Raw genomic sequence first — 57,671 nt, 5'->3', positions numbered from 1 at the left:
TAAAAATAAAAGTAAAATTGCGGCAATACCAGCTGCGCGCCACCAAATAGGGATGACACGTTTAGGTTTCTGTTGTGTTTTTAATTTTGCCTCAATACCGTTCCAAACTTCTGGGTGTGGGGTAACATCAAGATCTTTTAAGCGTTCTTGAAATAGACGGTCTATGTTTTTTTTATCACTCATTAAATAGAATGTGATTCAAGATTCAAATTAGCTTTATCAATTTTTTCTTGTAAAATTAATCTAGCTCGAGCTAGATTAGACTTGGAAGTCCCTACAGAAATTTTTAGCATTTCGGCAATCTCTTTATGCGAGTAGCCATCTAAAACATAGAGGTTAAAGACCATTCGGTATCTATTAGGTAGGGTTTGAATAAGTCCTAAAAGAAAATCTAACGAGATATCGTCATAATCATTAACCTCTACTGCTTCTTCTGTAATGTCTTCATTAATAATATTAAAAACGCCTTTTTCACGATAGCGCTGCAATGCGGTATTAATCGTAATACGCTTCATCCAACCTTCAAAAGAACCTTTGTTTTTATATTGCGATATTTTGCTAAATATAGTCAAAAAGGCATCGTGCAGATTGTCTTGAGCTTCTGCAGTATTACGAGAATATTTGAGACACACTGCGTATAATTTGCTAGAGTATAGCGTATATAATTCAGTTTGTGCTTTAAGATTATTCCGTTTACATTTAGATATAAGTTGGTCTAAACTCAAAGGGGTTTTTAGTTATTATAAATAATTAGTCAATATGCGATATAACTTCAGTTTCGTATTCTAAATATATGTTTTCGCCTTCTTCATCTTCTCCAACCCAGAATCTAAACACGTATGGACCTTCGGCTCTTGGTTCAAAATCAAAAAAGACTTGTTTAGTAGCGTCTGAAACTTCGCAAGCGTCATCTTCGAATACTCTATTTACAATGCCTATCGTTCTAATATTTGTTTCAATAGGGTTACCATCTAGATCATCTATATCTTCAATGCTTTTGTTGTAGTCTAGATTTACATATTGGTAACACGTTGTTGGTGCAATATAATCTACATGTATTCGGTAAATTTTACCAATTTCCATTTCAGCAGGAACGTCTGCTTCTTCTGTTGGGACGTATTCATAGTAAAAATTTGAATAATCGTCGTTAGTGTCGCAAGATGCTAAAGTTAATGCGGCTACGAATAATAAAAGTAATTTTTTCATGTCTTTGTAAAATTGATTTTAAATTAATAAATGTTTTATAAGATTTGAGCAGGATATTCTAAGAATATATCTTCTTCATTTTCGTCTACACCTGCCCAAAATCTAAAAATATAAGATCCCGATTCTAGTGTTTCGAAATTTACAGGAGTTTGTGCTATTTCGGCAAGTTCTTCACATTCGCCATCTGTTTTAATATCAACTCTGTTAATGACTGCCATTGTTATAATTCTTGTTTCTGTTGGTTCAGCGTCAGGATTATCAGGGTCTTCTGTTTCTATAATACGACCTTCAATATTAGTTGTTGCAAACGTGTAACAGTTTGTAGGTTTCTTATAGTCTATAGTAATGGTGTAGGCTTTGTCGGTTTCCATGGTTGGAGGAACGTCTGCAGAAACTGTGGGAACAGCATCATAATAATAATTTATGTTATCATCATTGGTGTCGCAAGATGCTAACGTTAATGTTGCTACAAATAATAAAAGAAGTTTTTTCATGTCTATAAATTTAGAGTGTTTATTTATAGATGTAGATGTTTTAAAAAGGTTGCGTCGAAAAATAAAAAATCCCGAAATACATCGGGATTTTAACATTTAAGCACTACAATGCTGAAGAATACTATTTAAATTATTCTTTCATAGCTTTAATGGCATCTTTTATTTTTAATTCAAGTTCTTCAAATAATTCTGGATTATCTTTTATCATAATCTTAACAGCATCACGTCCTTGTCCTAATTTCGTGTCTTGGTAGCTAAACCATGAACCACTCTTTTTAACAATTTCTAACTCTACTGCTAAATCTAAAATTTCACCTACTTTAGAAACACCTTCACCATACATAATGTCGAATTCAGCTGTTTTAAATGGCGGAGCTACTTTGTTTTTAACCACTTTTACTTTGGTTTTGTTACCCATAACATCACCATTAGTATCTTTAATCTGAGTAGATCTACGAATGTCTAAACGTACAGAAGCATAGAACTTTAAGGCATTACCACCTGTAGTTGTTTCTGGGTTTCCAAACATAACACCAATCTTTTCACGTAATTGGTTAATGAAAAACATAGTACAGTTGGTCTTGCTAATAGACCCTGTAAGCTTACGAAGGGCTTGAGACATTAAACGGGCATGTAATCCCATTTTAGAATCTCCCATTTCACCTTCAATTTCACTCTTAGGTGTTAATGCTGCAACCGAGTCAATAACTACAATATCTATAGCTCCAGAACGTACTAAGTTTTCAGCAATCTCTAATGCTTGTTCCCCATGGTCTGGTTGCGATATAATTAAGTTGTCTATGTCTACGCCTAATTTAGCGGCATAAAATCTATCGAAAGCGTGTTCTGCATCAATAAACGCAGCGATTCCACCAGCTTTTTGAGCTTCTGCAATAGCGTGTAATGTTAGTGTTGTTTTACCAGAAGATTCTGGTCCATATATTTCTATAACACGTCCTCTTGGGTATCCTCCTACGCCTAAAGCTAAATCTAAACCTAAAGATCCACTTGGTATTGCTTCAACCTCTACTACGGCTTTATCGCTCATTCTCATTACGGTACCTTTACCGTAAGTCTTGTCTAATTTATCTAAAGTAAGCTGTAACGCTTTTAATTTTGCTTCTTTTTCCTTGCTCATCTAATTGTGTTTTTATACTGAAATAAGAGCTGCTAAAATACGACTTCTTGGATCATCTAACAATTTTAAATAGCAACCTTTTTTAGTTTGTTCGTAGCTTAATAAAGTATGAAAAATTATTGATAATAAATAAATTTGCGGCATGAAACTCATTGTAGAGGCTTGATGTAGAATTCATTACTAAGGTTTTTTTAATTAAAATTTAGTGTTTTGTCTAAAATCAGTACCTTTGCAAAAATATTTTTTAACCTTAAAACATTAGTATAGCATGCAACTGTACAATAAATTAAGTGCTAAAGAACGTGCAGAGTTAATCGAAAAAGCAGGAAAAGATCGATTAACCTTATCTTTCTATCAGTACGCTAAAATTGAAAATCCTCACACCTTTAGAGATCAGTTATTTATTACTTGGAACGCATTAGATGTTCTAGGGCGAATTTATGTCGCTCACGAAGGTATAAATGCGCAATTGTCTTTGCCAGCAGATCGCTTCAACGAATTTAAAACGCATTTAGACTCTATTTCATTTTTAAAAGATATTCGACTTAATATTGCTGTAGAGCAGGATAATATGTCATTTTTAAAACTGAAAGTTAAAGTGCGTGACAAAATTGTTGCCGATGGTTTAAACGACGAGACTTTCGACGTTACTAATAAAGGTAGACACGTAGATGCTATTCAGTTCAACGAATTAATAGAAGACGAAAATACCATTCTTGTAGATATGCGTAATCATTACGAGAGTGAAATCGGGCATTTTAAAAATGCACGTCGTCCAGATGTCGATACCTTTAGAGAATCGTTACCAATTATTGAAAATGATTTAAAGGAATTTAAAGAGGATAAAAAACTGGTTATGTATTGTACAGGTGGTATTCGTTGCGAAAAAGCAAGTGCCTACTTTAAACATAAAGGTTTTAAAAATGTATTTCAGCTAGAAGGTGGAATTATTGAATATACCAGACAAGTTAACGATCGTAAGCTTGAAAATAAATTCTTAGGAAAAAACTTCGTGTTCGACGAACGTCGTTCAGAACGTATTACCGACGATGTTATAGCTTGTTGCCACCAATGTGGAGAACCTGCAGATACACACGAAAATTGCGCGAATGATGCGTGCCATTTACTGTTTATTCAATGTGAAAAATGTAAGGCAGAAATGGATGGTTGTTGCTCAACAACTTGTAAAGAGATTCATAGTTTACCTTACGAAGAACAAAAAGCATTGCGTAAAGGTCAAGGAAATAGTAACGACATCTTTAAAAAAGGACGTGCAGACCATTTGCCGTACAAAAAAGACCTTCGTAATATTTTTGATAGCTTGAATACAGATGCTTTAAAAGAGTAAGAATATGCAACATATAGAATTAATGGCTCCAGCAGGGAATTTCGAATCTTTGCAGGCTGCTCTAGATAATGGCGCAAATTCAGTCTATTTTGGTGTAGAACAACTTAATATGCGAGCGCGAGCTACAGTAAACTTTACTTTAGACGATCTTCCTGAAATAGCAAAACGTTGCGAAGCTAAAAACGTAAGAACGTATTTAACTTTAAACACTATAATTTACGATCACGATTTATCAATCGTAAAAACACTTATAAAACAAGCAAAAGTAGCTAATATTACAGCTGTGATTGCTATGGATCAGGCCGTGATTGCCATGGCTAGAGAGCATGGTATGGAAGTTCATATTTCTACGCAAATAAATGTTACCAATATAGAAACGGTTAAGTTTTACGCATTATTTGCAGATACTATGGTGTTAAGCCGAGAGTTAAGTTTGCGTCAGGTTAAGAAGATTACCGAGGCCATAAAAAAGGAACAAATTAAGGGACCTTCTGGGAATTTAGTCGAAATAGAAATTTTTGGACACGGTGCATTATGTATGGCAGTTTCAGGAAAGTGTTATATGAGTTTGCACTCGGCTAATTCTTCTGCTAATCGTGGGGCATGTAAACAAAACTGTAGAAAAAAATATACGGTTATCGATCAGGAAACAGGTTTCGAAATGGAATTAGATAATGAGTATATCATGTCGCCAAAAGATTTATGTACCATAGATTTCTTAGATGAAATTATAGATGCAGGAATTACTGTTTTAAAAATTGAAGGAAGAGGACGAGCACCTGAATATGTTGCAAAAGTAATTAAATGTTACCGAGATGCTATAGATAGTATTGATAATGGAACGTATAGCAAAGAGAAAGTGATTGGCTGGATGCAAGAGCTTGAAAAAGTTTACAATCGCGGATTTTGGAGTGGTTATTATTTAGGTCAGAAATTAGGAGAGTGGAGTAATGGCTCAGGGTCGCATGCCACACAAAAGAAAGTATATATTGGCAAAGGCACACATTTTTATCCCAAAGCTAAAATTGGAGAGTTTAAAATTGAGGCATTCGAAGTTACTGTAGGCGATACTATTCTTGTTACTGGGCCAACAACAGGAGCTCAAGAAATGAAAGTAGAAGAACTTATGGCTAATAATAAAAAATCTGCAAAAGGCTCTAAAGGCGATATGGTAACTATACCACTTGAGTTTAGAATACGTCCATCAGATAAATTATATAAAATTGTAGAAAATAAAGTTGAAGCCTAATGGTTATAATTACGCTACAGCGAAATAAATGTATCGGCTGTAATTATTGTGTAGAAATGGCGCCGCAACAATTCCAAATGTCTAAAAAAGACGGCAAAACAGTTTTGTTGCAGGGGCAAGAAAAAAAAGGGTTTTTCACATTAAAGAGTAATGATTATTCTATATTAGAGGCTTGCGAAAATGCATCAAAAGCATGTCCTGTAAATATTATTAGTGTGAAAAATAATTGATTTAATGAACGTTTATAAACTGTTACAACTCAATCGAAAAATAAAAAGTCACAGAATTAAATTCCTTGGTCTTTTTGTGTTGCATACGTTTAATAAGCGGTATTTGGCGGTAAACTTAGATCCTGTAATGGCATGTAATTTACGTTGTAAAATGTGTTATTTTACAGATGTAGATTATGTAAAAACCTTAAAAGGACAGTTTAAAGCAGACGAGATTAATCAAGTTGCAAGCACTATTTTTAGTCGAGCTTTAAAACTTCAGATAGGTTGCGGTACAGAGCCAACTTTATATAAAGATTTGGTAAGAATTGTACAATTAGGGAAAACATATCGCGTACCCTATATTTCAATTACAACTAACGCTAATTTACTAACCGAAGAGAAAATTATTTCTCTTTTAGAAGCCGGACTTAACGAGTTTACAATTTCACTTCATGGCGTAACAAAAACGAGTTACGAAAATTTCATGAATAAGGCGAGTTACAAAAAGTTTCAAAATGTCTTTCAAGTATTTGCAAGGCTAAAGTCTACTTATAAGTTTAAAGTGCGTATTAATTACACCTTCAACAAAGATAATTTTTACGAGCTCAAAGATTTTTTCAAGTATTTTAATGGAGATAGTTTCGATATGCTTCAAATTAGACCCATTCAAAAAATTGGAAATACAGAGTATAGCGATTTCGATTTAGATGCTATTCGAGACGATTATCCAAATCTAATCGAAAATATACGTAAGTCGTGTAAAGCTCATGATATAACATTGTTAGCGCCAAAATATATTCCTAAACACGACGAAAAAAATGCTTCAAGTTTAATATTCGATTATACATTTTGTTACGTTTCTCCAGATAGTTTCTGGAAAAAAGGCTTTAATTGGAAAACGAATTCTTTTAACGACTACGCTAATCAAATTGGTTGGAGTAGAACATTGCTTTCTAATGTATTTAAGTCTGAAAAAGAATTAAAATCCTTATCAAATCGATTAAACTATGAAGTTGAGTTGAATTAAAATTTCTTTTTTTCAAGTCTTTAGAATAATCATATCTTTACAGACTAAAGTGAGTGTTAGGCTTGTCCTGCTCACAACTATATGAAGTTTTAAAAATTGAAACTTCATTTTACTAATTCTCTTCTGTTAATCGTTGATTATCAGAATCTATATATACATAATTTATGGCTTGTGAAAGTTGTTCGACAGGAAAAGATGGCCAACCTAAAGGTTGCAAAAGTAATGGAACATGCGGAACGGATAGTTGCAACAAACTAACGGTTTTCGATTGGCTTGCAAATATGTCGCTTCCAAATGGTGAAGCTCCTTTTGATTGGATTGAAGTCCGTTTTAAAAACGGACGAAAAGAATACTATAAAAATACCGAGAATTTAACATTAAGTATTGGAGATATTGTTGCTACTCAAGCAGCAAATGGTCACGATATTGGAATGGTTACCCTTACCGGAGAATTGGTAAGAGTACAAATGAAACGTAAAAAAATCTCTCAAGATGGAGAGATTTTAAAAATATACAGGAAAGCATCGCAACGCGATATTGATATTTGGTCTGAGGCTCGGGACAAGGAAGAGCCAATGAAAGTTAAAGCCAGACAATTTGCTATCGATTTAAAACTTCATATGAAGATTTCCGATATCGAATATCAAGGAGATGCAAGTAAAGCTACGTTCTATTATACTGCAGAAGAACGTGTAGATTTTAGAGAATTAATTAAAGTTTTTGCACGCGAGTTTAGAACCCGTATCGAAATGAAACAAGTAGGATTTCGTCAGGAAGCTGCACGTTTAGGAGGTATTGGATCTTGTGGTCGGGAGTTATGCTGTTCTACTTGGTTAACAGATTTTAGATCGGTAAGTACTTCGGCAGCTAGATATCAGCAATTATCTTTAAATCCTCAGAAATTAGCTGGACAATGCGGAAAATTAAAATGCTGTTTAAATTACGAGTTAGATACGTATTTAGATGCATTAAAGCAATTCCCTAAAACAGAAGTAAAACTAAAGACCGAAAAAGGAACTGCTGTTTGTCAGAAAACAGATATTTTTAAAGGTCATATGTGGTATGCTTATGAAGGTGAGTGGATGAATTGGCATAAAATTACTATTGAACAAGCCAAAGAAATTATCGCATTAAATAAGAAAAATGAAACGGTTGCAAGTTTAGAAGAATACGCTGTAGATTTATTAGAAGATACTAAAGTTGAGTTTGAGAACGTTGTAGGTCAAGATAGTTTAACACGATTTGATCAACCAAAAAAGTCTAAGCGACGTAGAACGAATAAAAACTCAAGGCCAACAAGTAAGGATGCAACTGATGGTGCTGTAGCAACAAAACCTGCAACGAAAAGACCGGTACGAAGAAAAAAACCTTCAAACCCTAATCAGAATCCAAACGCTAAGGTAAAGGGTAATTCAAATACAAAACCCAACCCTAATGCTAAAGCCAATACGGCAACAGAAGAGGGAGGCGCAGCAAAGCCAAGACCGAACAGAAATAATAGAAATAAAAATAAAAGGAAACCTCAAAATAAACAGAATCCTAACCAAAACCCAAACGCGAAGCCTAATCCCAATGCTAGGCCAAAGCCGAAGCCTAGACCCAACCCTAATGCTAAAGCAAATCCTAATCAAAAATCAAATCCGAATACCAATGCAGAGAAGTAGTGCGATTTTATTTTTTTTAATCTTGTTTAGTATAGTGACGTCGTGCGATTCGAATCAGGTTTTCGACGATTATAAGTCGGTACCAGGTACTTGGAATAAAGATGAGGTTGTTCAGTTTAATTTTACAGCTCCAGATACAACTAATACCTATAATTTTTTCGTAAATATTAGAAACAACAACGATTATAAATACAGTAATTTGTTTTTAATTGTAGACTTAGGATTTCCACACGGAAAAACCATAACCGATACTTTAGAGTATAAAATGGCAAAACCTAGTGGCGAATTTTTAGGTGAAGGATTTAATAGTATAAAAGAAAATAAATTATGGTATAAGGAGGACTTTATTTTAAGTGAGTCTGGAACTTATACTGTAAAAATACAACAAGCCATGAGGGAAAATGGCAAGGTAAATGGTGTAACAAATCTTGACGGCATTACAGATGTAGGCTTCAGAATAGAAAATACAACAATTCATTAATTTTATGGCAAAAAAGAAACAACCAGTAAAAAACCAAGGTTATGGTAAATACATACGTTGGTTTTGGATTCTTTTCCTTACCGGGATTATCGCTTTTATTTTACTGTTTTTATCGGCTTCAGTATTTGGTGATTTACCGGATCACACGGTGTTAGAAAACCCGAAAACAAATTTAGCAACAGAAATAATTTCTTCAGACGGGAAGACCTTAGGGAAATTTTATTTTAACGATAACCGTACACCAGTAGATTACGAAGTGTTGCCGCAACATTTAGTAGATGCTTTAATTGCGACAGAAGACGCACGTTTTCATCAGCATTCTGGTATCGATGGTCGCGGTACATTAAGAGCCATTGTAAAAATGGGTAAAGGTGGTGGAGCTAGTACCATTTCTCAGCAATTGGCAAAACAATTATTTCACGGAGAAGGTTCTAAGAATATTGTAGAGCGTTTAATGCAAAAAGTAAACGAATGGATTATTGCTATTCGTTTAGAGCGCCAATACACCAAAGAAGAAATTATTACGCAGTATTTTAATATTTATGACTTCGGAAATAATGCCGATGGAATAAAAAGTGCTGCCAGTATTTATTTTGGAAAACAACCACAAGAACTAGATATTCAAGAATCGGCAATGTTAGTTGGGATGTTTAAAAACTCATCGTTATACAACCCAAGACGTAATCCTGAAGGTGTAAAAAATCGTAGAGATGTGGTTTTAAGTCAGATGCAAAAATATGGATATATCACAGAGCGTGTAAAAGATTCTATTCAGAAAACAGATCTTATTATAAATTATACACCAGAATCTCATAGAGAAGGTATTGCCACATACTTTAGAGAGTATTTAAAGAAATTTATGAAAGATTGGATTAAGAATAATCCAAAAGCAGATGGTACAAAATACAATTTATACAGCGACGGATTAAAAGTGTATACCACTATCGACTCGCGTATGCAACAATATGCAGAAGATGCTGTGCAACGACACATGATAAATTTGCAAGCAGAATTTGATCATCAGAATACAAAAGATAGAAATCCAACAACTCCATTTTTAGGTTTAGATGAAGAAGAAATAGATGGTTTAATGAACCGTTCTATGCGTCAGTCAGAACGTTGGAGAAAAATGAAATACGATCTTAAAAAATCGAATGAAGAAATTATAGAGTCGTTTAATATTCCTGTACCAATGACTTTATTTTCATGGAAAGGTGAAATAGATACGATTATGAAGCCTATAGATTCTATGCGTTATTACAAAAAGTTCTTACATCCAGGCATGATGTCTATGGATCCGGAAACTGGACATGTAAAAGCATGGGTAGGCGGTATGAATTATCGTCATTTTCAGTATGATCACGTAAAACAAGGAAAACGTCAAGTAGGCTCTACTTTTAAACCTTTTGTATATGCTACTGCTATTGATCAGTTACACTTGTCACCTTGCGATGAATTTCCAGATGTACCGTATTGTATAGAAGAAGGCCGTTGGGGGAATTTAAAAGATTGGTGTCCAGAAAATTCAGGGTTAACTTATGGAGGTTCTAGATCACTTAAAAATGCTTTAGCGAATTCTGTAAATACCATCACGGCACGTTTAATGGATAAGGTAGGACCTGCGCATGTTATAGATATGGCGAAAAAATTAGGGGTAACTACAGAAATTCCAGAAGTGCCATCAATAGCGTTAGGAACTGTAGATTTAAGTGTTTTCGAAATGGTTGCAGCATATTCAACGTTTGCTAATAAAGGGGTCTATACAGAGCCTGTTATGGTAACCAGTATTGAAGATAAGAATAATACCATTTTATATCAGTTTACGCCTAAAACTAAAGATGTTTTAAGTGAAGAGGTGGCTTATGTTACGGTAAAACTTTTAGAAGGTGTAACAGACGGTGGTTCAGGAACGCGTTTACGTACTCAGGGGTACGAAAAATGGCGTCCAGAATATCGAGAAATTATTACTGGATATCCGTATCAATTAACAAATCCTATAGCAGGTAAAACTGGAACAACACAAAATCAGAGTGATGGTTGGTTTATGGGAATGGTGCCTAACTTGGTTACAGGAGTTTGGGTAGGTGCAGAAGATCGTGCCGTGCATTTTAAAACCATTACTTACGGTCAAGGTGCTTCTATGGCTTTACCTATTTGGGGGAGTTATATGAAGAGTTGTTATGCCGATGAAGATTTAAATATTTCGAAAGCAGCTTTTAAAGCACCAGAAGAATTAACAATTCGAGTAGATTGTTCAGAAGAGGCGAATGCAGCTATGGCAGATGACGAAACACCAAATCAAGATGTCCCAGACGATTTAGATTTCTAAGTCTTTATTAATTTATATTTAATCTCAAGCCATTTAAAAGTATTACAACGCTTTTAAATGGCTTTTTTTATAAGGTTTTCTCAACTTTATAAATTTTCAAAAATCAGATAATTTCTACATAGTTACATCAAGTCATTGCTACATTAACCAAATTACGCGTCACCCTGAATTAATACGTGCCGTGAGGTATGGGATTTCAGAGTGACATTGGACTGAACAGGTTCGAGTTACTTGTGGGATACTGAAACGAGTTCAGCATGACGTGCTAGGTTGTATTACTTACCAATGTCCCATTTTCAAATCTTCAAATCGACCAATTGCTACATTGTTATATTAATGCTTTTGAAATATCACAACATTGCCTTAGTGTTAAATAAGTAAGGTTTTCCCGTAACAGAAATGTATAATTTTTATAAATATTCGATAAACTGTTTGATTTTGATTTGTTTTAACGCTTTTTTTTTTTTTTTCTTTGGAATGTTGTAAGCGAATTCTTAAGTTTTGAAGTCTTAAAAATATGCTTAAAACACGATCGATCGAAGCTGGCCAGCTTATTTAAAAAACTTCAACCACAAAACTTCAAGGTTTTAAAAAAAAGCCAAATAATTATATTAATCAACCTGTTTAAGAGTATTACGGGTTTAAAATTATGAAAAGTATTATATTCTCTTTTGTATTTATGTTAGCGGCAACAGTTTCTCTTGCTCATGCGGAAAATAATAAAAATGATTTTGTTAATAAAAAAAGCAATTTTGAAATTAATCAAATAGAGTTAATTCCTGGTCGTTGTGAACTATCCATTAATGTATATAATAACCGTGGAGAAGTTATAGATGTCATTGAACGTTCATGGGAATCTCAGGATGCAATAAGTTGTAGTTTAGAGGCTCAAGCTATGGTTGATGCTATGAATGCTGGTCAATGATTAATAAAGAAAGCGACTTTTTATATTGAATAAGGAGTCGCTTTAATTTTAAAAAATATGAAAACATATTACCAATTAACCTTAGTCGTACTACTAAGTGTTTTTAGCTTAAAAATAGAGGCTCAAAAAAAAGTAACCTACACCCTTAAAGTGAATTACGATATTCACTATAACACAGCAAGACCTAACACCCAAAAAGGTGTTTTATATTTAGATAATTCTAATACCAAGTCTATATATAAAGAAGGAAAAAATACAGATGGTACGGTTGCCCAAGATGAAGATGATAATATGGCTTTTAGTTTATCGGTTAGAGGGATTGAGAGTTTTTACTTTTTAGACTTAGTTTCAGATAGTTTATATTCAAAGCAAATGGTATACCTAGACGAAGCTGTTATTCTTGAAGGTAAACCAAATATGGCATGGCAATTAACAAATGAAGAAAAACAATTAGATAATTTAAAGGTTAAAAAAGCGACCTTAAGTTTTAGAGGCAGAAATTATACGGCATGGTATTGCGAGGAATATCCGGTGCAATTCGGTCCTTGGAAATTTCATGGTTTACCCGGTCTTATTTTAGAAATATCTGATGAAACTAAGATGTATCATTGGGTAGCTACGAGAATAAAGAAAATTGAAACCCCTGAAGTTATACAGGTTGATAGCTTAATGCGTGATACTAAACAAATGGATCTAAAAACATTTGCCGCTATTCGTTATAATATTAATAATGCTAGACCAAGAGCGAGGTCGCCTAGAGGAGTCACTACTACCTACGGAGTAATTCCCAGAAATGGCATAGAAATACTGTTTGAATGGGAGGAAGAGCCTGAATCTGAATAGAAATAGGTGTATTGTTGTGCTTTTAGCTTTTTAAAATGAAGACAAATTTTTAAAATTTCAACTAATTAAGGCTACCATGAGGTCATAAAATATATATATATTGTGAAGCCTTGTCTCGGTTTCCCTGAATTATAAAAAATAATTATGAATTATAAATTAGCATTAGTTTTATTGGTATTACAACTTCACAGTATAGGAGTATGCAGTCAAGATACGGAGCGCAGTTTTGTGTCAGAATTGAAAGTTAAATACGACATGGTTTTAAATTATACAGAGCAATTAGCTTTTCAATCGGTTCTGAACGCTAATAATACGATGTCTTTTTTTAAATTCTATACCAAGAATACAGATAAAACAAATTTAAGTGAAGAGTCTGATGGTTTAAAGTTGTCTGTTGTGCCTTTAGACACTACGAACTATACCGTTCAGTTTAATAAAAGCACGAATGTATTATATACCTTAGAGAAGGATTTTGATGGAAAGGAGAAATATTATACAAAGGAATATCTTCCTGAAATTAACTGGAAACTAGAGCCACAAACAAAAATTATAGCAGATATAGCTTGCTTATCGGCCAGTACCGAATTTAGAGGAAGAACATACCAAGTTTGGTATGCACCTTCAATACCAAGTAATTTTGGACCTTGGAAATTACATGGATTACCTGGTCTGATATTAGAAGCCAAGGATTTGTATAATGAGGTAATTTTTAAAGTCAGGCAAATTGAATTTGTAAAAGAAGATGTTAATGTTGCTTTAAATCAATCTTATGACATCTTAAGTTTAGAAGATCATATAGAAAGACAAGATAAAGGAATTTCGGAATTATCTAAAAAAATGCAATCTAGAATGGGGAAAGGTGTCACCCTTAATGTGACTGATATAGATAGGATAGAACTAAGTTTTGATGACACAGAATAATTTTTAAGAAAATGAGTACCTAAATTGCGATAAATGAATAACCTTAGCTTACTTATTTTACTATTATATTTGCCACTAATAGCACAACCAGATGCTATTTATACGAGTGTAAATTACCACACAAAGTTCAATTTAGATTATCCTGCGGAACAATACTATACATTAGTGTTTCACGAAAATAAATCGAGTTATATCGAGAAAGTATCTATTGCAGTTCCAGTTCCTAATAGTAAAACTATTGATTACCAAAATCATGAAGAATTTCAAATTTACTATGTAAATAGTTTAGACAAAACTTTACATCTTCAGGAGTATATAGATTCTAAAAAATATTTGGTTACAACAAACTTTCCAAAAATTAAATGGGATATTTCATCGTCGGTTAAAGATACTATTTTAGGGCATTTGTGTAATAAGGCTGTGGGCGACTTTAGAGGCAGAACCTATACGGCTTGGTACACCCAAGACATTCCAGTGCCTTTTGGTCCTTGGAAACTTCATGGCTTACCAGGATTAATTTTAAAATCTACAGACAGTTTAAATCAGGTAGATATTACGGCAACACGTTTAGAGTTTAAAACGTTGAATGCACTGGATAACAGTTTGGATTTACCTACAGATTATGAGAAAATCATTGATGAACGAGTTTTTTTAGATATGCAGTACCAAGATGAAATGGAACAAATAAAACGAATACGAGCAACCTTAAGTAGAGAAGCTAAGTTGGGGCCCCTTAAAATAAATACAGATCGTTCGAGTCGCTGGGAGAAATTTTACGAATGGGAAACCAAACCATCTACATCGGAGTAAATCATGGTCAAATTATTTATAAAGACTTAAATTGATAGCGTTTTAAAAAATCGCGCCCCAATACCAATTAGTTAATGCCAAAAACCTTTTGCAAAAAAAATGCCCAAACCAGTATTATGGTTGTTATGTTACTGTATTCGTTTATTGGATACACACAAACCAAAATTTCTGGTAAGGTAACAGATAGTCTAAATGCGTTAGCTTCAGTTAATATTTTACTAAAAGACAGTAGTGATGCTTTAGTGGCTTATACCTTTTCTAATGCTGAAGGGATTTATGCTTTGGAGGATGTAAAAACAGGGGTGTATGTTTTAGAATTTTCGGCCTTAGGTTATCACCTTAAAAAGCTACCTATAGATGTATATGCTGAAGATGAAACCCTACAGTATAATGTAGTTTTACACGAAAAGGCTATGGCCTTAGATGAAGTCTATATTGCAACCGAAAAGCCTATTTCTGTACAAAAAGATACCATTACGTTTAAAACAAAATATTTTACTAACGGTACAGAACAAACGGTAGAAGAGCTGCTAGAAAAAATACCAGGTTTAAATATAGATAGCGATGGTAAAATAAAAGTGGGTAACCAAGAGATTGAGAAATTAATGGTTGATGGCGACGATTTTTTTGAAAAGGGTTATAAAATACTGTCTAAAAATATGCCGGCCTATCCTATAGAGGAGGTTGAAGTACTAAAAAATTATTCTAATAATAGGTTGCTAAAAAACATAGAAGACAGCGATAAGGTTGCTTTAAACTTAAAACTAGACGATGCCTCTAAACGGATATGGTTTGGGAATTTAAAACTAGGTTTAGGAAATGACGATTTTTACGAGCTAAAAGGAAATTTAATGAATTTTGGGAAGAAAAATAAATACTATTTTTTAACCAATTTAAACTCCATTGGAGAGGATGCGACGGGCGATATTCAAAATTTAATTAATCCCTTTCGTTTAAACGAACCTGGTAGTATAGGTGATAACCAAAGTGCCAATAACATAATAAACCTGTCTGCAGCCACTCTAAATTTTAATAAAGATAGAACCAATTTTAATAATGTCGAGCTCCTCTCTTTAAATGCTATTTTTAATCCTTCGGATAAACTAAAAATAAAAACACTTGGTTTTTTTAATTGGGATGAAATTGATTTTTACAGAACGACCACAGATGTAGTTTACGCTCCTGGAACCGATTTTATAAATACTGAAGATTATAAGCTGCGAAGTAAAAATAAAACAGCTTTCGGAAAAGTAGATCTTACCTATAATATTTCTAAAACTAAAATGTTAGAAGCGACAACAAAATATAATATAAGTACTTTTAATAAGAGCTCGCATTTGGTGTTTAATGGTTTGGATACACGCGAAAATTTAAACGATAAAAATATACGTTTCGATCAGAAAATAAATTATACCAATAAGTTTAAAGATAAAAGTGTGTTTTTAATTACAGGGCGGTTTATAGATGAAAATACACCTCAGCAGTATAGTGTGAATCAGTTTTTGTTTCACGATTTATTTCCAGAAGATAGCACAGCAAATAACGTAAAGCAGCAAAGTGCAAACCACATGCAGTTTGCTGGAATTAATGCACATATATTAGATCGGAGAAAGAACGAGAATCTATTAGAGCTACAATTGGGTAATACGTATCGGAAAGACAGGTTAAATACGGCCTTCTCTTTATATAACGACACTGATTTGGTAGCTAATCCCGATGGTTATCAGAATAAAAGCACCTATACTGTAAACGATTTATACTTAAAATCGAAATACAGTTTTAATCTAAAGGCCTTTAAAATTAATGGCACTTTAAATATACATCAGTTGTTTAATCGCTTAGAGTCTAGCGAAAATATATCAACTCAAAGTCCATTTTATGTCAATCCTAGTTTAGGGCTGGAATGGAAAATTAATAACAAAAATAAAATAACATCTAGATATGTGTATAACACCACAAATGCAGGTATTTTAGATGTGTATAGTGACTATGTGCTAAGTAGTTTTCGTACGTTTCAAAAAGGTGCATCCGGATTTAATCTGTTAGACGCTTCTAATGTTTTTGTTGGTTATACCTTTGGGAATTGGAGCGATCGCTTTTTTGCAAATACCTTTTTTACATATACTAAAAATCACGATTTTTTAACCACCCAAAGTATCGTAGAGCAAAACTATTCTGAATTAGAAAAAATCCGAGTAGAAGATCGGGAGTTTATAAGTGTAAACACCAAGTTCGATTATTACTTTAAAACCATTTCTTCTAACTTAAAGCTCGATTTAGGATACACAAAAAGTGAGTTTAAAAACAGTGTTAATAATTCTGGATTACGCCAGGTAACCTCGCATAATTACAATTATGGTTTCGAGTTACGCTCGGGTTTTAGTGGGGTGTTTAATTATCATTTAGGTACAAAATGGTCAAGTTCTAAGGTTGAAACAACCATTACCAATTCGTATACAGATGTGATGAGTTTCTTAGATTTAACTTTTGTGCTTTCAGAATTGTTTAATACACAATTGCAACTAGAGCGGTATTATTTTGGAAGTTTAAATACAGAAAACACCTATTACTTTTTAGATTTCGATGCTAATTATAGATTGATAAAAGATAAGTTGGAGCTAGGTCTTACGGCTAAAAATTTATTTAATACAGAACGTTTTAAAACCTATAGTGTAAGTGATATCGGGACCTCTTCAACCGAGTATAGATTGCAGCCAAGGTATGTGCTCCTAAAATTGGAATATAAATTTTAAGGATTAAAACTGGGGTTTTTGGGGTCACCATTGGGTAAAGATTTTAACTGTACTCAATCTGACAGCCCGTTAGTGAATAATGAGATGGGTGAGACGTTATTAATGTGGAGCTACTTGTGGGATGCTGAAACGCGTTCAGCATGACGTCCTTGGATTGTATTACTTACCAATGTCCCATTTTCAAATCTTCAAATCGACGAATTGCTACATTGATATATTAAACAATTATCACATTATCCAGCATTCTTTTTTTATTTCGTATTTTTAAATACAACTAAAATCAAACAAACATGATAACAAAAACGGTGCAATCGGTAACTGAGGCTTTGCAGGATGTCAAGGATGGTTCAACACTTATGCTTGGTGGCTTTGGGTTATGTGGGATACCAGAAAACGCCATCAGTCAGTTGGTGAAATTAGGTGTTAAGGGTTTAACCTGTATTTCTAATAATGCCGGTGTAGACGATTTTGGTTTGGGCTTATTACTTCAGAAAAAACAGATAAAAAAAATGATTTCCTCCTATGTTGGCGAGAATGACGAGTTTGAACGTCAAATGTTGAGTGGCGAACTAGATGTAGAGCTTATTCCGCAAGGAACTCTGGCAGAACGTTGTCGTGCTGCTCAAGCGGGATTTCCTGCCATTTATACCCCTGCTGGCTATGGTACTGAAGTTGCCGAAGGTAAAGAAACTCGTGAGTTTGATGGAAAAATGTATGTGTTAGAGCATGCTTTTAAAGCCGATTTCGCTTTTGTTAAGGCCTGGAAAGGCGATGCTGCAGGAAATCTGATATTTAAAGGTACTGCCAGAAATTTTAATCCTGTAATGTGCGGTGCTGCTAAAATAACAGTCGCTGAGGTTGAAGAATTAGTCGCAGTAGGAACTTTAGATCCGAATCAAATTCATGTGCCTGGTATTTTTGTGCAACGTATTTTTCAAGGAGTGGGGTATGAGAAACGGATTGAGCAACGTACGGTGAGGTAGTATAACTATTTTTTAATGTAACGATGTAGCAATTTTTCAATTTAGCAATTTACTAATGTCATAATTAAACAATGTATTAATTTAATAGAATAGAAATGGAGCGGAAGAATGTTGTTTTAGAGAAATCTATTGCCTTTGCACTTGAAGTTATTCGTTTTACAGAAATGTTACAGGATCAGAAGAAATTTGTCATCGCAAATCAAATGCTAAAATCAGGGACAAGTATTGGTGCAATGATTCATGAGGCGCAAAATGCCGAAAGTAAGGCTGATTTTATTCATAAATTAAAGATTGCAGCAAAGGAGCTGGAAGAAACAAGATATTGGATTTTGCTATGTGAACGCTCAGAATATTATGAAAACCCAAAACAGTTGAAGGAACAAGTAAATGAATTAGGATTAATACTCTATAAAATTTTAAGTACAAGTTATAAAACCAAACCATAGTATTACACTCTAAACGGGTTTTCAAGAGTAAGCCCATGGGTACATTATTACATTAACTAATTATTACATTACACAACATGTTAGACAAAATAGGAATTGCAAAACGAATCGCACAAGAAGTAAAAGATGGCTATTATGTAAACCTAGGTATTGGGATACCTACCTTGGTCGCTAATTATGTGAGTGACAATCTACAAGTTGAATTTCAGAGTGAAAATGGCGTGTTAGGTATGGGGGCTTTTCCTTTTGAAGGAGAAGAAGATGCCGATATTATTAATGCAGGAAAACAAACCATTACGACTTTACCTGGTGCTAGTTTTTTTGATTCTGCTACAAGTTTTGCAATGATTAGAGGGCAACATGTCGATTTAACAATTCTAGGCGCTATGGAAGTCTCTGAAAACGGTGATATTGCCAATTGGAAAATCCCAGGTAAAATGGTAAAAGGTATGGGTGGTGCCATGGATTTAGTTGCTAGTGCCGAAAATATTATTGTAGCCATGATGCACACCAATAGAGCTGGAGAATCGAAATTATTAAAACGATGCAGTTTACCTCTTACTGGAGTTGGTTGTGTTAAAAAAATTGTAACCAATCTAGCTGTCCTTGAAGTAACTACAAACGGATTTAAATTATTAGAACGTGCCCCGGGTGTTTCTATAGATACAATTAAGAATGCCACTGAAGGCCGTTTAGAAATTGTAGGTAAAATACCTGAAATGAGTATTTAAATTCTTACAAATATTGATGCCGATTGTGTTAAATGTTAAAATTAAGTGTATTTCATCGATTTAATAGTGTGTTTTAACGATTTATTGGAAATATTTAACATCTTTGTAACACCCAAAAATACTATTGCATATAGATCCCAAATCTACCAAAAACTAACGATTATGAATGTAGCCCCAAATCTACCTGACGAACCTAATTACGCTGAGAGTAAAATATACGAAGCGTACGATAACACAAGGTTATTCGTTAGAAATTTCATGTATTTAGTTAAAAAAGTGTTTATGCTATAATCCTTTAGGAATAGCTTGAATTAGTTTTTTTGTGTACTCTTGGTGCGGATTATTATAAATAATATCCGCATCGTTTGTTTCTATAATCTCCCCTTTGTTCATCACAATTAATTGGTCCGACATATACTTTACTACGGCTAAATCGTGAGAGATAAAAATATAAGTAAATCCAAACTTATCTTTCAATTCATTTAAAAGGTTTAAAACCTGAGCTTGAACCGAAATATCTAAAGCCGATACAGATTCATCGCATACAATTAATTTAGGTTGTAAAGCTATGGTTCTTGCAATTCCAATACGCTGCCGTTGTCCACCAGAAAATTCATGCGGATATCTATTATAAAACTTTCCGGAGAGTCCAACACGAATTAAAATATCTATAACATGAGACTTACGCTCGGCTTTGTTTTTATACAACTTATGGACTGTCATCGGCTCTAAAATCGCTTCACCAATAGTTAATCTCGGGTTTAAAGATGCATAAGGGTCTTGGAATATAATTTGAATGTCTTTTCTAAGTACTCTCATAGCTCTTGTCGAGAGGTTGGTAATATCTACTCCTTTATATAGTAAAGTCCCTGCTGTGGCTTTGTCAAGTTGAAGAATGGCATTTCCTAAAGTAGATTTTCCACAACCAGATTCACCTACTAAACCTAATGTTTCCCCTTCATAAATTTTAAAACTTACGCGGTCTACGGCTTTAAAGGTTTCAGTTTTTCCGAAAAATCCCGATTTGGAAATGTATTCCTTTTCAAGATTTATAACTTCTAATAAAGGCTCTTGATTGTATAACTTTTTGTGCTTTTTTTCTCTGTCTTCACTCGTAATAATTGTTTTAGAAAGCGTGTCGTTTAAATAATCCTGAATGGTGGGTAAAGTTTTTAAACGGACACTTAAAGAGGGTCTCGAGTTAATGAGCGCTTTGGTATATATATGTTGCGGAAAGTTGAAAATGGTTTCAGAATTTCCCTGCTCTACAATATCTCCTTTATACATCACCAATACACGATGTGCAAGTTGAGATATTAATGCCAAATCGTGAGTTATAAAAATTATACTCATACCTGTTTTAGCCTGAAGTTCTTTAAGTAGCAGAATAATCTCTTCTTGAACCGTAACATCTAACGCTGTAGTAGGCTCGTCTGCAATTAAAATATTGGGTTCGCACGCAACCGCCATAGCAATCATTACCCGTTGCTTTTGTCCGCCAGAAATTTCATGTGGATACGATTTATATACACGTTCAGGTTCTGGTAATTTAACTTGATCAAATAACTCTAGCACACGGTTTTTCACCTCAAAAGTAGATAAACTTGTGTGTCGAATTAGAATTTCTTCTACTTGTTCTCCGCAGCGCATCGACGGATTTAAAGAACTCATTGGTTCTTGAAAAATCATGGCGATTTTGTTACCTCGAATATGTTGAAATCCCTTTTGATTGAGTTGCGTTAAATCTGTATCTTCAAAAATAATCGAACCCGAAATCTTTGTAATGTTTTGTGGTAACAACCCTAAGATGGCCAAAGATGACACCGATTTTCCAGAGCCAGATTCACCAACAATACCTAGAATTTCATTTTTATTTAAATTATAGGAAATATTGTGAATCACTTCGTTTCCGTTAAAGGAAATGGCAAGGTTTTCAATTTTTAATAGAGGCATTTCGTTTATTTAAATATGAATAATTTCATCGTCGGTTAAAATGGATGCTCCACGCAATCTAAGAAAAATTTGAGCAACGGCAATGGTGTCCTTTTCGCAGTATGTAATTATGCGGTCTACCTCTTGTGTTTCGTAATACACGCGATAGACTTCACTGCCATCAATATCGTCTTTTGGGGAAGGAATACCTAAAACATTGGTGAGCAATTTTAATGAGGTATAGCTTTTATAATCACCAAATTTCCATAATTCTAAAGTATCTAAATGTGGTACTTCCCATGGTTTTTTACCAAATAAATTAAGTTTTTCTGGTAACGGAATATTGTGTATAATCATACGACGAGCAATATATGGAAAGTCGAATTCCTTACCATTGTGAGCGCATAATAGTTTTTTGGGATGATTATAATGGGTTTCTAAAAGCGTCTTAAAGTCTTTTAGAATTTCGATTTCTTCACCTTGAAAAGACGTGGTTCTAAATTGCCTATTTTCGCCGTCTATTTTAAAATACCCAACCGAAATACAGACAATTATACCAAACTCGGCCCAAATCCCAGCACGGTCGTAAAACTCTTCTGCCGAGAGTTCGTTTCTTTGGTATTTAGACTTTAAACTCCACAGCTCTTTTTTAGCATCACTTAATTCTGAAAAATGCTGCGTTTCTGGAACGGTTTCAATGTCCAGAAACAATATATCTTCAAGATTGAGTTTGTTAATCATGTGTTTTAAATCTGACTTACAGTAAATTACATTTTAATTTTATAAATTCAAAATTAAAAACAGTAAGTGTTACTCGTTCAACATAGTATAGGCTTCTTCTATATATGTGAAAATATCTTTTGTGAACGTTGCCACTACTTTTTCAGGGCCTTTAGTGTGGCCTAAACGCACAATAATAAGATTATCCTCTGGTTCTACAATTACGTATTGCCCTAGGTGTCCACGCATCATAAAAAAGTGTTTGTCTTTTATAGTTTTTAACCACCAACCGTAGCCATATTCTGGGCTTTCAGGAAAACGTGGAGTAATCGATTTTTGAACAAATGCAGAGTCTAAAAGTTGTTCGCCGTTCCATTTTCCATAGTCTTTATACAATTTTCCAAAGCGTGCAAAATCACGTGCATTACTGGCAATACAACAATATGCTTTTTCTAATCCATGTTGTTCGCTATCGAGTTGCCAAAGCGCATCACTTTCAAAACCCATAGGTTTCCAAAACTCTTCGCTTAAATATCCTGACATATTTTGTCCGGTTGCTTTTTCAAGAACCATTCCTAACAATTGGGTATTTCCGCTTAAATATTTATACGATTTTCCAGGAGCCTCGATGCCTTTCATGTTTAAAATAACAGGTGCTAAATCTTCATCGAAATAAGCACGGGTAGTTACCGAAAATGGCGAATAATAAGATTCGTCCCAATCTAAACCAGAGGCCATAGACGATAAATCGCCCACCGTTAAATTTGCTGATAATCCGTTTTTAAATTCTGGATAAAAATCACTCACCTTTTGGTTTAAACTTCTCACTTTGCCTTCCATAATGGCTTTACCAAGCATTGCAGAAATGATGCTTTTGGCCATGGAAAAAGAATTGGTTTTTGATGTTTTTTGGAAACCATCGTAGTACTTCTCAAACCAAATACTATCGTTTTTAATAATTAGATACGCGATAGTGCCGTTGGCTATATTGGTGCGTTCTAAACTGTCTGTTATGGTCGCTTTATTATAATCTTTATGTATGTTCCAAGGCTGAGGTGAGCTACTTTTAATAACACGATTGTCAAACTCTTTATAATCTTCTAAAAAGGCTGTTTTATGTCCGGTGCCATAAGTTATTCTGGTAGCTTTTAAGATGTAATCGTAGTCGAAAATGTAAAGTAATAAGATTAGTAAACCGCAGGTGATTACGATAAACTTTAGAAGTTTAGAAAGAAATTTCATAAAAATAGATGTTAGTTTTACTAAATATACAGCATTTAAAATAAGGTTTGTTGCGTAACCGGACTTTCGTGATTTAACAGCCACTGCTTACGATGCAAACCACCAGCATATCCTGTTAAACTTCCGTCGGTACCAATAACACGGTGGCAAGGCACAACAATCCAAAGCGGATTTTTTCCATTGGCATTGGCGACAGCACGAATGGCTTTTACATCGCCAAGTTGTTTAGAAAGTTCTAGGTAGGAGAGTGTTTTTCCGTATGGAATTTTTGTTAACGCTTGCCACACTTTTTTCTGAAAATCTGTGCCTTTTGGATTTTGCTTAAAGCTGAAGGTCGTGCGATTTCCCTCAAAATAGTCTTGTAGTTGGTGTACACAATCTAAAAGAACATCTGGAATGTGTTCGGAAGGTGTTTCTTCAGAATTTAAAACGTTTATCGAAACAATGCCGTCGGCATCTCCTTTAATTCGTGTGAACCCCAAAGGCGAGTTTACTACACAAGAATCCATTAGTTTTCTTCTGGTGTATCATTAATTAAGCCCAAACGTTTGGCACGTACTTCCCAGCTTTTTCTAGCTAAGGCTTGCAGATTGGCTACGTGGTCACTTTCATCCATAATTTCAAGTCCTAGAAGCGTTTCTATAACATCTTCCATAGTAACAATTCCGCTTACCGAACCATATTCATCGACCACTAAAGCCATATGGTTTTTGCTTTCTACAAGTTGTTCAAAAAGCGTAGGAATTGGAATGTTTCTTTCAATTATGATAATGTTTCGTTTTAAATCTTTTAATGTTTTGCTACCATTACCGAGCGCCATTTCTTTAAAAATTTCATCTTTCAAAACTAGGCCTGTAATGTTGTCTGGCGTATCTGTGTAAACTGGAATTCTAGAGAAACGAATGTTCGAATTTTCTTTAAAAAAATCCTGAACCGTAGTCGTGTCGTTTGCTGTTTTAATTACCGTTCGAGGCGTCATGACATCTTTTGCAAGAATGTCTTTAAACGTTAGTAAGTTCTTTAAAATCTTGCTTTCAGATTCTTGAAACACACCATCTTCTTCAGCCATATTTGCCATAGCATGAAAATCTTCACGACTTAGAACACTACCATGACCTTTACCACCAACTAGTTTTGTAGCACGTTCTAGTAGCCATAAAATACCAGTCCATTTTAAAGGAAAAATTAAGATAGTAAGTGTTTTAGCTGTGAAATTAGCCAATTCTTGCCAGTATTTTGCACCAATAGTTTTAGGAATAATTTCTGAAACCACTAAAATTAAGAAGGTCATGATTGCAGAAACTACACCTACAGTATTAACTCCTAAAATTTCAAATTTATAAGGTAAGCTTTCTGCTTGAATACCAACCATCATAGCACCTAAGGTATGCGCAATGGTGTTTAATGTTAAGATGGCAATTAACGGTTTATCTACTTCTTTCTTTAGATTTTCCAGTGTTGTTGCATATGCTTTGCCTTCATTTTTCTTAACGTTTATAAACGTGGGCGTTACACTCAAAAACACAGCTTCGAGAATAGAACATAAAAATGAAAAAAAGATTGAAACTGTTGCCCAAAGTATTAATGCTACCATATAAATGTATTTGATTTTTAGCTAAGTTACGAAATCAATTTCACAACATCCTTAGCAAAGTAACTTGCAATAATGTCTGCACCTGCTCTTTTAATAGCGGTTACTTGTTCCATCATAACGGCATCGTGGTCTAACCATCCGAGTTCCGAAGCGGCCTTTAACATGGCATATTCTCCAGATACTTGGTATACAGCTACAGGTACATTGACTTCATTCTTAATTTCGCGTACAATATCTAAGTAACATAATCCTGGTTTTACCATAACGATGTCGGCACCTTCTTCAATATCTATTAAAGTTTCTCGAACAGCTTCTAATCTGTTACCAAAATCCATTTGATATGTTTTTTTGTCTTTTGGCACATCAACTAAATCCACTGGAGCCGAATCGAGAGCATCACGAAACGGACCATAAAATGCAGAAGCATATTTTGCGGTATAGGCCATAATTCCGGTATTTGTAAAACCTTCTTGTTCTAGTAACTGACGAATTTTTAAAGTTCTTCCATCGTTCATATCACTAGGCGCAATAAAATCTGAACCCGCTACGGCATGACTTAACGCCATTTCTGCTAAAATTTCTGAAGATTGGTCGTTAAGTATAACACCATTTGCTACAATACCATCGTGTCCGTAAGAAGAGTATGGGTCTAAAGCTACATCGGTCATAACCAACATGCCCGGACATGCGTTTTTAACTGTTTTAATAGCACGTTGCATCAATCCGTTTGGGTTTATAGCTTCGGTACCTTTATTGTCTTTTAAATTATCGTCTACTTTAACAAAAAGTAAAACCGATTTTAAACCTAAATCCCATAATTCTTTAACTTCTTTTTCTAGTAAATCTAGGCTTAATCTGAAATAGTTTGGCATAGACGGAATCTCGTCCTTTACACCTTTACCTTCTACCACAAAAAGTGGTACTAGAAAATCGTTTGGTGAAATAATAGTCTCGCGAACTAATGAACGAATAGCTTCGTTTGTTCTTAAACGTCTGTTTCTTTTAAGTGGATACATAATTATGTTTTTATGTTTAATTTGTCGTTTATATCTTCTGCCGTTTCTATAACCTTCTGAGGTGCTTTAAAGCGATAGCCTACAAAAAATTGGAAAAAAGGAATACTATCAGCAATATAATACGAGCGTTTTGTACTGTGATTTAAAATTAAGTAATTGTAATGAGCACCGATAAAAAAATCTTTTAAATCGTAGGTTATTGTGCCTTTAAAATTGAATTCGGTTAGTAAAGTGGTTATGTTTTCGGTATCGGAGGCTGTGTAATTTAAGCCCAATCCAAATGAAGCTCCTGCCGAAATAAATAAATTTTCGTTCGGTACGAAGTTGTAATTGTAGGATGGCGAGAACGATAAGTCGAAGGAGTCGAATTGTTTGTCGATAGTAATATATTGAAATTCACCTTCGGTATTTAAATTGAATGTAGTATAGTATAATGAAACACTAGGAATAAAACTTCCTGCACTTTTTAATTGTTTTTCGTTTTGAGAAGCTAATGCTCTATACGAAAAGTTTTTGTTGAAAATATAAGATGTTGCACCTCCAAACTTTAAAGAGGTTGTTTGTGGTAAATACAATTTGTTTCCCGGAATTTTTACATAGAAACCTTTTTCGCTATATAATTTAAAGGTCTGCATCCAATGTGCTTTATGGTAACCTCTTAAATTAAGATTATACAATCTTGAGCCACTATTATTTTTATTAGCACTTAAAAAATCGGGAGCAAAAGAATACGAAATAGTAAGTTTTCTAAAGGAAACACTTCCTCCAATTCGGGATTGTTTATTAGCATTTAAATCTAAATTTAAATGGGAATCTCTATCGTTTATACTAATAGAATTAGATGTATTTATATAGTATATTTTAGCGTGAACCTGATTCTTGTAATAGCGAATATAGGCGTTATAATTGTCGAATAAGGTGTCGTTTTCCGTTTGCTGGTCTTGTGCAAAAAGCGTGTATGATGCTATAAAAAATAACAGCGTAATATGTATGTTTTTTAGAATCATTTAAAAGAATTGAACACCTTAATTTTAAGGTTGAAAGTACGATTTAGTCTTTCGATTTTGGAATTATTTTGTCGTTAATATCATTTGCAGTATGCACTATTTTTCTAGGTGCTTTAAAGCGGTAACCTATATAAGCTTGGAAAAAAGGAATGTTGTCTTTAACGTAAGATGAGCGATCTGAATTATGATTTAATATAAGATAATTGTAATTGGCACCCAAGTATAAATTATCGATGTCGTAGGTTATAGCGCCTCTAAAATCAATTTCGGTAAGTAAAGATGTCAACCTTTCGTGTTCTACGTCATCTTTAGATTCTGAATAATTTAAACCTATTCCAGCAGAGACTCCTAACGATAAAAATAAATTTTTAGTCGGTACAAAATTATAATAGTAAGCGGGAGCTAAAGCAATATCAAATGTAGTTAAATCGCTATGCAGATTAAATTCTGGGTCTGGGTCTTCTGCAACTAAGTCCATTTTCGAGTAATAATACACTATGCCAGGAATAAAACTACCAGCACTTTTTAGTTGTTTTTCGTCTTGAGTTGCAATGGCTCGAAACGAGAAATTTTCATTAAAAATATAAGAGGTAGAACCACCAACTTTAAACGATTTTGTTTTTGGAAGATAGATACTAGCATCTTTGTTTTCTATATAAAATCCTTTTTGATTGTAGAAATCTAAGGTTTGCATCCAATGTTTACCAAAGTATGTTCTGAAGTTTAAATTGAATAATTTAGAATCTTCGTTGTCTTTATTTTTGGCTAGGAAATTGGGAGCAAAAGCATACGAAATGGCAATAGACCGAAATGCCACCGAGGCGCCTATACGATTTTGTTTGTTAGGCACTAAGTTGACATAAAAATTCGAATTTCGGTCTTGAACCATTAACGAATTCGAGGTATCTACATAGTATAATTTAGCGGTAATTCTGTTTTTATAAATTTGAATATAATCTGAAGTTTCTTCGTAAATAATGGCTTGAAGCGAATCGTTTTCTATGGTAGTATTACGGTCTTGTGCCAATACAGACAGACCACATATAACGGCGATTACACTAGTTAGTATTATTTTTTTTAAAGCCATGATTTTGGATGTTTTAAAACATTTACGAGTTTATCTTCGGCACTGCCAGGTTCTGGTTCGTGATTGTAAACCCATTGCACATGTGGCGGTAAACTCATTAGAATACTTTCTATACGGCCATTTGTTTTAAGTCCGAATAATGTGCCCTTATCGTGTACTAAATTGAATTCTACATAACGCCCACGACGGATTTCTTGCCAGTTGCGTTGTGCTTCAGTAAATGGTAAATCTTTTCGCTTTTCGGCAATAGGCACGTAGCTTTCAAGGAAACTGTTGGCCACTTCGGTGGTAAAATCGTACCAGTTTTCCATAGACATAGCGTCGGTGGCTTTACAATAATCGTAAAATAAACCGCCTATACCTCGGGCTTCATGTCTGTGAGCATTCCAAAAATATTTGTCACACTTTTCTTTATAAGTGTTGTAAAAATCGGCATCGTGTTTATCGCAAGCCGTTTTACAAACGGTATGGAAGTGAGTGGCATCCTCTTCAAAAAGATAGTATGGCGTTAAATCTTGTCCGCCACCAAACCATTGGTCTACAATATTACCTTCTTTATCATACATTTCAAAATAACGCCAATTGGCATGTACGGTTGGCACCATTGGGTTTTTAGGATGTAGTACGAGACTTAATCCGCAGGCAAAGAAATTGGCATCTTTAACACCAAAATAGTTTTGCATACTTTCAGGAAGTTCACCGTGAACTCCAGAAATATTTACACCACCTTTTTCGAAAACCGCTCCGTTTTCAATCACGCGTGTACGACCACCTCCACCTTCTGGGCGTTTCCAAATATCTTCTTGAAATGTAGCGGTACCATCTACAGTTTCTAAAGCCGATGTAATGGTATCTTGTAATTCTAATATGTATTGATAAAATTTATCTTTCACACTGTAATTCATATAATTCCATGTCTTGAGTTGGTGCGTTTGGCGGCGCGTATTCGTTTTTTAAAGTTTTTATCCAAACAAACCCTACGTTTGTAGCTACTTTTATACTTGCAACATTTGTTTTATGCGAGATAATTTGAAGGGTTTTTAACTGTAATTCCGTAAATGCATAATGAGAAAATTTAGCAATTGCCGAAGACATAATACCTTTATTTTCCTTGTGTTCGTCTATACAATATGCAAATTCACCTATACCATTTTTCCAATCGATTTCTTTTAGAATGATAAGCGCAAAGATGGCATTTGTTGTAACGTCTTTAAGAGTAAACGTGTATTCGTGTTTATGCTCTCTTTTTTGTTGTTGCACGATAATGTAATCTTTAGACGCTTCAACCTTTAAATTTTTTGCAAGAGTATAAGGTAAATAGGGTACAAATCGCTTTACATTAGCCATCATAAATTTATGAAGATGTGGCGCATCAGATACTTCTAGATTAGCAATGTAAAACGATTTATCCATGTTCTATTTGTACTCTTTTACAGCATCTATAAAGGCTTTGGCATTATCTAACGGAATGTTAGGTAAGATACCATGACCAAGATTTACAATGTATTTGTCTTTACCAAATTCGTTTATCATTTGGTGTACCATTTTCTTAATTTCTGAAGGAGGCGATAATAATCTCGACGGGTCGAAGTTTCCTTGAAGTGTAATGTTTCCTCCTGTTAAGTAACGTGCGTTTTGGGCAGAACATGTCCAGTCTATTCCCAATGCCGCGGCATTACTTTTAGCCATGTCACCAAGTGCAAACCAACACCCTTTACCAAATGCAATCACTGGTGCATCGTCTTTTAAAGCTTCAATAATTTGGTCGATATATTGCCAAGAAAACTCTTTATAATCTGTTGGCGATAACATACCTCCCCAAGAATCGAAAATTTGTACAGCATCTACTCCTGCAACTACTTTAGCTTTTAAATACGCAATAGTTGTATCTGTAATTTTTTGAAGTAATTGATGTGCTGCTATCGGATTTGTAAAACAAAATTCTTTGGCCTTATCGAAATTTTTACTGCCTTGTCCTTGCACGACGTAACATAAAATAGTCCATGGAGAACCCGCAAAACCTATTAATGGAATGTCGTTATTTAATAATTCTTTAGTCGCTTTAATGGCTTGCATAACGTAGTCTAGCTCGATATTTACATCGGGAACAATCACGTTATCTACACCTCTTTGGTCGCGAACAGGATTTGGTAAATACGGACCAAAATTAGGTTTCATTTCTACCTCGATATTCATCGCTTGCGGAATCACTAATATGTCACTGAATAAAATAGCAGCATCCATACCGTATCTGCGGATAGGTTGAACAGTAATTTCACTCGCTAATTCAGGTGTGCGACAACGCGTAAAGAAATCGTATTTTTCGCGGATAGCAATAAATTCTGGAAGGTAACGTCCTGCTTGACGCATCATCCAAACCGGAGGACGTTCTACAGTTTCTCCTTTTAAAGCTCTTAAGTATAAATCGTTTTTAATCATGATTTTTTTGAGTATTTAACTACACTTTGTAGTAAGTTTTCTATAGTAGGACTCGACGGTATTACTATATTTTTAGTTTGTTCTTGTAAAGCTGCAGCAGTTGTTTTTCCGATGCAGAAAATAGTTTCATTACTAATCTGGTTATCTGTTAAATAGCTTGAGACACCACTTGGACTATAAAATAAAATCGCATCAAATTCGCCATCAATTTTTTGAGGTTCGGTTTGTGTGTTATACACTATAATTTCTTTTAACCCGATGTTGTGTTCTTTTAAGGCATCTGGTAAAGTGTCTTGTCTTAAATTTCCGCAGAAAAAAACAAAGGCTTCATTTTTATGATATTTAACAATATAATTAGCCAATTCTGAGGCGTAAAGCTTCATTTTTGAAACGTTTTGTCCGTGTTCTTCTAAAAACGCCATGGTTTTTTCGCCCACACAAAAACAGTTTCTAATCACCACTTTATTATCGATAACTGCTTTTGCAGCATTCTGACTAGTAATGATGGCATTTTCAACAATGATTTCAGAATCAAAATCAACGAAATCTATGGATATGGCGTTGTATTCTGTAACTTGAATATTGGCTTTAGTAAGTAACGCTTTGTGTTCTTTGTGAAGCGTTTTTGTAGATAAGATAGATTTAAGTGGCATTGTTAATTTTTATCACAAATTTTAGAAATATCATCATCCGAACCAAAAACAACTAAAATATCGTTGTCTTGGATAACTGTTTCGGCACTAGGAATACCAATAACTTCTTTTATAACTGTGGTATTCCCTATTAAATTGGTCTTTTCTTTTTTACGAAGAATAGTAACTATATTTAATTTATATCTAGATCTAATTTCTAAATCTAGAATGGATTTCCCTACAAATTCTGCAGGTGTTTTTATTTCTGAAATCGAATATTTTTCATCAATTTTAAAACTGTCAACTATATTTTTAAGATTTATTTTATTGGTTAGTTTAAGTGCTGCTTCTTGCTCGGGGTGTACTATAGATGTAATTCCCATGGCTTGCAAAACGGTATCGTGTATAGGCGATAACGAGCGACTAATAACTTTTCCTGTTGTTAGTTTTTTTATAATTGCTGTAGTAATAATTGCTGCACCTTCATTTTCGCCAATAGCAACAACAGCAATATCTGTTTGTTTTATTGGAAGTGCCTGATAAGCCAATTCGTTAGTAGAATCTAAGCAAATACTGTGTGCAATTTTATCTTTTACAATATTTACCTTGTCCATGTTTTTGTCTATTCCAACCACTTCATTACCTGTTTCTGTAAGGCTTAGCGCTAGAGACATTCCGAAATTTCCGAGACCAAAAATGATGATTTTCATTTCAATTATAACTTAGTTGATTAAAATATTTTCTTGTGGATATTGATAAAACTTTTGTTCGACTTGCCCTAACATTCCAAATAGCAAGTTTAACAATCCAATTCGCCCTACAAACATAACGGCAATAATAACATATTTGCTAGGGTCGCTTAAAGTAGGTGTAAGATTCATACTTAATCCTGACGTACTGTAAGCAGAAAAACACTCAAAAGCAATGGCTAGTAAATCTTTTTCGGGTTCAAAAAACAAGAGTAATAATATTGCTGTTCCTATGGTCATTAAAGAAATAAAAATAATAGAAAATGCACGGTTTACGGTGCTGCTAGAAATTTCTCTTGTGTTAATTTCTATACGTTTTTTTCCTCTTGCCGTTGCAAATATATTTAAAGAAGCAATAGCAAAGGTACTTGTTTTAATACCTCCACCGGTAGATCCAGGTGAAGCACCAATCCACATTAAAAAAATAACAATTAATAACGATGGTGTTGCAATTTGACCGTAGTCTACAGTGTTAAACCCGGCAGTTCTTGGTGTAACCGAAGAGAACATGGCAGTTGTAATTTTTCCGAAAACAGAATCGTGGTCTTGTAAACTAAAATTAGTTTCGGCGAAATAGAAAAAGATAAACCCGAAGATTAATAAAACACTAGTCGTTACAATCGTGATTTTAGAGTTCAAGGTAAATACGCGTACAGTTCTTGAAACTTTGTTTTTTGTTCTAAATAGATTTAAAAAACTACGTTTTAAATATGAGTATGAATTAAATATAAAGCTGTACCCAATTCCGCCTATAATTATAAGCAACATAAGTACCCATTGTAGCGAATAATCGTAGCGTAAACTTGGTTCGTAAAAACTTGAAGACGAGGTTGAGAATCCAGCATTACAGAACGCAGAGATGGAGTGAAATATAGAAAAGAAAACTTTGTTTTCTATGGTGGTAATCGAATCTATAGAGGTGTAAATTAAGATTGCTCCAATTAATTCTATCCCGAGTGTAATCCCTACAATTTGAGCTCCAATTTTAAAAACGTCTTGTAAATTTTCTGTAGAGGTATAATCTTTTAGATACATACTCTCTCTAAATGAAGAGTTCTCTTTAAAGAAGTACGCAAAAAAAGATGTAAATGTTAGAATCCCTAAACCACCTATTTGAATTAATATAACAATTAGCGTTTGCCCTAATTGGGTAAAATCTTTACCAGTATCGAGTACAGCAAGACCTGTTACGCAAATGGCACTCGTTGCGGTAAATAAGGCATCTAAAAAGGAAATGCCGTTAACAGTTACTTTAGGGAGCATAAGTAATAAAGCGCCCATAAGAATTAGTAAAAAAAAGCTTCCTGCAAAAAGTATCGCGGGGTTGAAATATATCTTGTAAATATATTTTATAAGAAATGTTAAGCGCATTAAAAGGTAAAAGAACAAGCCTAGCTCAAAAATAACTTTGGGTCTCATAAGTTGCTCGATAGGAGGTAAGTGTTGATTTAAATAGTATGCTGTAGATGCTGCAACTAGTGTGGTTACTAAAATCCCGATGTTAAATTTAACCGTTTTTCTAATAGGGTCGCTTTTAGAATACTGAAAAAATTTAAACGTATTAAACGTAATTAAAAGTAAAAGAATAGATGTGTAAACAGGAACTCTTAGAGGTTTGTATTCATCTTCAAGGGTGAAGCCAAAATCAAATATTAAAAAAAATAAAATGAGAATATCTGTAAAACGATATAGGTTTTGCAACGTTTTAAGCTTCATTATTTTTTGAGTTTTTTACGAATTCATTTCTTTTTTAATTGAATCCATCAGTTCTTTTCCACCTTTTTCAATGAGTTCTAAAGCGCAGCGTTTTCCAAATCCTTTATAATTTGAAAGCAAATCTGTTTTGGAGATACTTAATTTTTTACTGCCGTCTAATGCAAGTAAAATACCTGTAAAAGCTATAGTGTCATTGGTTATTGTTGCAAGGCCTCCAATTGGAGCCGTGCAACCAGCTTCTAATATACGTAAAAATTCACGTTCTACATGTGTACAAATATCTGTAGGTGTGTCATTTAATTTTGAAACCGCCTCTGTAATGTCTTTGTCTTTTTCTAAAGTTACAACAACCATAGCGCCTTGAGCCGGAGCAGGAATCATCCAGTCTAACTCGATGTAGTGTTCTGGAAGAACATTTATACGTTCTAAGCCAGCCTTTGCAAATACAGCAGCATTCCAAGGGTTGTCTTCTAATTTTTGAAGTCGCGTAATTACGTTTCCTCTTAAATCATCAACTTTATGATTTGGGTATCTGTTTAACCATTGCGCCTTTCGTCTTAAACTACCAGTGGCTACAGTGCCTTCTGCATTCAAAAAATCTAAGCCTTTATGTACTAAGATGTCGTTTACATTGGCGCGTTCTAAAACAGCAGTCTGAATTATACCTTGTGGTAATAAGGTTGGTACATCTTTCATAGAATGCACAGCAATATCTACGGTACCATTTAACATAGCAACATCTAAGGTTTTGGTAAAAATACCAGTAATCCCTAATTCGTAAAGCGGTTTATCTAAGATTAAATCGCCTGTAGATTTTACAGCAACAATTTCTGTAGCATATCCTAAATCTTCAAGTCGTTGTTGAACGGTATGTGCTTGCCAAAGAGCTAACTGACTGTCTCTTGTGCCAATGCGAATAGTTTTATGCATTTGATGATGTTTCTAGCTGAAACACTTTTTTTATAAGTTCAAGACTTTCGTTAGTCGAAAAATCTTCATCTTTTAAGTGATGCGCAAAATGATTTGTTATCTTCTGAATAATATTATTGCTTATCAGCTCAGCTTGTGCTTCGTTAAAATCAGATATTTTTTTACGTTGCACATCTAGTTCAGCCGATTTAAAGTCTAATAATTTATTCTTTAATGCTTTTATTGTAGGGGCAAACTTTCGTGTTTCTAACCAATCGTTAAATTCTTTTTTAACGTCTTCAATTATGGTTTCGGCAACAGGAATATGTGTTTTTCTTTTTTCTAAAGTTTCGTCGGTAATCTGAGACAAGTGGTCTAGATGAATTAAAGACACACCTTCTAATTCCGTAACATTTTCATGAACGTTCTTCGGAATCGATAAGTCTAAAATTAGTAAAGGCTTTTTAGTCTGTATTAAATGCTTGTCTACCGTTGGGTTTTGGGCTCCGGTAGCAACGACTAAAACATCAGAATTATTTATTTCTTCTTGTAAGTTGGCGTAATCTTTAACTAAAAGATTAAATTTTCCAGCAATTCGTTCTGCCTTATCTTTTGTTCTGTTAATTAAAGTGATTTGCTCATTTTTAGTGTGTTTAACTAAATTCTCGCAGGTGTTTCTACCAATTTTTCCAGTTCCAAAAAGTAAAATATTTTTATTAGAAACTTCAGGAACGTTATTTAATATATAATGTACAGATGCAAAAGATACAGATGTTGCACCCGAAGAAATTTCGGTTTCGGTTTTAATACGTTTACTCGCTTGAGTAACCATACTTACTAGGCGCTCTAAAAAGGTGTTAAGCAAACCTAATTTTTTAGAGACTCTTGCACTTTTTTTAAGCTGACTGATAATTTCGAAATCTCCTAGAATCTGACTATCCAATCCAGAACCCACGCGAAACATATGAGAAACTGCTTCGCTACTTTTATAAACATAGGCCACTTGCTGAAATTCATCAACAGTTCCTTTAGTGTTATCGCACAATAATTTAATAAGTTGAAATGGATGCTCTGCAAAACCATAAATCTCGGTTCTGTTACAAGTAGAAGTTACAATCAAGCTATCAATACCATTTTCTTTCGCTTGGTTTAAAAGATTTAGTTTTGATTCTTCATCAAGACTAAAATGTCCTCTAATCTCAGCGTCTGCTTTTTTATAACTTAATCCAATGGCGTAAAAGTAAGTGCCTCTAGATCCGTGATTTTGATTCATTTATTATATTAGTTGGAAATTCAGAACAAATGTATAGTGCCTAATTGTAAAAAAGTAACGCTGAAAGAACTTTTAGTGTCGTTTCGGGTTTTTTAATTCAATTATCGAATCAAATCTAATAAATATTATACTTTTACGGGGCTTACAACGTTATTGTTGTAATTAGTTTAGAGTGAATCTAAATAAATGCGATTTAAATTTTAGAAAAATGGAACAAAAAAATAACGCTGAAGGAACATTTAAGGAAACCATTATAGATCAGGGTTTTTCTGTCTTAACCTATCAAAATGAAGGTCTTGGAGTAGATGTTGTAGAGAAACATATAGACAGTAGTGTTATTCAATTTCATTTTTGTTTAAAAGGTTCTTCAGCATTCAAATTCAATAAAGGAAGCTATACGTTAAATATTAACGAAGAGAATTCATTGCTACTTTATAATCCGCAGCAAGATTTACCAATTCATTTAGAGGTTAATCCTAACTCATGGTTGGTTACTATTTTAATTTCTATTAAAGAGTTTCATGGCTTGTTTTCTCAGGAAGCCGATTATGTTACGTTTTTAAGCGATGATAATAAGGATAAGAAATATTATAAAGACGGGAAAATTTCTCCGTCTATGGCTATTGTTTTAACGCAAATCATGCATTACAATTTAAACGAATCTATTAAAAATCTTTATTTTAAAGGAAAGACTTTCGAGTTGTTGAGCTTGTATTTTAATAGGAGTGAAGATGCTAATGTTGAACAATGTCCGTTTTTAGTAGACGAAACCAATGTGATTAAAATTAGAAAAGCAAAAGATATTATTATTTCTAGAATGGCAGAGCCGCCTAGTTTACAGGAATTGGCAGACGAGATTGGTTTAAGTCTTAAGAAACTTAAAGAAGGATTTAAACAAATTTATGGAGATTCGGTTTTTAGTTTTTTATTCGACTATAAAATGGAAGAAGCTAGAAAGCTGCTAGAAACAGGAGGTTTTAATGTAAATGAAGTGGGGTTAAAAGTGGGCTATAGTACTTCAAGTCACTTTATTGCTGCCTTTAAGAAGAAGTACGGAACTACTCCAAAAAAATATTTACAATCAATTAATTAGGTATGAAATTATTAATCGTTTTGCTGTTTTCTTGTGGTTCTGTTGTTGCTCAGAATATAGATCAAGTGTTGGTGTTCTCTAAAACAGAAGGATTTAGGCATAAATCTATTGAAGTTGGTGTAAAAACATTAACAGCATTGGGTACAGAACATGGTTTTGCGATTACACATACAGAAAATTCAGAGGTATTTAACTCAGAAAATTTATTGAGATATAAACTTGTAATCTTTTTAAATACTACGGGTAATGTTTTAAATGAAAAACAACAAGACGCTTTTAAAGCATTTATTAATAATGGAGGAAGTTTTCTAGGTGTGCATTCTGCTACAGATACCGAGTACGACTGGCCATGGTATGGTAAGCTTGTTGGTGCATATTTTATTAGTCATCCAGAGCAATCTCAGGCAAATTTAAAGATTGTGAACACCAATCATGAAGCAACACAACATTTAGATGCCAATTGGAAACATTTTGATGAATGGTATAATTTTAAAAACATAAGCGACGCTATAAATCCGCTTATTATGCTAGATGAAACCTCTTATGCAGGTGGAGAAAATGGGGATTATCATCCTATAGCGTGGTGTCAGGAATTTGATGGCGGACGTTCGTTTTATACGGGGCTCGGTCATACCATTGAGGCTTATTCAGACCCAAACTTTAGAATGCATCTTTTAGGAGGCATACGGTATTGTTTAGACTAATTTTATTCACTATATTTAAGATGTCTTAAATCTTTTAGTATGACATATTTATCTCCAGAAATAGAAGCTTGGTCGAAACAATCTGAATCAAAATCGTTAGTAAGACCCGGAGTGTCTTGTGGCATTTTTCAGGATTGTAATGCAAACGAAGTTATTCCCGTTAAGAAACAGCAAAAAGAATCTTCATCTAAAAAACAATAAGGGTATTAAATTACGAAGTGTAATTTTTCAATCATCTAATTTTTAATTCAGAGTTATAAGATTATAATGTATCATGTGGTGCATGTTATCTTATTAAGAATTTTAAACGTGTTGTCCTATCATTTCTTATTCCGTATGTAACATCGTCTTAACGCTGTAATAAACTTCTTCCTTTAGTTTTACAGATGTAAAAAAGTTGATTGTTATGACATATTTATCTCCAGAAATAGAAGCTTGGTCGAAAGATTCGAATACTAAATCGTTAGTACGATTAGGTAAATCTTGTGGCATTTTTCAAGATTGTAATGCTAATGAAGACCGTTCGATACATCATCAGCAAGAAAAAAATAGAATTAAGAGTATGTAATTTTTTTGATATACAAGAGTCCTAATAATCAATTTGATTGAATAGTTGATAAGATAATACTATGATTAGAATGTGGTAGGATCGTAATTTCTATTGTACTTTTGTAAAATGAAAAAAGGAGTTTTACTTGTTAACTTAGGCTCTCCAGAGAGTCCTAGTCCGCAGGATGTAAAAAAATATTTAGGAGAGTTTCTAATGGACGAACGTGTTATAGATATTCCTCTAATAGCTAGAACAGCACTAGTAAAAGGTATAATTTTAAAAACACGACCAAAAGCTTCTGCTGCTGCATATAAAAAAATATGGTGGGACGAAGGGTCTCCATTAATAGTGATTTCGGAACGCCTTAAAGCTAAAGTGCAAAAGGAAGTAGATTATCCTGTAGCATTAGCTATGCGTTATGGTTCTATGACCATTAAAAAGGGAATTCAGGAGTTGGTAGATCAAGGTGTAGATGAGGTTTTCTTAATTCCATTGTACCCTCAATTTGCTATGGCAACTACAGAAACTATTTTAGTTTTAACTGAAGAGCTACGCCAAGAACATTTTCCGAATGTTAAAATAGATCATTTACCTGCTTTCTATAATAAACCAGATTATATTGAAGTGTTAAGTGACTCTGTAAAGCGTCATCTTGGTGGAAAAACATACGATCATATATTGTTTTCTTATCATGGTATTCCAGAGCGACACATTAGAAAAAGTGACGTTACAAAATCGCATTGTAAAATAGATGGGTCTTGTTGTGTAACCCCGTCTAAAGCACACGAATTTTGTTATAAACACCAATGTTTAGAGGTTACGCGATTGGTTGCAGAAAAACTTGGTTTAGAAGAAGGAGCATTTTCAACCTCGTTTCAATCTAGATTAGGGTTTGATCCGTGGTTACAACCGTATACAGATAGAACCATTGAAAGATTGGGATTAGCTGGAGTTAAAAATATGGCAATAATAACACCTGCTTTTGTTAGCGATTGTTTGGAGACATTAGAAGAAATTGCAATGGAAGGTCAAGAACTTTTTCATGAAGTAGGCGGAAAAGAATTTACCACAGTACCTTGTTTAAACGATGACGATTCTTGGTCTGCGTTGTTAGGGAAATGGATAAACAATTGGGCTAAATAAGGTTATTATTGCATAAGTATGAGAGAAAAAGTATCTGTAGATTTAGGAACAAAACCCATTAGTCAACTTTTAATTAAGCAGTCTGTACCTGCATCTATTGGGATTTTAGTCATGTCCCTAAATGTACTTGTAGATACTATTTTCGTTGGAAACTGGATTGGCTCTATTGCAATTGCAGCCATAAATGTGGTTTTGCCTGTATCCTTTTTTATAGCAGCCTTAGGGATGTCTATTGGTATAGGTGGGTCATCTATTATTTCTAGAGCGTTAGGAGCTAATAATAAAGAAAAAGCTTTAGATGTTTTTGGAAACCAGATTACCTTAACGCTCATACTTATCACTTCTTTTGTAACCTTGGGGTTATTTTTTAATGACGAAATTATTTCAGCCTTTGGTGGTAAAGGCGATATTTTTGAGCCCGCTAAAACGTATTATAATATTGTTATGTATGGGGTTCCTTTCTTAGGGTTTTCTATGATGGGTAACAATGTTATGCGTGCAGAGGGGAATCCTAAATTTGCAATGTACTCTATGATGATTCCTTCTGTAGGGAATCTTATTTTCGATTATATATTCATCCATACGCTAGATATGGGAATGGCTGGAGCGGCTTGGGCAACAACAGGTTCAAATTTTATTGGATTTGTGTTTGTGCTATGGTATTTCTTTTCAGATAATTCTACTTTAAAAATCGACTGGTCGTACTTACGATTAAAATGGGAAACTATTTCTGAAATAGGATCACTTGGTTTTGTAACGTTAGCCCGTCAAGCGGTTGTAAGTGTTACTTATTTATTTATGAATAACATATTATTCCATTTAGGAGGAGAAGTGTCTGTTACTGCTTATGCCATTGTTGGGCGTATGCTTATGTTTGCTTTATTTCCTGTATTTGGAGTCACACAAGGATTCTTGCCTATTGCTGGGTATAATTATGGTGCCGAACAATACGATCGTGTTCGTGAATCTATTTATACAGCTATTAAATATGCAGCGATTCTAGCAACTATAGTTTTTATTTTACTCATGGCTTTTCCAGAAACCATCACAAAAATGTTTACACAGGATCCCGAAGTGTTAAAGCAAACACCATCTGCTATGCGTTGGGTTTTTGCCGCCACCCCAATTATTGCGTTGCAATTAATAGGAGCAGCCTATTTTCAGGCCATTGGTAAAGCTAAGCCTGCATTATTACTAACATTAACGCGTCAAGGTTTTTTCTTTATTCCTTTAATTTTAATTTTACCGAAGTTTTTTGGAGAATTAGGTGTTTGGATGTCGTTTCCAATTTCCGATGTGTTATCGACCATCGTCACAGGTTATTTTTTAAACCGTGAAATTAAAACAGATTTAGTTAAAAGAAGTACAAAGACGGCTTAACATATAAATATGGAATATTACAACTATATAAAATCGCTTCATCTTATTTTTGTTATCACCTGGTTTGCAGGTCTTTTTTATATTCCACGATTGTTTGTATATCAAATAGAATCTTTTCATAAACCGTCTCCGGATAAAGAAATTTTGGGCGAACAATTAAAGTTAATGACGAAGCGCTTGTGGTATATTATTACTTGGCCATCTGCTATTTTAGCTACAATTTTTGCAATTTGGTTACTTATTCTTATGCCTGAATGGTTGCTACAACCATGGATGCATGTAAAATTGGGATTTGTGGTTTTATTAATTGGTTATCATTTAAAAACACATCAGTATTTTAAACAATTACAACGCGATGATGTTAGAAAAACCTCTAGTTATATGAGGCTATGGAACGAAGGAGCGACCTTTATACTTTTTGCCGTTGTGTTTTTGGTAATCTTAAAAAGTAGTTTCGATTGGATCTTTGGTATCGTCGGAATCTTTGTGTTGGGTGTACTAATTATGTTAGGTTTTAAGGTTTATAAACGTATTCGTGCTAAAAACCCCAATGCCTAGATCATTGGCTTGATTATTGAGGGCATACTAATTCATGAAACTTAAAAAAATTTCTTTACGGCTCCGTATTTTTATCGCTATGTTATTTGTAGTGGTATTGGCTTCAATTTTAATTGTAGGTGTTGCCATTTATCAATATGGAGAAGAAGCTATCGATTACCACCAGCAACGCTTAGAGCGTAAAGAAAAGAATATAAAAGCACATATTAATTTTGTAATCAAACAGACTTCTTTCGAGGTTAAAACTGAAAAAATCCCTTACATTTTTAAAGATAAGATTTACGAAATTGCGAATATTCATAACTTAGAAATTAATATTTACGATTTAGATGGATCTATTTTAACTTCTTCTCGTGCCGGATTCGCACAAGATTCTGTGCCAAAATGTATTAAGGCAAATGTTTTAAATGCACTGTCTAATACAGCAAAACATACCTATGTAGAACAGCGAAATGAGAATCATGTTGTGTTTCAATCATCGTATTCCTATATCACGGATAATAAATTTAAACCGTTGGCCATTTTAAATTTACCATATCTTGAAGATGACGATTTTTTAGCTAAAGAATTAGACGAATTTTTAGAGCGTATTAGTTATGCATATTTATTTATGCTAGTGCTTGCTTCGGCCATAGCCTTCTTTTTGGCAAATTATATTACCAAATCGATTAAGACTATTAGCGATAAAATTAACTCAACTACTTTAGAAAAACGTAATGCCCGTATTGAGGTTGAAGATGCTAGTGAAGAAATTTCTACTTTAGTGCAATCGTATAATAGTATGATTGACCAATTGGAAGATAGCGCACAGCAATTAGCAAAAAGTGAGCGTGAAGAAGCTTGGCGTGAAATGGCAAAACAAGTCGCACACGAAATTAAAAATCCGTTGACACCTATGCGATTAAGTGTTCAGAATTTTCAACGTAAGTTTAGTCCAGACGATCCTAATATTCATCAAAAAGTAGAAGAGTATTCCGAAACGTTAATTCAGCAAATCGATACCATGTCGTCTATAGCATCGGCATTCTCTAATTTTGCAAATATGCCAGCTCAGTAAAACGAAACGCTTAATGTGGTAAATACTGTTCGACTTGCTTTAGATATTTTTAATAAAGACTATATTGTTTTTCTTGCCGAACGGGAAGAAATTATTGCAACATTCGATAAAACGCAATTGATAAGAATTGTTACTAATCTGGTTAAAAATGCTATTCAAGCCATTCCAGAAGATCGTGTTCCTAAAATAGTAGCACATGTATCTTTGCATGATAATGTTGTAAAGATAACGGTATCTGATAACGGAATTGGAATTGAAGAAAAGAATGAAACGAAGGTGTTCGAACCTAAGTTTACAACAAAATCTAGTGGCACCGGTCTTGGTTTAGCTATGGTAAAAAATATAGTTGAATCTTATAATGGTAACATTACTTTTATGACACAACTAAATAAAGGCACTACATTTATTGTTACCTTTCCTAAAACATAAATTATGATTTTTAATATTTTATCAGAATTTCAAGGTGGTATCACGACAATTACCATTAATAGACCGAAAAAACTTAATGCATTAAATATAGATACTATAAAAGAGTTGCATAAAGCGTTTAAAGCGGCCGACAAAGACATTGAAACACGCGTAATTATAATTACAGGAAGCGGAGAAAAAGCTTTTGTTGCAGGAGCAGATATTAGTGAATTTTCTAATTTCGATGTTGCTAAAGGTGCTAAACTAGCAGAAAAAGGACAGGAATTGTTATTCAATTTTGTACAAGATTTATCGACACCAGTTATTGCGGCTGTAAATGGTTTTGCTTTAGGTGGCGGATTAGAACTAGCTATGGCATGTCATTTTAGAGTGGCTAGTGATAATGCTAAAATGGGGCTGCCAGAAGTGTCTTTAGGAGTTATACCGGGATATGGTGGTACACAACGTTTACCACAAATTGTGGGTAAAGGGCGGGCTATGGAAATGATTATGACAGCTGGAATGATTAATTCGGAACAGGCTTTAAGTTACGGTCTGGTAAATTACGTCGTTCCACAGGAAGAGTTGTTAGAGTTTTGTGTTGGCATTGCTAATAAAATCAAGAAGAATTCACCAAAAGCTATTGGTGAAGCAATTAAATCTGTAAATGCTGGATTTAAATCTGGAGTTAACGGTTATAAAAAAGAAATAAAAGGATTTGGTAAATGTTTCGGAACCGAAGATTTTAAAGAAGGAACAACAGCCTTTTTAGAAAAACGAAAAGCCGAATTTACTGGAAAATAAACATAAAAAAAGAGTGAACACTTAGTGCTCACTCTTTTTAGGTTGGTTAATTATAGGGTTTAGATGGTTTAGATTGAAAAATATTCGATGTATTCTCTGTTGTTTGCATTAACAACAACTTTGTAGTTTCCTTTTCTAGTGTTAGTTAGGCTATAAATACGCTCTAATTTCATGGTATTTGTAAAATTTTCGGCGTGTACTAAATTGTAGTCACCACTGTTAGAGTTACCATCATGAAAAATAGCGATGTTTATATCTTCTCGATTTAAATCTAATTTAGAAACGTATAATAAATTGTCTTTAACATGTAATACCGGTTTAAAGATAACTTGTTCACATGTTGTATCGAATGTTACTTTGTTAGACGAGACATCGAACGGTATAATTTTAATTTGATAATCTTTTTCATGTTCGAAAAAATACCTTCCATTCGGCAAAGCTGTTAAGTCAAACCTGTTACTGAAAATGCCTTCTTTTTCAATGATTTTATTATAAAGTACTAATCCGTTTATATCTTTTATAGATAATTGCTGTCCTGCTTTTACATAATCTAGAGTTAACGTAATTTCCATGCGATCTCTTTCTTCATTTAAAATAGAAAGGTTACTAGCGAAACTTGTTGCGATGTTAGTAATCATGACTAACATGCAAATACTGTGTGTGATTACTTTTTTCATAATTCAAATTTTTTAGCGATTAACTTACTCAAAGATAGCGTGGTAGGTCGTGTTTTAAAACATCGATATTGGCTACTTTATATTCTATTTTAACCGTTAAATTAGAGTTATGAAATGTTTGGGGTAATTTGGTATATAATTAAGATAATCTTAGATATAACAAGGCTTGAAGTGTATGGTCTTTTTTATGAAGGTTCGCAAAATTAACCATAAGATTAAATGAATATTAGTTTAATGTTATAAGGTCGTTTTTCTTACACTAAATTTTAAATAATAAGCTCATCTGTTCTGCTATACTATAATCTTAATCGTATTAGATTTTTATTGGTATAAATTGTTTCGCTACCTCTCCAATAATTTTTTTTAGATGATATTATGAATGCAGCTTCTGGTGTGAATAAGCTTCAAAATAAAGGCATAAAAAAGAGTGAACCTATATAATAAGTTCACTCTAATTAATGTTTAAAAGGATGTTTACTTTACATGCTAAAGTATTCGATATATTCTCTTCCGTTTGCATTGATAATCATTTTATAATTTCCTGAATTCTTTTTAGATAAACTATATACTCTTTGAATATTAGCAGTGTCTTCAAAATTTTCAGTATGCACAACTTTAAACTCATTATAATCGTCTGCATAGTATAATGAAACGGCTACATCTTCTTTATCTAATTCTAATTTAGATAAGTAAACTTTGTTGTCTGTTAAACGTACTACAGGCTTGTGAATAATTTTTTCGTTTACAGTGTCGTAAGTTACCTCACCAGATTTTACATGAAACGGTATAACTTTAATTTCGTAATCTTTTTCATGCTCGAAATAATATGTTCCGTTTGGTAAAGCCGATAAGTCGAACTTTTGATTTGCATTTCCAGATTTTTCAAATACCTTCTTATATAGTACAAAACCATAATTATCTTTAATAGATAAATTCTGTCCTTCTTTTACATTGTTTAATGTTAATGTAATTTCCTTATCATCAAAATTTGATGACATGTTGTGTTCTAAACCTGATGCTAAACTAGTAAGCGTTACTAGTAAGCACATACTAAGTGTCATTACTTTTTTCATAATTTCATTTATTTTATCGATTAACATATTCAAAGATAGGTAGTTATAAGACGTTCTAAAACATCGATTTTGGCTAGTTTATATACTATTTTACCAGCAGATTCGCATTAAATAGATTGTAGGGGTAATTTAGAATAGAATTGAGTTAATTTCTGTTATGTGTCATGTTTTAATGCTGTAAACTCTTATTTTCTCTGGTGATTAAAAGAGGTATATGTTTAAAAAAAAAGAGTGAGACCATGTCTCACTCTTACTATATAATTTGTTTATAAATTTTTATTCTGCGTTATATTTTTCCATATAACGTTTCCATAGTTCGGTTTGATGTGTTTCTAAAGAAATGTCTCGACCATCTATAAATGCTTTTATTAGTTGGTTCGTTCTCATATCTAAGGCGTCTCCTTCAGAAATAAATAAAGTAGCGCTTTTTCCAACCTCTAAGGTGCCGTATTTGTCGTCTATCCCTAAAATTTTTGCTGTATTACCTGTAATTAGGGATAGAGCCATTTCTTTATCTAAGCCTTGTCCGGCAACCTGTCCAGCGTAAAATGGTAAATTTCGGGTTTGGAAGTTGTCTGCAGAAGCGTTTTGAATGCCTACTAAAATACCAGCATCAGTTAACAACTTAGGTAGTTTATAAGGTAAATCGTAATCTTCATCTTCAAATTGAGGTCTATTGTGAGTTGCCTGTACTAAAACAGGTATATTATTCTGTTTTAGAAAATCGGTTATTTTGTAAGCTTCATAACCACCTACAATAACGATGTTATCTATACCTTCGTTTTTAATTAAAGTTATAGCGTCTATTATTTCCTTCTCTTTATTTACATATATATATAGTTTCTGAGAACCTGTAAACAATCCTTGCATGGCTTTAAATGGTGCGTTTTCTTCTTTAGAAACTGTTTGGCTATATGCTTTTGAGTTTTTGATGAAAGTTAAAATTTCAGCTATTGACTCTTGGTAGTTTTCGTTAGGTTTAAATGTGTTATGGTCGCCTGTTCTTCTGCTACCCTGTTTAAAACTGTTTGGCCAATGTAAATGAATTCCATCATCTACTTTAATTGCGGCATCTTCCCAATTCCAAGCGTCTAGTTGTACAATAGATGAGGTCCCTGAAATATCTCCTCCTTGAGGAGTTATTTGAGCAAGTAAAACACCATTAGGACGCATACTTTCTACAACTTTAGATTCGGTGTTGTAAGCAATTAAACTGCGTACATGTGGAATGTATTCTCCTATTTCATCTTCGTCTCTACTAGCTCTAACAGCATCAATTTCTGTTAATCCTAAAGCCTTTGTTGGAGCAATAAACCCAGGGTAAATATGTTTACCTGTAGCGTTTATTTTTTTGCCTTTTCTGGCTATTTTCATTTTGGAATCTCCAACAAATGTTAAGGTGCCTGCTTCAAACATAATAAGAGAGTTTTCTATTATGGTTCCATTTCCTAAATGTGCAGTAGCCCCTTCTATAACTATAGCTTCGGTTTGTGTTTGTGCTGGTGTTTGCTGCGCATAGGTAAGAGACCCGTATAGTAAACTAGCAAACACTATTAATTTATTATATATATTCATTTTCTTTTTTTATTAAAGTGATTCGCAAGTCATTTCTTCTTTACTTTTTCCTTTAGGTTTCTGTGTTTTTTTACCTTTAGATTTTTCTTGAAGCATTAAATCAACAAGTTTAGCGCGTTCTTTAGCAATGTCTTTACGTTGTTGCTTATCTTTTTCGATATCAAAATAAATAGCCCCTTCAATTAGTGTTTTTTCTGCTTTAGAATAAATAGACATTGGGTGGTCGCTCCATAGTACTAGGTCAGCATCTTTTCCCTTTTTTATACTACCAACTCTATCGTCTATATGTAATAATTTTGCAGGATTAATAGTAACCATTTTCCAAGCTTCTAATTCGGTCATCCCTCCATACTTTACTGTTTTTGCAGCTTCTTGATTCAGGCGTCTAATCATTTCTTGATCATCACTATTAATAGCAACAGTAACACCTTGTTGTTGCATTATAGCTGCATTGTATGGTATAGCGTCATTAACTTCAAATTTATAAGCCCACCAATCGCTAAAGGTGGCAGCTCCAACTCCATGTTCAGCCATTTTATCGGCGACCTTATAACCTTCTAAAATGTGTGTGAATGTGTTTATTTTAAAATTAAATTTTTCTGCTACTTTCATGAGCATATTAATTTCACTTTGTACATAAGAATGGCAGCTAATAAAACGTTCTCCGTTTAAAATCTCGAGTAAAGTTTCCATTTCTTCATCGTAACGATATGGTACACCGCTTTTTTTCTTTTCCCCGTATTCTTTAGCACGTTGAAAATAATTAATAAAGACTTGTTCTACACCCATTCTTGTTTGTGGAAATCTATTATTACTTCCCCAATTACTTTGTTTTACATTTTCACCTAAGGCAAACTTTATAAATTTAGGTGAATTATCATATATCATGTTTTCGGCTGTTTCACCCCATTTTAACTTTAATATTGCTGAACGTCCTCCAATAGGGTTTGCAGATCCATGCAGTAATTGTAGAGAGGTAACACCTCCACCAAGTGCATAGTATATACTTATATCATCTGGGTCGACTACGTCTTCCATAGTGACTTCTGCAGAAGAATTATGACCAGATTCGTTTATTGCCAATGCAGCAATATGGCTGTGTTCATCAATAATTCCGGCAGTTAAATGTTTTCCAGTAGCATCGATTACTTTGGCTTTTCCTGCAGAGAGGTCTTTACCAATTTTAGCTATTTTACCGTCTTTGACTAAGACATCTGTATTTGTTAAAATTCCGTCATCTTCACCCGTCCAAACAGTTGCATTTTTAAATAAAATGGTTTGTTGTTTAGGAAGTTCTAAATTTCCATAACCAAGATTTGGGTAAGTTACAGGAGTCAGCTCTATTTTTGGTGAAGCCTCGTCCTTATCTTTTTCACTTGAATATGGAGCTGTTAGTGTCGCAATAAAATCTTGTTCCCCATGTATGGTTACAACCTTGCCATTAAAATCTTTTTTATGAGAAGTGATAAGCGAAGAAAATCTATAAGTCTCAGAAGAATTATCTGCGAAAGATAAATTCAACCAATTATTTTCAAAGTTAAATTTAGAGGTTAATACTGTGGAGTCTTGTTTTACAGTAGCTTTTGGGCTATCTGCAGTTCCTTTAATTGAAAGATTGAATACTTTCGAGTTTAAAGTGACAGTATAATTTCCTCTAATATCGTTAGTGTTTGCTGTTTTAATTAGATTCTTTTTTCCTTGTACCCAATTCTCGTATACAATTGTTTCTTTGTCAAAATAGTCTCCAGAAGTAATAATAAAATTAGCTTCCATGCCCTTCTTTAAAGCTCCAATTCTATTAGATTGTCCTAATATTTCTGCAGGAATTGTTGTTAATGCTTCTAAAGCTTTGGTTTTAGATAAACCATAATTAATAGCTTTATTTAGTTTTTCTTTAAAGTCTTTAGTTTCTTTTAAATTATTTAAAGTAAATGAGAATACAACTCCATTTTCGGCTAATATTTTTGGATTTGATGGTGCTTGATTCCAATGGCGCATATCTGATAAAGAAAGAAAAGACTCGCTAAAAGGGTCGGAAACATCATAAGCATCTGGAAAATTAAGGGGTAAAATAAGTTTAGCATGAGTTGCTTTTATAGCTGGAATCATTTCGTATTCATCTCCACCTCCAAGAATACTGTATTGTATACCAAAAGCATCACCAATTTTATCGGCTCTTAAAACGTTACTCTTAGATCCACCTTCGAATATTTGTACTAAATCTTTATTAGAATTTAAAGCTTCTAGTGAGCGGTCTGTAACATTAATATTACCTTTTGCATACCAGTCGGCATCGTTATAAAACTGCCTTAATAACGCGGTTGCTCCCATTAAGGATGTTGGATAAGATTGTGATTTTATAGCACTTTTTGTAAACGAGAAATATTGAGCTGAACGGTCATTTAAAATACGATCAGCATTGCTACTATTTTTATTTAAGGCCACTAAAACACCTGTTCCTCGCGCAATACCATCTTGTAAGTGTGTATTTACTACTCCAAAACCAAGTTTTAGTAATTCTTCAGCTTTCTTGTCATCAAACACAAATTTTTCTATTGCGTTAGTTTCAGGCATAATATGATCATTCCAATAAAAACCATCTCTTGTGGCATCGTATTGAGAAGAACGACCTCTTCCATTACGTTTTGGTTTCTCAATTCCAAAATCTGAGTATATATCTATAAAAGATGGATATATAGTTTTGTTTTTAGAATCGATAACTACTGTATTTTTAGGGAGAACAGTTTGGTCTGAAGCTGAAATTATTTGACCATCCTTAATTAATAAAGTTCCAGATTCTATAACTGTAGTTGGGGTAATATAAATTTTAGCATTCGTAAAAGCTGTGTAGTTATGATTATTAGATTTTACACCTTTGCTTTCTGGAAAATAATCTTGTGCTAATAGAAAATTGCTAATTGTAAAAAGTGTAATAAATAGAATTTTTTGTTTCATTTATTGTTTTTGTAAGTGTTAGTAGATTACGTTTTTTTTGTTAGAAAAAGTTCAATACATACATTATTGATCGTAGCCTAAAGATAGAATTTATCTGTTGTAGATGTATTTCGGAATTATTTTTTTTAATGGTTTTTCCTTTTTATTTAAAAAAAATACAAGGGTTAAAATTAATTTATCTCATTTAAGTAAATGATTATTTTTTTTCCTTGTTAAAAGCAAATGTAATCTTTACTAAAAATAGATTCTTAAGAGTATATAGATTGGTGTAGTAAGCTTTCTTATTTCGAGTAATAAGATTGAATCATGGTCTTAATTAAAAAACAAATACCTTTTACTCATATTAAAGATAACATGAGTAAAAGGCATAAAAAAAGAGTGAAGTAACCAGCTCCACTCTTACAAACAAACTAACTAAATTTAATAGTATAAAATACTATTTATTTAAAAACTATATTTTAAAATACTCTACGTAAGTCTCACCATTGTTGGCGTTGACTACAACTTTGTAATTTCCTTTATGTTGTCCAGATAAACGGTAAGTACGTTCAATTTTTACTGTATCCTTAATGTCTTCTGAGTGTAATAATCTGTAATTTTTATCGGTAGTAGGAGTGTAATAAATTTCTACACCTACAACGTCTTTGTTTAAATCTAATTTAGATAAGTATAAAATATTGTTTTTTACACGTAAACTTGGCTTGTAAACAACAGTTGCCTTTGCACTATCAAAATCCACTTCACCATTAAATACAGTAAAAGGAATATGCTTAACGTAATGTTCTTTTTCGTGTTCGAAATGGTATGTTCCATTTGGTAAAGCCGATAAGTCGAATCTGTTATAAAATACACCAGATTCTATAATTGTTTTGTTAAATAAGAAAACTCCTTTTTCGTCTTTTATAGATAATTTTTGCCCAGCTTTTACATCTTTTAATGTTAGCGTAATTTCCATTTTAGATTTATCACCGTCTTTAGAAAAAGTAAGGTCAGAAAAATTAGATGCGAAACTAGATGTAATTACTAATAGGCAAATACTAAGTGTTATAATTTTATTCATGATGTTGTTCTTAACGATTAACACTGCAAATATATGCGGGTTCTAGGAGGTGGAAAACATCGATATTGGCAACTTTGTATGTTATTTTAACCGTTAATTTAAAGCCTTAGTGTTGTAGGGTTAATTGTGTATATGTTTCGGGTAATAGAGTGTATATTTAGGTGTACTCGTAATAATATTGTTGAAGTTGTAGGTAAAGAAGTATATTATTTTAACTCTCGTTAATATAATTGGTGCAAAGTTTACATAGTATAATATGTAATTAGATATTAGTGTGAGGTGTTTTAATTTGTAGAAAAAACGACTCGGTATCTATTGGGGTGAGTGGGAACCATAAGATGGTTGAGTTACGAAATTTTGAAGTGAAGATTTTATTAAATAAAAAAGGTGAACGTTAGTTCACCTTTTTTGCCCCAAATCTACCATGAACTTAACCTACTTATGTTATGGTTCTGCCAAATTAGATTTTTTTTACATTATCGAATAATCTTTTAGATTAACTACGTTAAAACTAGATGAATCGATTTTTTGTAGTTTTTGCACTACGAAAAATGGGTTGTAACAAGTTGTTAATAAGCGCGTTGGTTGTTTCCTTCGAAAAAATTAATAAATGCTCTGTTAACAACACGGTTTCCTCCAGGAGTTGGATAGTTTCCTGTAAAATACCAGTCTCCCAAATTCTTTGGACATGCTTTATTTAAATTTTCAACACTTTGGAAAATAGTATGTACTTCTGCTTTAATAGTATCATCAGAAATAAGTACTGCTATTCTAGCAGAAATCTCATCATCTGTAAATTGATCATATAAATCTTTTACAAAGTTTTTAACTTGCTTATCTTTTAATTCTAATTGAGACTTACATTTATTGTAAACTTCTTCAATTAAATGATACTTATTATTTTCTTTTAGTAAGCTTAACATTGCTCTAAAGGCAACAAGACCTTCTAAATTAGCCATGTCGATTCCGTAACAGTCTGGGTAACGAATTTGTGGTGCAGACGATACTACAACTATACGTTTAGGGTGTAAACGGTCTAGCATTCTAATAATACTTTTCTTAAGTGTTGTACCACGAACAATACTATCGTCTATAATAACAATGTTATCTGTTTTTTTAATAACGCCATAGGTAACATCGTAAACATGTTCTACTAAATCGTCTCTACTACTATCTTCTGTGATAAACGTACGAAGTTTAGCATCTTTAATAGCGATTTTTTCAATTCTCGGACGTTCTTTTAATATCTCTGTAACTTGTTCTTCAGATAGATTTTTGCCTTCAATTATGGCTTTGGTCTTTCTTTTATTTAAATAGTCTTCAACAGATTCTATCATTCCAAAAAATGATGATTCTGCCGTGTTAGGGATATAAGAGAATACCGAGTTTTTGGTGTCGTAATTAATGGTTTCAAGAACTTTAGGCATTAATAATTTTCCTAATGTTTTACGTTCTTGATAGATTTCTGCATCACTCCCTCTAGAGAAATAAATACGCTCGAAAGAACACGCTTTACGTTCTGTAGGTTCTAAAATCTTTTCAATTTTTACCTTTCCAGATTTTTTAGTGATAATAGCGTGACCAGGATCTAATTCTTTAACTTTATCGAAATCTACATTAAAAACAGTTTGAATTACTGGACGTTCTGAAGCGACAACAACAACTTCGTCATCTTGGTAATAATATGCCGGTCTAATTCCTGCAGGATCACGGAACACAAAAGCGTCACCATGACCTAACATACCCACCATAGCATACCCTCCATCGAAGTTTTTACCAGCTCTTTTTAAAATTTTACCAACATTTAAACGTTCGGCAATTAAAGGCGAACATTCTGTTTTAGAATAGCCTTCTGCTTTTAATTGTTTATATTTTTTTGCAACTGCATCATCTAAAAAATTACCAATTTTCTCCATTATAGTAATGGTATCTGCTTTTTCTTTTGGATGCTGCCCAATACGAATTAAGTTATCGAATAACTCGGTAACATTAGTCATATTAAAGTTTCCTGCAAGAATTAAGTTTCTGTGCATCCAGTTGTTTTGTCTTAAAAACGGGTGTACACTTTCAACACTGTTTTTTCCAAAAGTTCCATAACGAACATGTCCTAAAAGAACTTCGCCTATATAAGGAATATGTCTTTTTTGAAGTGCAACATCGTCGGCATATTCAGGGTTCTCTATTAACTCCTGATTAATTCTTTCGTTAATTTGAGCAAATATGTCTTGTATTGGTTGTTGAGCATTAGATCGAACTCTGCTAATATAACGTTCACCAGGATGAGTGTCTAATTTAATACTTGCAAATCCAGCACCGTCTTGACCGCGATTGTGCTGTTTTTCCATCATTAAATACATTTTATTTACACCATAAAATGCAGTACCATATTTTTCTTTATAGTATTCTAATGGTTTCAAAAGTCTAATAAATGCTATACCGCATTCATGTTTTAAAGCATCGCTCATTGTATATATTATAAAAAATTAATTAAAAAAACGCGCCTTTATAAAGCGCGTGTTTTTTTTATGATAAATCGATATTGAATGTTGTTAACTCCTTAAACTGTTGCAGTCGGGAGTTTAGTTGTTCTGAGGTGACTTTCTCCAAGCTTGCTGTTCCAAATTCCTCTACACAAAATGAGGCCAATGCCGAGCCGTAAATGATGGCTGTTTTCATGTTTTCGAAAGTGTAATTTCCAGAATTTGCTAAAAACCCTGCAAATCCTCCAGCAAAAGTGTCTCCAGCTCCTGTTGGGTCGAATACACTTTTTAAAGGTAACGCAGGTGCAGAGAAGATTTCATCTTTATGAAATAATAAAGCACCATGTTCTCCTTTTTTAATGACCACAAATTGTGGTCCTAATTTAAAGATTTTTTGTGCTGCATTAACTAAAGAATATTCTCCTGTTAATTGTCTTGCTTCTTCGTCGTTTATAGTTAGTACGTCTATTCTAGCAATTACTTTATGTAAATCTTCTAAAGCATTATCCATCCAGAAATCCATGGTGTCTAATATTGCTAATTTTGGCTTTGTCGTCATTTGGTCTAATACACCAAGTTGGACTAAAGGATGTAAGTTTCCTAACATTACCACTTCAGCATTTTTGTATGCTTCAGGAACTATTGGGTTGAAATCTGCTAATACATTAAGTTCTGTAACTAAGGTATCTCTAGAATTCATATCGTAATGATAACGGCCACTCCAAAAGAATGTTTTTCCGTCTTTTACAATTTCTAATCCAGAAATGTCAATGTTTCTATTAGATAATAATTCTAGGTAGTCTTGCGGGAAATCGTTTCCTACTACAGAAACAATTGCGCTATCTAAATTAAACTGCGAGGCAGATAGTCCGATGTAAGTGGCTGCTCCGCCTAGAATTTTATCGGTTTTTCCAAAAGGGGTTTCAATAGCATCAAAAGCTACGGTCCCAACGATTACTAATTGGCTCATAAAGAGATGTCAAATTTTTTGGCAAATATAGGCTTTATGTACGAATACCGGTAATATATTAATATTAAAATAAACACAAACCATATGCTGGTAATGAGGTGATTATCATTATTTTCTTCCGAAATCCGCAGGGATTTCTCCCCAAGCTTTAGTTTCCCATTTTACAATTGTAGTTTGGTAGTCGTTATTTTTAAGCCAACTTACAGCACGATCAATTAAATTGAATACATCTTTATTTTTATCTGTGCGTTCTAGTTTGGTATTGCAATTTTTCTTTTTCACCCAACTCATTGCTGTTCTAGAATCGGTATAAATTAAAAGATTGCTATTGTTTTTTTTAAGCAATGCCAAGCCGTGAACAATGGCTAAAAATTCACCTATATTATTTGTGCCTTGTTGAAATGGGCCTTGAATAAAAATCTGCTTTTTTGTTTTGGTATCTACGCCTCGATATTCCATAATACCTGGATTACCACTTGATGCAGCGTCTACCGAAATAGAATTGTAATTAGGTCGCCCTATTTTTTTTAACTGCTCAGACGTCAATCCGCTTGTAAACGATTTGTTACCAATAAAATCTTTAGGATTACTATTTAATGCGTGTGTTGCAGCTTCTAAGCTTGGAAACGATTTGTAAACGGCACTAGGATAATCCTTGGTTTGTGCTTTGCAAGCATTCCAAGTATTGTAAACTCCAGGTTTATGGCCCTTCCAGACCGTGTAGTATTTCTTTTTTTTTGACATTTAATTTTTATATGTCTTTACTTTAAAAGTTTTTCAACAACTATAGGAAAATGTTCCATTTCTAATTCATGAATTTTATTAGCAACATCTTCGGCAGTATCTGTAGCTAAAACAGGACAAGTGGCTTGGAAAATGGTTGTGCCTTCGTCGTAATTTTCATTTACATAATGTATTGTAATGCCCGTTTCTGTTTCTTTATTAGTAACAACAGCATCATGCACATTCATGCCGTACATGCCTTTTCCTCCAAATTTTGGTAGTAGGGCAGGGTGGACATTAATAACCTTATTTGGAAAAGCATTTAGAATGGTTTCGGGAAACTTCCATAAAAATCCTGCTAGAACAATTAAATCTGGATTAGCACTATGCAAAATGTTTAAAACATCATTTGTTTTAGTGAAAGCGATGCGATTAAAAGATAATGCGCTTATTTCTAGTTTTTTACAACGGTCTAGTACTTTGGCCTGTGGATTATTAGTAAGAACTAATGTTACCGAAGCATCAGCTTTTGTTTTAAAATAATTAATTAAGTTTTCAGCATTCGAGCCAGATCCAGAAGCAAAAATTACAATACGTTTCATGCGTTTTATTTTTTGTTTAAAAGTATTAAAAGCGTTGTAAACACTACGAAATAGTGACTAAAACGACATCTGTTTCTCGATTATAAAACGAGGAATACAAAATACTTTTCGTGCAAAATTAAATTACTTCAGTTTAAATTTGTTAATTTACATTCACTATTTTCAAACTAAAAGCGTGTTTTAAAATAAAGTTTTTTATTTTTGCACCTTATTTAAAACTTAAAATTAAAGATTATGTCAGACATTGCATCAAGAGTAAAAGCGATTATCGTAGACAAATTAGGTGTTGATGAGAACGAAGTTGTAACTGAAGCTAGCTTCACAAACGACTTAGGAGCAGATTCATTAGACACTGTAGAATTAATTATGGAATTCGAAAAAGAATTCGATATCCAAATTCCAGATGATCAAGCAGAAAACATTGCAACAGTTGGTCAAGCTATATCATACATAGAAGCTGCAAAATAAGGAAAAGATTTTTATGGAACTAAAGCGAGTAGTAGTTACGGGTTTAGGGGCACTTACGCCAATTGGAAATACCAAAGATGAATATTGGGATGCTCTAATTAGTGGTAAAAGTGGTGCTGCTCCTATAACATATTTTGATACTGAAAAGTTCAAAACTAAATTCGCTTGCGAATTAAAAAACTTTAATCCTACCGATTTTCTTGATAGAAAAGAGGCTCGTAAAATGGATAGATTTACTCAGTACGCTATGGTAGCTTCAGACGAAGCTATCTTAGATGCTAAGTTAGATTTAAATGTTGTTAACAAATTACGAGTAGGTGTTATTTGGGGTGCAGGAATTGGTGGTTTAGAAACCTTCCAAAACGAGGTGTTAAACTTCGCTGCGGGAGACGGTTCTCCACGATTCAACCCATTTTTTATACCTAAAATGATTGCAGATATAGCACCGGGTAACATATCTATTAAACATGGATTTATGGGACCTAACTATACTACAGTTTCGGCTTGCGCATCTTCTGCAAACGCTATGATAGACGCACTAAACTATATTCGTTTAGGTCAATGCGATGTTATTGTAACAGGAGGAAGTGAAGCTGCCGTAACCATTGCAGGAATGGGAGGCTTTAATGCCATGCATGCCTTATCGACAAGAAACGAAAGTCCAGAAACAGCATCTAGACCTTTTGATGCAACCAGAGATGGTTTTGTATTAGGAGAAGGTGCAGGGGCAATAGTTCTTGAAGAGTACGAACATGCAAAAGCAAGAGGCGCTAAAATTTATGCAGAAGTTATGGGTGGAGGAATGTCATCAGATGCTTATCATATGACGGCACCACATCCAGAAGGTATAGGCGTTATGGCTGTAATGAGAAATTGTTTGGAAAATGCAGGCTTAAAACCAGAAGATGTAGACCATATTAATACACATGGAACTTCTACTCCTCTTGGTGATGTAGCCGAGTTAAAAGCAATCTCTGAAGTTTTTGGTGCGCACGCTAAAAACATCAACATCAATTCAACAAAATCTATGACGGGTCACTTGTTAGGTGCTGCGGGTGCTATAGAATCTATTGCTGCTATTTTAGCAATGGAACATGGTATTGTGCCACCAACTATTAACCATGAAGTTTTTGATGAAAACATTGATTCAGAATTAAATTTAACACTTAACAAACCGCAAAAACGCGATGTTAAAGTGGTAATGAGTAATACTTTTGGATTTGGCGGTCACAACGCCTGTGTGTTATTCAGAAAATTAGAAGATTAATCTCGAATGAAATACATTCGTAACATATTAAATTCCCGTTTTAATAATAACGGGAATTTTTTTGTTTCTCTTACCAAAATTTTAGGTTTCAAACCTAAAAACGAAAGCTTTTACAAGACAGCTTTTACCCATCGCTCTATGAATATTAGGGACAAAAAGGGTAATGCCATAAATTACGAACGTTTAGAATTTTTAGGAGATGCCATGTTAGGCTCTGTTATTGCATCGTATTTATATACCGAAGCTCC

56 protein-coding genes and 1 pseudogene (2 of these 57 cut by a window edge) are annotated in these 57,671 nt (G+C 33.6%); 27 read left to right on the top strand and 30 right to left on the bottom strand.

Translation table 11 applies throughout. The annotated features are described in order from the left end of the window. From BN863_RS17300 to recA, 5 genes are all read right to left on the bottom strand, one after another. Positions 1-183: the beginning of a porin family protein gene (locus BN863_RS17300; RefSeq protein ID WP_038532713.1), read on the bottom strand. The gene continues 1,296 nt to the left of window position 1, outside the view; 183 of the gene's 1,479 nt are visible here — the first part of the coding sequence; the start codon lies at positions 181-183; its stop codon lies beyond the left edge, outside the window. Then, a complete protein-coding gene (locus BN863_RS17295; RefSeq protein WP_038532711.1) occupies positions 183-725 on the bottom strand; it encodes an RNA polymerase sigma factor in 543 nt (180 codons plus the stop codon). The genes BN863_RS17300 and BN863_RS17295 overlap by 1 nt, the downstream gene beginning before the upstream one ends. Before the next feature lie 25 nt (positions 726-750). Next, positions 751-1,206, bottom strand: a complete 456-nt coding sequence (locus BN863_RS17290) for a membrane lipoprotein lipid attachment site-containing protein (protein ID WP_038532709.1) — start codon at positions 1,204-1,206, stop codon at positions 751-753. A 35-nt stretch (positions 1,207-1,241) separates the two neighbouring features. After that, positions 1,242-1,700, bottom strand: coding sequence for a membrane lipoprotein lipid attachment site-containing protein (locus BN863_RS17285; RefSeq protein ID WP_038532707.1), 459 nt, complete (start codon positions 1,698-1,700; stop codon positions 1,242-1,244). Positions 1,701-1,830: 130 nt separating this feature from the next. Then, positions 1,831-2,838 carry a recombinase RecA gene (gene recA / locus BN863_RS17280; RefSeq protein WP_038532705.1) on the bottom strand — a complete coding sequence of 336 codons (1,008 nt, stop codon included), beginning with the start codon at positions 2,836-2,838 and terminating at the stop codon, positions 1,831-1,833. Positions 2,839-3,106: 268 nt separating this feature from the next. On the opposite strand from recA, the gene trhO reads away from it, so the two are divergent. From trhO to BN863_RS17205, 15 genes are all read left to right on the top strand, one after another. Beyond that, complete coding sequence (trhO, locus tag BN863_RS17275) at positions 3,107-4,186, top strand: oxygen-dependent tRNA uridine(34) hydroxylase TrhO (RefSeq protein ID WP_038532704.1); 1,080 nt, start codon at positions 3,107-3,109, stop codon at positions 4,184-4,186. 4 nt (positions 4,187-4,190) lie between these two features. Next, positions 4,191-5,435 (top strand): peptidase U32 family protein, encoded by a 1,245-nt coding sequence (locus tag BN863_RS17270; protein ID WP_038532702.1) that lies wholly within the window; start codon positions 4,191-4,193, stop codon positions 5,433-5,435. Continuing rightward, positions 5,435-5,665 (top strand): ferredoxin, encoded by a 231-nt coding sequence (locus BN863_RS17265; RefSeq protein ID WP_038532700.1) that lies wholly within the window; start codon positions 5,435-5,437, stop codon positions 5,663-5,665. The genes BN863_RS17270 and BN863_RS17265 overlap by 1 nt, the downstream gene beginning before the upstream one ends. A gap of 4 nt (positions 5,666-5,669) precedes the next feature. Further along, a complete protein-coding gene (locus tag BN863_RS17260) occupies positions 5,670-6,674 on the top strand; it encodes a radical SAM protein (protein WP_038532698.1) in 1,005 nt (334 codons plus the stop codon). A gap of 164 nt (positions 6,675-6,838) precedes the next feature. Then, positions 6,839-8,338: a PSP1 domain-containing protein gene (locus BN863_RS17255; protein ID WP_051774913.1), complete on the top strand. Its 1,500-nt coding sequence runs from the start codon at positions 6,839-6,841 to the stop codon at positions 8,336-8,338. Beyond that, a complete protein-coding gene (locus BN863_RS17250) occupies positions 8,325-8,819 on the top strand; it encodes a gliding motility lipoprotein GldH (protein WP_038532696.1) in 495 nt (164 codons plus the stop codon). The genes BN863_RS17255 and BN863_RS17250 overlap by 14 nt, the downstream gene beginning before the upstream one ends. Before the next feature lie 4 nt (positions 8,820-8,823). Continuing rightward, on the top strand, positions 8,824-11,148 hold the full coding sequence (locus BN863_RS17245) for a penicillin-binding protein 1A (protein WP_038532694.1): 2,325 nt from the start codon (positions 8,824-8,826) through the stop codon (positions 11,146-11,148). 649 nt (positions 11,149-11,797) lie between these two features. Continuing rightward, positions 11,798-12,073 carry a hypothetical protein gene (locus BN863_RS17240; RefSeq protein ID WP_148304642.1) on the top strand — a complete coding sequence of 92 codons (276 nt, stop codon included), beginning with the start codon at positions 11,798-11,800 and terminating at the stop codon, positions 12,071-12,073. Positions 12,074-12,130: 57 nt separating this feature from the next. After that, complete coding sequence (locus BN863_RS18170) at positions 12,131-12,916, top strand: GLPGLI family protein (RefSeq protein ID WP_051774912.1); 786 nt, start codon at positions 12,131-12,133, stop codon at positions 12,914-12,916. 144 nt (positions 12,917-13,060) lie between these two features. Further along, positions 13,061-13,837, top strand: coding sequence for a GLPGLI family protein (locus BN863_RS18165; protein WP_051774911.1), 777 nt, complete (start codon positions 13,061-13,063; stop codon positions 13,835-13,837). Positions 13,838-13,870: 33 nt separating this feature from the next. Next, positions 13,871-14,647: a GLPGLI family protein gene (locus tag BN863_RS18160; RefSeq protein ID WP_051774910.1), complete on the top strand. Its 777-nt coding sequence runs from the start codon at positions 13,871-13,873 to the stop codon at positions 14,645-14,647. Positions 14,648-14,721: 74 nt separating this feature from the next. Continuing rightward, positions 14,722-17,400: a carboxypeptidase-like regulatory domain-containing protein gene (locus BN863_RS17220; RefSeq protein WP_051774909.1), complete on the top strand. Its 2,679-nt coding sequence runs from the start codon at positions 14,722-14,724 to the stop codon at positions 17,398-17,400. A 290-nt stretch (positions 17,401-17,690) separates the two neighbouring features. Continuing rightward, positions 17,691-18,383 carry a CoA transferase subunit A gene (locus tag BN863_RS17215; protein ID WP_038532690.1) on the top strand — a complete coding sequence of 231 codons (693 nt, stop codon included), beginning with the start codon at positions 17,691-17,693 and terminating at the stop codon, positions 18,381-18,383. 95 nt (positions 18,384-18,478) lie between these two features. Beyond that, positions 18,479-18,829 (top strand): four helix bundle protein, encoded by a 351-nt coding sequence (locus BN863_RS17210; RefSeq protein WP_197539163.1) that lies wholly within the window; start codon positions 18,479-18,481, stop codon positions 18,827-18,829. Between the two features lie 77 nt (positions 18,830-18,906). Further along, positions 18,907-19,560 carry a 3-oxoacid CoA-transferase subunit B gene (locus tag BN863_RS17205; RefSeq protein WP_038532686.1) on the top strand — a complete coding sequence of 218 codons (654 nt, stop codon included), beginning with the start codon at positions 18,907-18,909 and terminating at the stop codon, positions 19,558-19,560. A gap of 285 nt (positions 19,561-19,845) precedes the next feature. Here BN863_RS17205 and BN863_RS17200 read toward each other — a convergent pair whose 3' ends face one another. From BN863_RS17200 to hemA, 16 genes are all read right to left on the bottom strand, one after another. Continuing rightward, positions 19,846-21,513 (bottom strand): ABC transporter ATP-binding protein, encoded by a 1,668-nt coding sequence (locus tag BN863_RS17200; RefSeq protein ID WP_038532684.1) that lies wholly within the window; start codon positions 21,511-21,513, stop codon positions 19,846-19,848. 9 nt (positions 21,514-21,522) lie between these two features. Continuing rightward, entirely contained in the window at positions 21,523-22,233 is a 711-nt protein-coding gene (locus tag BN863_RS17195; RefSeq protein ID WP_038532682.1) for a 3'-5' exonuclease, read from the bottom strand. A 69-nt stretch (positions 22,234-22,302) separates the two neighbouring features. Next, positions 22,303-23,454, bottom strand: a complete 1,152-nt coding sequence (locus tag BN863_RS17190) for a serine hydrolase domain-containing protein (protein ID WP_038532680.1) — start codon at positions 23,452-23,454, stop codon at positions 22,303-22,305. A 35-nt stretch (positions 23,455-23,489) separates the two neighbouring features. Next, positions 23,490-23,963: a methylated-DNA--[protein]-cysteine S-methyltransferase gene (locus BN863_RS17185; protein ID WP_038532677.1), complete on the bottom strand. Its 474-nt coding sequence runs from the start codon at positions 23,961-23,963 to the stop codon at positions 23,490-23,492. After that, positions 23,963-25,048, bottom strand: coding sequence for a CNNM domain-containing protein (locus BN863_RS17180; RefSeq protein WP_038532675.1), 1,086 nt, complete (start codon positions 25,046-25,048; stop codon positions 23,963-23,965). The genes BN863_RS17185 and BN863_RS17180 overlap by 1 nt, the downstream gene beginning before the upstream one ends. A 26-nt stretch (positions 25,049-25,074) precedes the next feature. Beyond that, a complete protein-coding gene (hemB, locus tag BN863_RS17175) occupies positions 25,075-26,064 on the bottom strand; it encodes a porphobilinogen synthase (RefSeq protein WP_038532673.1) in 990 nt (329 codons plus the stop codon). A 2-nt stretch (positions 26,065-26,066) separates the two neighbouring features. Next, positions 26,067-27,071 carry a DUF4421 domain-containing protein gene (locus BN863_RS17170; RefSeq protein ID WP_038532671.1) on the bottom strand — a complete coding sequence of 335 codons (1,005 nt, stop codon included), beginning with the start codon at positions 27,069-27,071 and terminating at the stop codon, positions 26,067-26,069. Positions 27,072-27,114: 43 nt separating this feature from the next. Then, positions 27,115-28,158 (bottom strand): DUF4421 domain-containing protein, encoded by a 1,044-nt coding sequence (locus BN863_RS17165; protein WP_038532669.1) that lies wholly within the window; start codon positions 28,156-28,158, stop codon positions 27,115-27,117. Then, positions 28,149-29,051: an oxygen-dependent coproporphyrinogen oxidase gene (gene hemF, locus BN863_RS17160; RefSeq protein ID WP_038532667.1), complete on the bottom strand. Its 903-nt coding sequence runs from the start codon at positions 29,049-29,051 to the stop codon at positions 28,149-28,151. Before hemF ends, BN863_RS17165 begins: the two co-directional genes overlap by 10 nt. Further along, positions 29,041-29,571 (bottom strand): GNAT family N-acetyltransferase, encoded by a 531-nt coding sequence (locus tag BN863_RS17155; protein ID WP_038532665.1) that lies wholly within the window; start codon positions 29,569-29,571, stop codon positions 29,041-29,043. Before BN863_RS17155 ends, hemF begins: the two co-directional genes overlap by 11 nt. 3 nt (positions 29,572-29,574) lie before the next feature. Then, positions 29,575-30,597, bottom strand: coding sequence for a uroporphyrinogen decarboxylase (gene hemE, locus BN863_RS17150; RefSeq protein WP_038532663.1), 1,023 nt, complete (start codon positions 30,595-30,597; stop codon positions 29,575-29,577). Continuing rightward, entirely contained in the window at positions 30,594-31,250 is a 657-nt protein-coding gene (locus BN863_RS17145; protein ID WP_038532661.1) for a uroporphyrinogen-III synthase, read from the bottom strand. Before BN863_RS17145 ends, hemE begins: the two co-directional genes overlap by 4 nt. 2 nt (positions 31,251-31,252) lie before the next feature. Beyond that, positions 31,253-31,939 (bottom strand): potassium channel family protein, encoded by a 687-nt coding sequence (locus BN863_RS17140; RefSeq protein WP_038532659.1) that lies wholly within the window; start codon positions 31,937-31,939, stop codon positions 31,253-31,255. Between the two features lie 12 nt (positions 31,940-31,951). After that, positions 31,952-33,694 carry a TrkH family potassium uptake protein gene (locus BN863_RS17135; protein WP_038532657.1) on the bottom strand — a complete coding sequence of 581 codons (1,743 nt, stop codon included), beginning with the start codon at positions 33,692-33,694 and terminating at the stop codon, positions 31,952-31,954. Between the two features lie 15 nt (positions 33,695-33,709). Further along, entirely contained in the window at positions 33,710-34,624 is a 915-nt protein-coding gene (gene hemC, locus BN863_RS17130; RefSeq protein WP_038532655.1) for a hydroxymethylbilane synthase, read from the bottom strand. Continuing rightward, a complete protein-coding gene (gene hemA / locus BN863_RS17125) occupies positions 34,617-35,876 on the bottom strand; it encodes a glutamyl-tRNA reductase (protein WP_038532653.1) in 1,260 nt (419 codons plus the stop codon). The genes hemC and hemA overlap by 8 nt, the downstream gene beginning before the upstream one ends. A 208-nt stretch (positions 35,877-36,084) precedes the next feature. On the opposite strand from hemA, the gene BN863_RS17120 reads away from it, so the two are divergent. The 9 genes and pseudogenes from BN863_RS17120 (at position 36,085) to BN863_RS17090 (ending at position 43,573) form a co-directional block, all read left to right on the top strand. Beyond that, positions 36,085-36,969, top strand: coding sequence for a helix-turn-helix transcriptional regulator (locus tag BN863_RS17120; RefSeq protein WP_038532651.1), 885 nt, complete (start codon positions 36,085-36,087; stop codon positions 36,967-36,969). 2 nt (positions 36,970-36,971) lie between these two features. Then, the gene (locus tag BN863_RS17115; RefSeq protein WP_038532650.1) at positions 36,972-37,673 is read left to right on the top strand and encodes a ThuA domain-containing protein; all 702 of its coding nucleotides are present in this window, start codon (positions 36,972-36,974) and stop codon (positions 37,671-37,673) included. 39 nt (positions 37,674-37,712) lie between these two features. After that, positions 37,713-37,874: a hypothetical protein gene (locus BN863_RS18625; protein WP_169740924.1), complete on the top strand. Its 162-nt coding sequence runs from the start codon at positions 37,713-37,715 to the stop codon at positions 37,872-37,874. 205 nt (positions 37,875-38,079) lie between these two features. Next, positions 38,080-38,241: a hypothetical protein gene (locus BN863_RS18705; protein WP_206778062.1), complete on the top strand. Its 162-nt coding sequence runs from the start codon at positions 38,080-38,082 to the stop codon at positions 38,239-38,241. Between the two features lie 108 nt (positions 38,242-38,349). After that, positions 38,350-39,366 (top strand): ferrochelatase, encoded by a 1,017-nt coding sequence (gene hemH, locus BN863_RS17110; RefSeq protein ID WP_038532648.1) that lies wholly within the window; start codon positions 38,350-38,352, stop codon positions 39,364-39,366. Positions 39,367-39,384: 18 nt separating this feature from the next. Then, entirely contained in the window at positions 39,385-40,746 is a 1,362-nt protein-coding gene (locus tag BN863_RS17105) for an MATE family efflux transporter (RefSeq protein WP_038532646.1), read from the top strand. Positions 40,747-40,755: 9 nt separating this feature from the next. Continuing rightward, complete coding sequence (locus BN863_RS17100) at positions 40,756-41,304, top strand: CopD family protein (RefSeq protein ID WP_038532644.1); 549 nt, start codon at positions 40,756-40,758, stop codon at positions 41,302-41,304. Between the two features lie 34 nt (positions 41,305-41,338). Next, a pseudogene (locus tag BN863_RS17095) lies at positions 41,339-42,790 on the top strand (sensor histidine kinase). A gap of 3 nt (positions 42,791-42,793) precedes the next feature. Beyond that, positions 42,794-43,573 (top strand): enoyl-CoA hydratase/isomerase family protein, encoded by a 780-nt coding sequence (locus BN863_RS17090; RefSeq protein ID WP_038532642.1) that lies wholly within the window; start codon positions 42,794-42,796, stop codon positions 43,571-43,573. Between the two features lie 68 nt (positions 43,574-43,641). Here the strand turns inward: BN863_RS17090 and BN863_RS17085 are convergent, their stop codons facing one another. The 9 genes from BN863_RS17085 to purN all read right to left on the bottom strand — a co-directional run bounded on the left by BN863_RS17085 (position 43,642) and on the right by purN (position 55,688). Further along, complete coding sequence (locus BN863_RS17085; RefSeq protein ID WP_148304641.1) at positions 43,642-44,250, bottom strand: hypothetical protein; 609 nt, start codon at positions 44,248-44,250, stop codon at positions 43,642-43,644. A gap of 479 nt (positions 44,251-44,729) precedes the next feature. Then, complete coding sequence (locus tag BN863_RS17080) at positions 44,730-45,323, bottom strand: hypothetical protein (protein ID WP_148304640.1); 594 nt, start codon at positions 45,321-45,323, stop codon at positions 44,730-44,732. Between the two features lie 276 nt (positions 45,324-45,599). Beyond that, the gene (locus BN863_RS17075; RefSeq protein ID WP_038532636.1) at positions 45,600-46,898 is read right to left on the bottom strand and encodes an amidohydrolase family protein; all 1,299 of its coding nucleotides are present in this window, start codon (positions 46,896-46,898) and stop codon (positions 45,600-45,602) included. A 12-nt stretch (positions 46,899-46,910) separates the two neighbouring features. Continuing rightward, entirely contained in the window at positions 46,911-49,853 is a 2,943-nt protein-coding gene (locus BN863_RS17070) for an amidohydrolase family protein (protein WP_038532634.1), read from the bottom strand. Positions 49,854-50,304: 451 nt separating this feature from the next. Continuing rightward, positions 50,305-50,913 carry a hypothetical protein gene (locus tag BN863_RS17065; protein ID WP_038532632.1) on the bottom strand — a complete coding sequence of 203 codons (609 nt, stop codon included), beginning with the start codon at positions 50,911-50,913 and terminating at the stop codon, positions 50,305-50,307. 569 nt (positions 50,914-51,482) lie between these two features. Beyond that, a complete protein-coding gene (locus BN863_RS17060) occupies positions 51,483-53,378 on the bottom strand; it encodes an amidophosphoribosyltransferase (RefSeq protein ID WP_038532629.1) in 1,896 nt (631 codons plus the stop codon). Between the two features lie 58 nt (positions 53,379-53,436). Then, entirely contained in the window at positions 53,437-54,363 is a 927-nt protein-coding gene (locus BN863_RS17055; RefSeq protein ID WP_038532627.1) for a PfkB family carbohydrate kinase, read from the bottom strand. A 108-nt stretch (positions 54,364-54,471) separates the two neighbouring features. Continuing rightward, a complete protein-coding gene (locus BN863_RS17050; RefSeq protein WP_038532625.1) occupies positions 54,472-55,107 on the bottom strand; it encodes a ribonuclease H1 domain-containing protein in 636 nt (211 codons plus the stop codon). A gap of 17 nt (positions 55,108-55,124) precedes the next feature. Next, positions 55,125-55,688 (bottom strand): phosphoribosylglycinamide formyltransferase, encoded by a 564-nt coding sequence (gene purN / locus BN863_RS17045; protein WP_038532624.1) that lies wholly within the window; start codon positions 55,686-55,688, stop codon positions 55,125-55,127. 234 nt (positions 55,689-55,922) lie between these two features. Between purN and BN863_RS17040 the strand changes: the two genes are divergently transcribed. The 3 genes in view from BN863_RS17040 to rnc are tightly spaced (at most 13 nt apart) and all read left to right on the top strand, a layout consistent with a single transcriptional unit that may run on beyond the window. Next, positions 55,923-56,156 carry an acyl carrier protein gene (locus BN863_RS17040; protein WP_007647141.1) on the top strand — a complete coding sequence of 78 codons (234 nt, stop codon included), beginning with the start codon at positions 55,923-55,925 and terminating at the stop codon, positions 56,154-56,156. Between the two features lie 13 nt (positions 56,157-56,169). Then, on the top strand, positions 56,170-57,423 hold the full coding sequence (gene fabF / locus BN863_RS17035; protein ID WP_038532621.1) for a beta-ketoacyl-ACP synthase II: 1,254 nt from the start codon (positions 56,170-56,172) through the stop codon (positions 57,421-57,423). 6 nt (positions 57,424-57,429) lie between these two features. After that, positions 57,430-57,671, top strand: partial view of a ribonuclease III gene (rnc, locus tag BN863_RS17030; protein ID WP_038532619.1) — the beginning only. 499 nt of this gene lie beyond the right edge of the window; the window shows 242 of its 741 coding nt (coding positions 1-242); its start codon is at positions 57,430-57,432; the stop codon falls past the right edge of the window.

This window comes from Formosa agariphila KMM 3901 (assembly GCF_000723205.1).
Lineage (GTDB): Bacteria > Bacteroidota > Bacteroidia > Flavobacteriales > Flavobacteriaceae > Formosa > Formosa agariphila.
This window is presented reverse-complemented; position numbering and strand designations above follow the sequence as displayed.

Excerpts from the sequence above, each read along its gene's own strand:
- BN863_RS18160 (WP_051774910.1), top strand. The coding sequence starts at position 13,871 with ATGAATAACCTTAGCTTACTTATTTTACTATTATATTTGCCACTAATA.
- BN863_RS17120 (WP_038532651.1), top strand. The coding sequence starts at position 36,085 with ATGGAACAAAAAAATAACGCTGAAGGAACATTTAAGGAAACCATTATA.
- hemE (WP_038532663.1), bottom strand. The coding sequence starts at position 30,597 with ATGATTAAAAACGATTTATACTTAAGAGCTTTAAAAGGAGAAACTGTA.
- BN863_RS17250 (WP_038532696.1), top strand. The coding sequence starts at position 8,325 with ATGCAGAGAAGTAGTGCGATTTTATTTTTTTTAATCTTGTTTAGTATA.
- BN863_RS17115 (WP_038532650.1), top strand. The coding sequence starts at position 36,972 with ATGAAATTATTAATCGTTTTGCTGTTTTCTTGTGGTTCTGTTGTTGCT.
- BN863_RS17085 (WP_148304641.1), bottom strand. The coding sequence starts at position 44,250 with ATGAAAAAAGTAATCACACACAGTATTTGCATGTTAGTCATGATTACT.
- BN863_RS17065 (WP_038532632.1), bottom strand. The coding sequence starts at position 50,913 with ATGAATAAAATTATAACACTTAGTATTTGCCTATTAGTAATTACATCT.
- BN863_RS17205 (WP_038532686.1), top strand. The coding sequence starts at position 18,907 with ATGTTAGACAAAATAGGAATTGCAAAACGAATCGCACAAGAAGTAAAA.
- BN863_RS17155 (WP_038532665.1), bottom strand. The coding sequence starts at position 29,571 with ATGGATAAATCGTTTTACATTGCTAATCTAGAAGTATCTGATGCGCCA.
- BN863_RS17080 (WP_148304640.1), bottom strand. The coding sequence starts at position 45,323 with ATGAAAAAAGTAATGACACTTAGTATGTGCTTACTAGTAACGCTTACT.
- BN863_RS17285 (WP_038532707.1), bottom strand. The coding sequence starts at position 1,700 with ATGAAAAAACTTCTTTTATTATTTGTAGCAACATTAACGTTAGCATCT.
- BN863_RS18170 (WP_051774912.1), top strand. The coding sequence starts at position 12,131 with ATGAAAACATATTACCAATTAACCTTAGTCGTACTACTAAGTGTTTTT.
- purN (WP_038532624.1), bottom strand. The coding sequence starts at position 55,688 with ATGAAACGTATTGTAATTTTTGCTTCTGGATCTGGCTCGAATGCTGAA.
- BN863_RS17265 (WP_038532700.1), top strand. The coding sequence starts at position 5,435 with ATGGTTATAATTACGCTACAGCGAAATAAATGTATCGGCTGTAATTAT.
- BN863_RS17040 (WP_007647141.1), top strand. The coding sequence starts at position 55,923 with ATGTCAGACATTGCATCAAGAGTAAAAGCGATTATCGTAGACAAATTA.
- hemB (WP_038532673.1), bottom strand. The coding sequence starts at position 26,064 with ATGTATCCACTTAAAAGAAACAGACGTTTAAGAACAAACGAAGCTATT.
- BN863_RS17190 (WP_038532680.1), bottom strand. The coding sequence starts at position 23,454 with ATGAAATTTCTTTCTAAACTTCTAAAGTTTATCGTAATCACCTGCGGT.
- BN863_RS17260 (WP_038532698.1), top strand. The coding sequence starts at position 5,670 with ATGAACGTTTATAAACTGTTACAACTCAATCGAAAAATAAAAAGTCAC.
- trhO (WP_038532704.1), top strand. The coding sequence starts at position 3,107 with ATGCAACTGTACAATAAATTAAGTGCTAAAGAACGTGCAGAGTTAATC.
- fabF (WP_038532621.1), top strand. The coding sequence starts at position 56,170 with ATGGAACTAAAGCGAGTAGTAGTTACGGGTTTAGGGGCACTTACGCCA.
- BN863_RS17075 (WP_038532636.1), bottom strand. The coding sequence starts at position 46,898 with ATGAATATATATAATAAATTAATAGTGTTTGCTAGTTTACTATACGGG.
- BN863_RS17055 (WP_038532627.1), bottom strand. The coding sequence starts at position 54,363 with ATGAGCCAATTAGTAATCGTTGGGACCGTAGCTTTTGATGCTATTGAA.
- BN863_RS17070 (WP_038532634.1), bottom strand. The coding sequence starts at position 49,853 with ATGAAACAAAAAATTCTATTTATTACACTTTTTACAATTAGCAATTTT.
- BN863_RS18625 (WP_169740924.1), top strand. The coding sequence starts at position 37,713 with ATGACATATTTATCTCCAGAAATAGAAGCTTGGTCGAAACAATCTGAA.
- BN863_RS18705 (WP_206778062.1), top strand. The coding sequence starts at position 38,080 with ATGACATATTTATCTCCAGAAATAGAAGCTTGGTCGAAAGATTCGAAT.
- BN863_RS17135 (WP_038532657.1), bottom strand. The coding sequence starts at position 33,694 with ATGAAGCTTAAAACGTTGCAAAACCTATATCGTTTTACAGATATTCTC.
- BN863_RS17165 (WP_038532669.1), bottom strand. The coding sequence starts at position 28,158 with ATGGCTTTAAAAAAAATAATACTAACTAGTGTAATCGCCGTTATATGT.
- BN863_RS18165 (WP_051774911.1), top strand. The coding sequence starts at position 13,061 with ATGAATTATAAATTAGCATTAGTTTTATTGGTATTACAACTTCACAGT.
- BN863_RS17105 (WP_038532646.1), top strand. The coding sequence starts at position 39,385 with ATGAGAGAAAAAGTATCTGTAGATTTAGGAACAAAACCCATTAGTCAA.
- BN863_RS17215 (WP_038532690.1), top strand. The coding sequence starts at position 17,691 with ATGATAACAAAAACGGTGCAATCGGTAACTGAGGCTTTGCAGGATGTC.
- BN863_RS17050 (WP_038532625.1), bottom strand. The coding sequence starts at position 55,107 with ATGTCAAAAAAAAAGAAATACTACACGGTCTGGAAGGGCCATAAACCT.
- BN863_RS17255 (WP_051774913.1), top strand. The coding sequence starts at position 6,839 with ATGGCTTGTGAAAGTTGTTCGACAGGAAAAGATGGCCAACCTAAAGGT.
- BN863_RS17145 (WP_038532661.1), bottom strand. The coding sequence starts at position 31,250 with ATGCCACTTAAATCTATCTTATCTACAAAAACGCTTCACAAAGAACAC.
- BN863_RS17270 (WP_038532702.1), top strand. The coding sequence starts at position 4,191 with ATGCAACATATAGAATTAATGGCTCCAGCAGGGAATTTCGAATCTTTG.
- BN863_RS17090 (WP_038532642.1), top strand. The coding sequence starts at position 42,794 with ATGATTTTTAATATTTTATCAGAATTTCAAGGTGGTATCACGACAATT.
- BN863_RS17195 (WP_038532682.1), bottom strand. The coding sequence starts at position 22,233 with ATGATTAACAAACTCAATCTTGAAGATATATTGTTTCTGGACATTGAA.
- recA (WP_038532705.1), bottom strand. The coding sequence starts at position 2,838 with ATGAGCAAGGAAAAAGAAGCAAAATTAAAAGCGTTACAGCTTACTTTA.
- BN863_RS17245 (WP_038532694.1), top strand. The coding sequence starts at position 8,824 with ATGGCAAAAAAGAAACAACCAGTAAAAAACCAAGGTTATGGTAAATAC.
- BN863_RS17220 (WP_051774909.1), top strand. The coding sequence starts at position 14,722 with ATGCCAAAAACCTTTTGCAAAAAAAATGCCCAAACCAGTATTATGGTT.
- BN863_RS17060 (WP_038532629.1), bottom strand. The coding sequence starts at position 53,378 with ATGAGCGATGCTTTAAAACATGAATGCGGTATAGCATTTATTAGACTT.
- BN863_RS17100 (WP_038532644.1), top strand. The coding sequence starts at position 40,756 with ATGGAATATTACAACTATATAAAATCGCTTCATCTTATTTTTGTTATC.
- BN863_RS17290 (WP_038532709.1), bottom strand. The coding sequence starts at position 1,206 with ATGAAAAAATTACTTTTATTATTCGTAGCCGCATTAACTTTAGCATCT.
- BN863_RS17185 (WP_038532677.1), bottom strand. The coding sequence starts at position 23,963 with ATGGATTCTTGTGTAGTAAACTCGCCTTTGGGGTTCACACGAATTAAA.
- BN863_RS17140 (WP_038532659.1), bottom strand. The coding sequence starts at position 31,939 with ATGAAAATCATCATTTTTGGTCTCGGAAATTTCGGAATGTCTCTAGCG.
- hemH (WP_038532648.1), top strand. The coding sequence starts at position 38,350 with ATGAAAAAAGGAGTTTTACTTGTTAACTTAGGCTCTCCAGAGAGTCCT.
- BN863_RS17180 (WP_038532675.1), bottom strand. The coding sequence starts at position 25,048 with ATGGTAGCATTAATACTTTGGGCAACAGTTTCAATCTTTTTTTCATTT.
- BN863_RS17200 (WP_038532684.1), bottom strand. The coding sequence starts at position 21,513 with ATGCCTCTATTAAAAATTGAAAACCTTGCCATTTCCTTTAACGGAAAC.
- hemC (WP_038532655.1), bottom strand. The coding sequence starts at position 34,624 with ATGCATAAAACTATTCGCATTGGCACAAGAGACAGTCAGTTAGCTCTT.
- hemA (WP_038532653.1), bottom strand. The coding sequence starts at position 35,876 with ATGAATCAAAATCACGGATCTAGAGGCACTTACTTTTACGCCATTGGA.
- BN863_RS17210 (WP_197539163.1), top strand. The coding sequence starts at position 18,479 with ATGGAGCGGAAGAATGTTGTTTTAGAGAAATCTATTGCCTTTGCACTT.
- BN863_RS17170 (WP_038532671.1), bottom strand. The coding sequence starts at position 27,071 with ATGATTCTAAAAAACATACATATTACGCTGTTATTTTTTATAGCATCA.
- BN863_RS17240 (WP_148304642.1), top strand. The coding sequence starts at position 11,798 with ATGAAAAGTATTATATTCTCTTTTGTATTTATGTTAGCGGCAACAGTT.